The 52,555-nt window shown below is 33.0% G+C and carries 53 protein-coding genes; 34 read left to right on the top strand and 19 right to left on the bottom strand.

Features of this window, described 5'->3' with window-relative positions; genetic code table 11:
* The first annotated feature begins 189 nt into the window (after positions 1-189).
* The 31 genes from PF572_01240 to PF572_01090 all read left to right on the top strand — a co-directional run bounded on the left by PF572_01240 (position 190) and on the right by PF572_01090 (position 34,105).
* Positions 190-774 carry a signal peptidase I gene (locus PF572_01240; GenBank protein MDA3839690.1) on the top strand — a complete coding sequence of 195 codons (585 nt, stop codon included), beginning with the start codon at positions 190-192 and terminating at the stop codon, positions 772-774.
* Positions 775-853: 79 nt separating this feature from the next.
* Positions 854-2,833: a lamin tail domain-containing protein gene (locus PF572_01235; protein MDA3839689.1), complete on the top strand. Its 1,980-nt coding sequence runs from the start codon at positions 854-856 to the stop codon at positions 2,831-2,833.
* 12 nt (positions 2,834-2,845) lie between these two features.
* Entirely contained in the window at positions 2,846-3,889 is a 1,044-nt protein-coding gene (locus PF572_01230; protein ID MDA3839688.1) for a DUF11 domain-containing protein, read from the top strand.
* Positions 3,890-4,019: 130 nt separating this feature from the next.
* Positions 4,020-5,111: a hypothetical protein gene (locus tag PF572_01225; protein ID MDA3839687.1), complete on the top strand. Its 1,092-nt coding sequence runs from the start codon at positions 4,020-4,022 to the stop codon at positions 5,109-5,111.
* A gap of 84 nt (positions 5,112-5,195) precedes the next feature.
* Positions 5,196-10,406 carry a lamin tail domain-containing protein gene (locus tag PF572_01220; protein ID MDA3839686.1) on the top strand — a complete coding sequence of 1,737 codons (5,211 nt, stop codon included), beginning with the start codon at positions 5,196-5,198 and terminating at the stop codon, positions 10,404-10,406.
* Positions 10,407-10,409: 3 nt separating this feature from the next.
* A complete protein-coding gene (locus PF572_01215) occupies positions 10,410-11,054 on the top strand; it encodes a sortase (GenBank protein MDA3839685.1) in 645 nt (214 codons plus the stop codon).
* A gap of 687 nt (positions 11,055-11,741) precedes the next feature.
* Complete coding sequence (locus PF572_01210; GenBank protein ID MDA3839684.1) at positions 11,742-12,920, top strand: MFS transporter; 1,179 nt, start codon at positions 11,742-11,744, stop codon at positions 12,918-12,920.
* 61 nt (positions 12,921-12,981) lie between these two features.
* Complete coding sequence (locus tag PF572_01205) at positions 12,982-13,746, top strand: RNA methyltransferase (protein ID MDA3839683.1); 765 nt, start codon at positions 12,982-12,984, stop codon at positions 13,744-13,746.
* Between the two features lies 1 nt (position 13,747).
* Positions 13,748-14,437 carry a class I SAM-dependent methyltransferase gene (locus PF572_01200; protein MDA3839682.1) on the top strand — a complete coding sequence of 230 codons (690 nt, stop codon included), beginning with the start codon at positions 13,748-13,750 and terminating at the stop codon, positions 14,435-14,437.
* Positions 14,438-14,457: 20 nt separating this feature from the next.
* The gene (locus PF572_01195; GenBank protein ID MDA3839681.1) at positions 14,458-15,501 is read left to right on the top strand and encodes a hypothetical protein; all 1,044 of its coding nucleotides are present in this window, start codon (positions 14,458-14,460) and stop codon (positions 15,499-15,501) included.
* 68 nt (positions 15,502-15,569) lie between these two features.
* Positions 15,570-17,507 (top strand): alanine--tRNA ligase, encoded by a 1,938-nt coding sequence (locus PF572_01190; protein ID MDA3839680.1) that lies wholly within the window; start codon positions 15,570-15,572, stop codon positions 17,505-17,507.
* A 184-nt stretch (positions 17,508-17,691) separates the two neighbouring features.
* Positions 17,692-17,937: a translation initiation factor IF-1 gene (gene infA / locus PF572_01185; protein ID MDA3839679.1), complete on the top strand. Its 246-nt coding sequence runs from the start codon at positions 17,692-17,694 to the stop codon at positions 17,935-17,937.
* A gap of 75 nt (positions 17,938-18,012) precedes the next feature.
* Positions 18,013-18,126, top strand: a complete 114-nt coding sequence (gene rpmJ, locus PF572_01180; protein MDA3839678.1) for a 50S ribosomal protein L36 — start codon at positions 18,013-18,015, stop codon at positions 18,124-18,126.
* Between the two features lie 33 nt (positions 18,127-18,159).
* Positions 18,160-18,555, top strand: a complete 396-nt coding sequence (gene rpsM / locus PF572_01175; protein ID MDA3839677.1) for a 30S ribosomal protein S13 — start codon at positions 18,160-18,162, stop codon at positions 18,553-18,555.
* A 221-nt stretch (positions 18,556-18,776) separates the two neighbouring features.
* On the top strand, positions 18,777-19,199 hold the full coding sequence (gene rpsK / locus PF572_01170) for a 30S ribosomal protein S11 (GenBank protein MDA3839676.1): 423 nt from the start codon (positions 18,777-18,779) through the stop codon (positions 19,197-19,199).
* A gap of 79 nt (positions 19,200-19,278) precedes the next feature.
* Complete coding sequence (gene rpsD, locus PF572_01165) at positions 19,279-19,911, top strand: 30S ribosomal protein S4 (protein MDA3839675.1); 633 nt, start codon at positions 19,279-19,281, stop codon at positions 19,909-19,911.
* A gap of 36 nt (positions 19,912-19,947) precedes the next feature.
* Entirely contained in the window at positions 19,948-20,775 is an 828-nt protein-coding gene (rpoA, locus tag PF572_01160) for a DNA-directed RNA polymerase subunit alpha (protein ID MDA3839674.1), read from the top strand.
* 19 nt (positions 20,776-20,794) lie between these two features.
* The gene (gene rplQ, locus PF572_01155) at positions 20,795-21,145 is read left to right on the top strand and encodes a 50S ribosomal protein L17 (GenBank protein ID MDA3839673.1); all 351 of its coding nucleotides are present in this window, start codon (positions 20,795-20,797) and stop codon (positions 21,143-21,145) included.
* A 12-nt stretch (positions 21,146-21,157) separates the two neighbouring features.
* Positions 21,158-21,514 (top strand): 50S ribosomal protein L13, encoded by a 357-nt coding sequence (gene rplM, locus PF572_01150; GenBank protein ID MDA3839672.1) that lies wholly within the window; start codon positions 21,158-21,160, stop codon positions 21,512-21,514.
* Between the two features lie 150 nt (positions 21,515-21,664).
* Positions 21,665-22,060, top strand: coding sequence for a 30S ribosomal protein S9 (gene rpsI, locus PF572_01145; protein MDA3839671.1), 396 nt, complete (start codon positions 21,665-21,667; stop codon positions 22,058-22,060).
* 161 nt (positions 22,061-22,221) lie between these two features.
* The gene (locus PF572_01140; protein ID MDA3839670.1) at positions 22,222-23,640 is read left to right on the top strand and encodes a flippase; all 1,419 of its coding nucleotides are present in this window, start codon (positions 22,222-22,224) and stop codon (positions 23,638-23,640) included.
* A gap of 2 nt (positions 23,641-23,642) precedes the next feature.
* Positions 23,643-24,716, top strand: a complete 1,074-nt coding sequence (locus PF572_01135; GenBank protein MDA3839669.1) for a glycosyltransferase family 4 protein — start codon at positions 23,643-23,645, stop codon at positions 24,714-24,716.
* Positions 24,713-25,399 (top strand): glycosyltransferase family A protein, encoded by a 687-nt coding sequence (locus PF572_01130; GenBank protein MDA3839668.1) that lies wholly within the window; start codon positions 24,713-24,715, stop codon positions 25,397-25,399. Before PF572_01135 ends, PF572_01130 begins: the two co-directional genes overlap by 4 nt.
* Before the next feature lie 4 nt (positions 25,400-25,403).
* Complete coding sequence (locus PF572_01125) at positions 25,404-25,853, top strand: DUF192 domain-containing protein (protein ID MDA3839667.1); 450 nt, start codon at positions 25,404-25,406, stop codon at positions 25,851-25,853.
* Positions 25,837-27,387: an O-antigen ligase gene (locus PF572_01120; protein MDA3839666.1), complete on the top strand. Its 1,551-nt coding sequence runs from the start codon at positions 25,837-25,839 to the stop codon at positions 27,385-27,387. The genes PF572_01125 and PF572_01120 overlap by 17 nt, the downstream gene beginning before the upstream one ends.
* 149 nt (positions 27,388-27,536) lie before the next feature.
* Positions 27,537-27,992 (top strand): transcription elongation factor GreA, encoded by a 456-nt coding sequence (gene greA, locus PF572_01115; GenBank protein ID MDA3839665.1) that lies wholly within the window; start codon positions 27,537-27,539, stop codon positions 27,990-27,992.
* A gap of 119 nt (positions 27,993-28,111) precedes the next feature.
* Positions 28,112-30,223 carry a lysine--tRNA ligase gene (lysS, locus tag PF572_01110; GenBank protein ID MDA3839664.1) on the top strand — a complete coding sequence of 704 codons (2,112 nt, stop codon included), beginning with the start codon at positions 28,112-28,114 and terminating at the stop codon, positions 30,221-30,223.
* 4 nt (positions 30,224-30,227) lie between these two features.
* Positions 30,228-30,758, top strand: coding sequence for an NUDIX hydrolase (locus PF572_01105; protein MDA3839663.1), 531 nt, complete (start codon positions 30,228-30,230; stop codon positions 30,756-30,758).
* A 70-nt stretch (positions 30,759-30,828) separates the two neighbouring features.
* Entirely contained in the window at positions 30,829-32,148 is a 1,320-nt protein-coding gene (gene serS / locus PF572_01100; protein ID MDA3839662.1) for a serine--tRNA ligase, read from the top strand.
* 98 nt (positions 32,149-32,246) lie between these two features.
* Positions 32,247-33,197 carry a D-alanine--D-alanine ligase gene (locus tag PF572_01095; protein ID MDA3839661.1) on the top strand — a complete coding sequence of 317 codons (951 nt, stop codon included), beginning with the start codon at positions 32,247-32,249 and terminating at the stop codon, positions 33,195-33,197.
* A 23-nt stretch (positions 33,198-33,220) separates the two neighbouring features.
* A complete protein-coding gene (locus PF572_01090) occupies positions 33,221-34,105 on the top strand; it encodes an FtsQ-type POTRA domain-containing protein (GenBank protein MDA3839660.1) in 885 nt (294 codons plus the stop codon).
* A gap of 395 nt (positions 34,106-34,500) precedes the next feature.
* Here PF572_01090 and PF572_01085 read toward each other — a convergent pair whose 3' ends face one another.
* Both PF572_01085 and PF572_01080 read right to left on the bottom strand, forming a co-directional pair.
* Positions 34,501-34,944 carry a hypothetical protein gene (locus PF572_01085; protein ID MDA3839659.1) on the bottom strand — a complete coding sequence of 148 codons (444 nt, stop codon included), beginning with the start codon at positions 34,942-34,944 and terminating at the stop codon, positions 34,501-34,503.
* A gap of 269 nt (positions 34,945-35,213) precedes the next feature.
* A complete protein-coding gene (locus PF572_01080) occupies positions 35,214-35,720 on the bottom strand; it encodes a hypothetical protein (GenBank protein MDA3839658.1) in 507 nt (168 codons plus the stop codon).
* A 147-nt stretch (positions 35,721-35,867) separates the two neighbouring features.
* Here PF572_01080 and PF572_01075 point away from each other — a divergent pair, with 147 nt between their 5' ends.
* Positions 35,868-36,824: a tyrosine-type recombinase/integrase gene (locus tag PF572_01075; GenBank protein MDA3839657.1), complete on the top strand. Its 957-nt coding sequence runs from the start codon at positions 35,868-35,870 to the stop codon at positions 36,822-36,824.
* 38 nt (positions 36,825-36,862) lie between these two features.
* Here the strand turns inward: PF572_01075 and PF572_01070 are convergent, their stop codons facing one another.
* From PF572_01070 to PF572_01010, 13 genes are all read right to left on the bottom strand, one after another.
* Complete coding sequence (locus PF572_01070; GenBank protein ID MDA3839656.1) at positions 36,863-37,258, bottom strand: hypothetical protein; 396 nt, start codon at positions 37,256-37,258, stop codon at positions 36,863-36,865.
* A gap of 7 nt (positions 37,259-37,265) precedes the next feature.
* The gene (locus PF572_01065) at positions 37,266-38,516 is read right to left on the bottom strand and encodes a peptidoglycan DD-metalloendopeptidase family protein (GenBank protein ID MDA3839655.1); all 1,251 of its coding nucleotides are present in this window, start codon (positions 38,514-38,516) and stop codon (positions 37,266-37,268) included.
* 168 nt (positions 38,517-38,684) lie between these two features.
* Positions 38,685-40,157 carry a glutamate--tRNA ligase gene (gene gltX / locus PF572_01060; protein ID MDA3839654.1) on the bottom strand — a complete coding sequence of 491 codons (1,473 nt, stop codon included), beginning with the start codon at positions 40,155-40,157 and terminating at the stop codon, positions 38,685-38,687.
* Positions 40,150-40,341 (bottom strand): hypothetical protein, encoded by a 192-nt coding sequence (locus tag PF572_01055; GenBank protein ID MDA3839653.1) that lies wholly within the window; start codon positions 40,339-40,341, stop codon positions 40,150-40,152. Before PF572_01055 ends, gltX begins: the two co-directional genes overlap by 8 nt.
* Entirely contained in the window at positions 40,331-41,527 is a 1,197-nt protein-coding gene (locus PF572_01050) for a WecB/TagA/CpsF family glycosyltransferase (protein MDA3839652.1), read from the bottom strand. Before PF572_01050 ends, PF572_01055 begins: the two co-directional genes overlap by 11 nt.
* Before the next feature lies 1 nt (position 41,528).
* On the bottom strand, positions 41,529-42,791 hold the full coding sequence (locus tag PF572_01045; GenBank protein ID MDA3839651.1) for an ABC transporter permease: 1,263 nt from the start codon (positions 42,789-42,791) through the stop codon (positions 41,529-41,531).
* Positions 42,792-44,042, bottom strand: coding sequence for an ABC transporter permease (locus tag PF572_01040; protein MDA3839650.1), 1,251 nt, complete (start codon positions 44,040-44,042; stop codon positions 42,792-42,794). It lies immediately after the preceding gene.
* Positions 44,043-44,756 (bottom strand): ABC transporter ATP-binding protein, encoded by a 714-nt coding sequence (locus tag PF572_01035; protein MDA3839649.1) that lies wholly within the window; start codon positions 44,754-44,756, stop codon positions 44,043-44,045.
* A complete protein-coding gene (locus PF572_01030) occupies positions 44,757-46,676 on the bottom strand; it encodes an HlyD family efflux transporter periplasmic adaptor subunit (protein ID MDA3839648.1) in 1,920 nt (639 codons plus the stop codon).
* Entirely contained in the window at positions 46,673-47,074 is a 402-nt protein-coding gene (locus tag PF572_01025) for a response regulator (protein ID MDA3839647.1), read from the bottom strand. Before PF572_01025 ends, PF572_01030 begins: the two co-directional genes overlap by 4 nt.
* Before the next feature lie 354 nt (positions 47,075-47,428).
* Positions 47,429-47,812, bottom strand: coding sequence for a hypothetical protein (locus PF572_01020; protein MDA3839646.1), 384 nt, complete (start codon positions 47,810-47,812; stop codon positions 47,429-47,431).
* Positions 47,813-47,969: 157 nt separating this feature from the next.
* The gene (locus PF572_01015; GenBank protein MDA3839645.1) at positions 47,970-48,164 is read right to left on the bottom strand and encodes a hypothetical protein; all 195 of its coding nucleotides are present in this window, start codon (positions 48,162-48,164) and stop codon (positions 47,970-47,972) included.
* A gap of 87 nt (positions 48,165-48,251) precedes the next feature.
* Positions 48,252-49,310: a DEAD/DEAH box helicase gene (locus PF572_01010; protein MDA3839644.1), complete on the bottom strand. Its 1,059-nt coding sequence runs from the start codon at positions 49,308-49,310 to the stop codon at positions 48,252-48,254.
* A 277-nt stretch (positions 49,311-49,587) separates the two neighbouring features.
* Between PF572_01010 and PF572_01005 the strand changes: the two genes are divergently transcribed.
* The gene (locus PF572_01005) at positions 49,588-49,833 is read left to right on the top strand and encodes a GlsB/YeaQ/YmgE family stress response membrane protein (protein ID MDA3839643.1); all 246 of its coding nucleotides are present in this window, start codon (positions 49,588-49,590) and stop codon (positions 49,831-49,833) included.
* 160 nt (positions 49,834-49,993) lie between these two features.
* On the top strand, positions 49,994-50,353 hold the full coding sequence (locus PF572_01000) for a YggT family protein (protein MDA3839642.1): 360 nt from the start codon (positions 49,994-49,996) through the stop codon (positions 50,351-50,353).
* Position 50,354: 1 nt separating this feature from the next.
* Here the strand turns inward: PF572_01000 and PF572_00995 are convergent, their stop codons facing one another.
* The 4 genes from PF572_00995 to PF572_00980 all read right to left on the bottom strand — a co-directional run.
* On the bottom strand, positions 50,355-50,588 hold the full coding sequence (locus PF572_00995) for a hypothetical protein (GenBank protein MDA3839641.1): 234 nt from the start codon (positions 50,586-50,588) through the stop codon (positions 50,355-50,357).
* A 377-nt stretch (positions 50,589-50,965) separates the two neighbouring features.
* A complete protein-coding gene (locus PF572_00990; GenBank protein ID MDA3839640.1) occupies positions 50,966-51,847 on the bottom strand; it encodes a hypothetical protein in 882 nt (293 codons plus the stop codon).
* A 142-nt stretch (positions 51,848-51,989) separates the two neighbouring features.
* Positions 51,990-52,127, bottom strand: a complete 138-nt coding sequence (locus PF572_00985; GenBank protein ID MDA3839639.1) for a hypothetical protein — start codon at positions 52,125-52,127, stop codon at positions 51,990-51,992.
* A 185-nt stretch (positions 52,128-52,312) separates the two neighbouring features.
* Positions 52,313-52,555 (bottom strand): hypothetical protein (locus tag PF572_00980; GenBank protein MDA3839638.1); only part of this gene is annotated, 243 nt, incomplete at its 5' end.

The following is a 52,555-nucleotide window of genomic DNA, read 5'->3' as shown; positions in this document are numbered from 1 at the left end:
TAATAGAAAAACACACCCCGTCAGCAAAGCTGCCACCCCTACCCCAGGGTACCTTCTCTCTCCCGAGGTCGATTCACCTCGTCGAGAGGGGAGTAGAAAATTCTGGATCCCCAGTCAAGCTGAGGATGACAGGGGGGTGAGGAGATCGCCACGTCGCTAGCGCTCCTCGCGATGACAAATAGATAATTTATGAAAAAAGTTCTAAAGACAATTCAAGTAGTATTTTTTTCACTGATAGTAGTTATCGGTGTAGTGCTTCTTGTGTCAATTTTGCCTATTACCGGGAACCTCAAAGTGTTTGTGGTTCTTTCTGGTTCAATGGAACCGGCGATAAAGACTGGGAGTGTGATTGTCGCTAAACCAGTTGCTGATTATAAAATTGGAGATATTATTACTTTTGGGAAAAATACAAGAACCGAAACTCCAACAACTCACAGAATAGTTGAAATATTAAATGATGATGGAGATATAAGTTATACAACGAAGGGTGACGCTAATAATGCAGCAGATAATAATAAAATTGCCAAAGATAAGGTTATTGGAAAAGTATTTTTAGATGTTCCATATCTTGGGTATGCTATTAGTACGGCTAAAAAGCCCTATGGTTTTTTGTTTTTAATAGTTGTACCAGCTTTAATTATAGTTTATGGAGAAGGTGAGAAGATCTGGAAAGAAGCTCAGAAAATAAGAAAAGGTAAAAATCCATCCAGGTCTCTTCGAGACGAGACGGATGAATCGCTCTCACGCGATTCAGATGAAAATGTAAAAGAATAATCCATCCAGGTCTCTTCGAGACGAGACGGATGAATCGCTCTCACGCGATTCAGATGAAAAAGATAATTCAAAATAGAATATGAAAGTAGACGGGAATAAAAAATTGAATTGTAGTAAAAGAAAAAGTTTGAATACTTTGGAGTTTTCTATTTCCGAAAGAGTTAGTGGTTTGATGGAGGCTAGGGAGGTTCAGAAAAATATTCATATAAAAAACAACGAAGATTTAAAAATTATAATTCCTGCAAGAATAGAGTCAAACATAAATCAAGGAATAGAAATGAAAAATCTCATTCATGGTGTTGCTAAGGCATATTTTAGAATGATGACAAAAACAGTAGCTATGTTTTTGATGGTTGCGATAAATTGGGTTGCTTTATCAAATATTGGTAATACAATTTCTTATTTTAGTGATATTGAAGAATCAAAAGATAATTATATTGCAGCTGCTAACTTAAATTTTGATCTATATTCTCAAGACAATTTTTTCCCAGCAGTTACCCCAGACATGAGCACTGAACGTGAAATAGTTGTTCAGAATGGCGGTGAGTTGGATATGGACTACAAGGGTAGTATTGATTTTGAAGATGAGAGTGAAATATTGTGCAGTGAGCTTTATTTGGAAATGAAAATGAATGGACTGACTATTTATGATGGGATGCTTGCCGATTTTGAGTTGTACGGTTTGAATATGAATTCAGAGGATAGCGATACGTTTTCATTTGAGGTAAATATAAATAGTGATGATAATATATATTGGTCAAAAACATGTGAATTCGATTTTGTTTTTACGGGTGACCAAGAAGAGGTAAGTGGATTTAGTGATAGAGAGGTTATTTCAAATATTGTTCTTAGTGGTGTTTGGGAGATTCCTCCAGAAATTGGAGAAGGAGATGTTGTGATAAACGAAATTATGTGGATGGGAAGTGAAGATGATGCTGGTACAAAACACAGTGGTGATGAATGGATAGAGCTTCGAAATATGACAGATCATGAAATAAATATTGGAATATGGGAAATCGATGAGCTAAGAACAGGGGGCAGAACATATATGATACCAGCCAGCAGGAGAATTCCAGCTAATGGATACTTCTTGATTGCAAGCCACCCAGGGAAAAGCCATCATTCAGATATTGCAGTTCCGATGAATCAACCAAATTCTAGCCTAGACTATATTGATGATTATAGTGAAAATGGACAAATTGTTTTGAAGGATAGTGATGGAAATATTATTGATAGTACACCTGTTCCAGGATCTAGTGATTGGCCAGTAGGGGTAAATGAGGTTGGAGAAAAATGGTCAATGGAGAGAAATTTGACACCTGGTGATGGCGGTGATGTTGAAAGTTGGCATACATGTGACCCGAGTATAATGACTTCAACTGATTTAGAAACAATGCAATCTTATTGGAATGTAGACGCTCAACTTTATAACTGTGGAACGCCTGGACATATTAATTTATCAAAAAATGATCCAAGTGCGGATGATTATGAGCCCCTTCTATTAAGACAGACAGCAGTAGAACTTCCCGTAGCTGAAGAAACTCCAGTAGATGGTGATGGCGAAGATGAACAGAATAAACAAGAAGATGAAGAGGGAGAAGCAGTGGGCGAAGAAAAAGAGGAAGGAGAGGATGAGGAAAATCTATCGCAAGAACTCGCAGAGGAACAACCAGCAGATGAATTATCTACTGAGGATCCTTCTGATACTCCAGAAGAAGAAACCTCGAGTGAGGAAACTACGGGTGAAGAAGATGAAGAAGAACACACCCCGCCCCCTAGGCACCCCTCTCAAGAGGGGAATATAGAAGGTGGTGAAGAAACTGACGAAGGTGACGAAGGTGAAGGAGTTGAAGAAGGTGAAGGAGTTGAAGAAGGTGATGGAGCTGAAGAAGGTGATGGAGCGTCGATAGAAGAACCTGTAGACAAATTATCTACTGAGGAGCCTGCTGATACTTCTGAAAAACAAACTCCGGCAGACGAAACCCCAGAAGAAAAACCAGCACCTGCACCGGAAGAAGCTGTTGAACCAACACCACCAACACCAGTTGATGTAGAATAATATCTAAATAAAATGAAAATATTTAAAAATACAATTAAATTTTCAGTAATAAGCTCAATATTATTTTTGGGAGTATTTTTGTTTTCACAACAAGTCTTAGCTCAGAGTGGTGGTGTTGAAATTATTTTTGAAAGTAAGCCGTTGTTTAGTGATTTAAATATTTTACCTGGTGATGAAAGTACCAAATGGGTTAGTGTTAAAAACAATGAAGCAGAAGATTTAAATGTAAAAGTAGAAGTTGATTCTTATTGGGACGATGACTCATTGGCAAAACAAATGAGAATTGTTATTAATTCTGGTGTCGATATTTACTATGATGAAACCTTGGAGCAATTTTTTAGTGACGGAGAAGCTAGCCTTTCCAGTGTTTTAGCAGGTTCAAAAAAAGTATATGATTCTACAATAAGTTTCCTGGATGCGACTGGAAATGATTATCAAGGTAAATCATTAGAATTTAATATTTCCATTTCTGCAGTAAGTGAATCAGGTGAGACCCAAAAGGTTTCTTCTACTGGAAGTAGGGGAACACTATTTACTCAGAAAGAAGATCTTCCGCTCGTATTGGGAGAAGAGGGAGAACCAGAATTACTTATTGAAAAGAAATCATCAATTTACCTTGTTGAATCCGGTGATCAAGTCGAATATACTATTAATATTGAAAATATAGGTAATCTCGCAGCTTACGGCGTAATTTTGAATGATACTTTGCCAGAAGGTTTTTCTTTTTCAAGTACGGGAAGTAATGAAAAAGTATGGAATCTTGGCAATGTTTATACTGATGAATTCAAAACTATTACATATTTAGTTGATGTTTCTGATGGTGTTTCAGCTGGAATATATACAAATGTAGCCAGTGTTCTAGCATCGAACCATGAAAAGATAGAAACTAGCTCAAATGTTGAAGTTGAGCTTGAAAATGTAAAAGTTCTAGGAATAGAATATGAACTTCCTGCGACTGGCTTTAGATTTTCAGAATTTTTAATATTAATTTCAGCATTTTTTACTTTTTACTTTCTTGCGATATATTTTAAAAGAAATGTAGAGAAGAATAGTTAATTTTGCTATAATAATAACATATAAATTCTTAATGAATTTTTAATGTTATAATGATATATATAATATATAGATTATGAATAATACGAAGCTGTCACCAGTAAAAAACACTAATTTTTTTAAATACAAAACAATGAAGTATGTAAAATTGTTATCTGTGTTTATGCTGGTTTTTTTCTTGTCTGGATGCTCTGATTCTATAAAATTTGAAAGGGGAGATCAAAAAGATGATTTTTGTGGACCACATATAAACTTTCAATATTGTAAATGTGCTAATCATGGAGAATATTGTGAAAGTATTGGGATGAGCAGGGGGGAGGCAAAAGACTATGTTGACGGGGAATATGATGAATGGGTCGAAGAAGAAAGAGTTATTTTTGAAGAAGATTGTTACGGTGATGGGGGAATTTACAAAAAAGGAAAGTGCACATATTGTGATGATGATGAGATTGCTCTTAATAATGAATGCGTAAAATACGATGAAATAGATGAGTTGGTTGATGATGAGGATGAAGAACTAGCGGAGGGTGACTGTAAATACGATAGTGATTGTGATCCAATTTGTGAAGGTGAAACTGCTTGGAAAATGGGTTGTAATCCAAGAGAAAATGAATGTGTAAAAACTTTTGATACTGATTGTAGCACAGATATAGAAAATTTTGGTGGTTCAGAAGTCTCAAAAACATGCTCGGAGGGAGTCTGTGTTCGCGATGAAGCTGCGATTGCAGAATTAAGAGCAAAACTTGAAGCAGAAAAGAGGCTTTGGATAGACACTACGAATGCCATTAACGGCACCAGACTAGAGCTGAGTACCGCAATGCTTGAATCTAATAAACAGTGTCTTAGTGGACTTGCTGATATGACAAATTTGCTAATATTCGAAGGAGCAACGCGAATGGCCTCTGTTTTAGCTGGGGGAATTCCTGATGTAGCAAAGATGACAGCTAGCACTGCTGAACATGCCGCTGGTTTAATGCTTGAGAATATGAAAGCTTTGGCTGGGTCTGTCTCTGATTATACAGGGCATGTAGTAAATAAGGTTTATGCTTATGGTCAAGGAGCTCCTGCCGAGGAAGAGCAAAAACTAAAACCTCATGAATTTATAAAGCTAAATTGTGATTTATATCAATATTTCAAGGCGATGATAGCGGAAAGCGATGTTGAATTAGAATTGGCACTTGAACAAGCAAGGAAAGTTGATGCGCAGCTACAAAGTTTACCGTAACTTTATTAAAACCAGATTGACTTTTAGTAAATCTTTGCTAATATTAAGAATATCTTATTAAAAATTATAAATAAATTTAAAATTATGTCTGGGAAATTTAACTTTTCAAACAAAAAGGGGGACTCTTTTATGAAATGGCTGGTTTACTTCGTTATGTTTAATATGGTCTTCAGTCAATTCTTTATTTTTGGAGCTAATTTTGCTAGTGCAGATAGTTCTGGATCTATTTGGACAACCACTAGTGATTGTGGTGCTCCACAAAATGTAAATCATTATGAAGTTGATGATAATGTTTATATAAATGGTGCTGGTTTCTCAAGTAGTTCAAGCTATTCATGGAACATTACTGCTGTTCCTGCTGACAAAAACACCGCTGTTGCTGAGGGTGACTATGATACAGATGGTGATGGTAACTTTTGTTTTTTAGCACACACTATTAAAAGCGGAGAGTCAGGAGTTTATAAGGCTAATTATAACAACAAGCAGGATACTTATAGTGTCGGTGATGGAGTTTTTTCCCCAGAAGAAGGTGATGTTATTGTTTCTGAAATAATGCCAAATCCGAATGCGGTTGATGATGATTCTGGCGAATGGTTTGAAATTTATAATACTACAAATGAAGATTTTAATTTAAAAGGTTGTCTAGCAACAGACTATGATAACGATGATTTTTATGTTGAAAATGATCTAATAATATTGTCTGGTGAATATTTAGTTTTTGGGATAAATGGAACCAGTGGCGAAAATGGAGGTGTAACAGTTGATTATGAATACGATGATTTTAATCTTAATAATACTTCGGCAGATAAGATATTGATTGAATGTGGTGATGTTGAAATTGATAAGGTTGCATTTGATCAAAATTGGCCTTTTGGTGTTGGTGTATCAATGCTTTTGAATGACTATTCTGACAATGATGATAAAAATAATTGGTGTGAATCAACTAGTTCTTATGGTGATGGAGATCTAGGAACTCCAGGCGCTGTGAATGATACTTGTGAACCTGTTTATTGTAGTGATGATACTGGTTGTTCGTATGAAGAATTCTGTGATAGCGGTGTTTGTGAAATAATTCCTGCTGTTTGTGCTGACGACGATGATGATGGCTATTCAGTTGAAGGTGGTGATTGTGGGATGATTGATTGCGATGATGGTGATAGTTCTGTAAATCCAGGCCAAAAAGAGATTTGCGGCGATGAAATTGATCAGGATTGTGATGGTTCAGATTTGGTTTGTTCTGATACTGGTACTGGATGTAAGTTAGAATTAATAAAAACAGCACAACAAAGCACTGTTTACGCTGGAGGGGAAATTATTTATGATTTAACACTTGAAAATACTGGAGACACGAATTGTACAGGCGGAGGTGTTAAGTTGACCGATGAATTTGACTTAAATACTATTTATGTAGATTCGAGTGCAAGCGATTCAGGTGACTCTGTAACAGTAATTAATAATGTTTCTAGCACTCAGATTGAATGGAATTTTGGAATTTTAGTGCCAGGTGCAACAGGAACAGCTGAATTAATCATGGAAGTTTCAGAAAATGTTCAATGTGGAGATTTGATTGTAAATAAAGCTAAATACTGGTCAACCGAAACTGGTTATGGAGATTATGTTAGCGCGACTGTTGAAGTTCTATGTGATGCAGAAGTTTGTGGAGATGATGATGTTGTTGTTATTCCTGGATATATTAATTATGTGGATATTGGTTTAAGTATTTCTGAATCAGCCTATATTTTAGATGATTGGAGTGATATATGGACATGGGGTGGTACTTACGGTGGAGGAAGTAGTGATGGATCATTCAGATTGTTAATGGGTCCTGGAGATGGTTGTGGTTCTGGATATGAGTCTGCTTCAATAACTTTTGATGTTGGAGATAAATATGTTGACAATATTGTTTTTGAACATCTTGACGGTGCAGTTGATGATAGTTTTGATATTTATATAAATAATTCAGTAATTGGTCATTATACAGGTGGACAAAATTCAGGTGAATCCTGGGTGGAAAGCGAATATGGTTTTCCAGGAGTGACCGGAGAAGTAGTGGTTAAATTTGTAGCTACGGAGCCAAATAATAGTTGGTGTGATGATTGGGGACAGGTAGCTTTTTCTTGGCTAGGACTTGAAGGATATGATTGTAATGATGCACCAGAAGATGTTTGTGGCGACGGAACTGTAGATAACGAGGAGCAATGTGATGGTGGTGATTTGTGTGGCGATGATTGTCAGTTTGTATTTTGTGGTGACGATGTTGTAAACCAAGAGTGGGAGGAATGTGATGGCGCCGATGTTGATAGTGGTTTAACCTGTAATGAAATGTGTCAAATAGTAGAAGACAACACTTGTTCAGATTTGGTTTTAGCTCGTGTTAATGTTGAGGATGTTAATGATACAGGTAATGGTGAAATGAATGATAGAGTCTATTTAGGATCTGATTCTTATTATATTCCAGGTGGCGCTTGGTTTGCACTTTACTTAGACGAAAATTATATTAGCGATTCTAATATGTACGAAAATGTTCCAGGTCTTGCGGTTCAGAGAACTGATGGGAGCGTTAGGGCAGTAATGCATACCACTTTGACTCAATCTGATTCTGAAGATATTCGAGGAGATCTTGAATTCTATAACGCAAACACAGGAGACTGGGGGGAAGATTCTTTAAATCCTTTAGAGGGTGTTGATGAGTTAGGACTTGATGGTGACACGATAGTCGATTTCTACATGTGGGCAAATACTGGTGATGATGGATTTTATGCTGATTGGAGTATAATTGAAGATTGTGGATGTGAGATTGGGCCGGTTGCTTTATTGAATCCTTCATTCGAGAATCAAGTTGAAAAATTTCCTAAAGGCTGGGGTGTTTATGTAAGTGATAAAATTGATTGGAATATTAGTTGGATTTATCTAAGTGAACTAACTCCAAAATTAGAACTCCAATATGGTGTAAATTCTTGGGCAACCTCAGACCCTGTTAATGATTTTAATTATGCAGAGCTTGATTCAGACGGGCATGGCGATGAAGAAGCTTCGGTTGTTATAGATCAAGATGTTAATACATTTATCGGTGCTGAATATTTATTGACTTTTGATTTTTCGCCTAGGCCGAACGTTGATGTTAATATTTTAGAGGTGTATTTAAATGGAACATTAGCTGGAACGTATAGTGAAGATGGTAGTAATAATACTAATACTGTATGGGAATCAGAAGAAATCACCTTCATGGCTGATTCAGCTGTAACAAAAATAGCATTTGCTGATGGAGGTGATCGTGAAGATTCTAATAAACTTGGAACATTTATTGATAACGTTGAATTAGAAATCATTGATTGCATCGCAAACTTTTGTGGTGATGGAATATTGGATAATGGAGAACAATGCGATATTGACGATGACCTATGTAGTGATGATTGTCAATTAATTTTTTGTGGAGACGGTATTGCAAATCAAGACTGGGAAGAGTGTGATGGAGATGATGGATTAGACCAAGGCGCGGTATGTACTGATAAGTGTACGATTGAAGGATCTCAGGATTGTTCAGATTTAGTTTTAGCTCGAGTTAATATTAAAGAAGATGAAGGAGTCAAAAATTTTGAAGGGGAGTTTAGTGATATGAGCTCAGATATATATCTTGGATCAGATTGGTATCATATTCCTCAAGGAACTTGGTTTGCTTTATATAGTGGTAATTATGGTTTTTATGAAGATTCTGCCATGGATGAAAGTCCAGAATATGAAGATGTCCCTGGTTTGGCAGTTGAAAGATCAGAAGGAAATGTAAGAGCTTTGTTATATGGTTCTCATGTGAATGATGAAAATGGTGATAAAGAGCATGTTTATGGGAACATTGAGTTTTACAATGCTAGCATTTTAAACCTAGGCGACGATGATACAAGTAAATATCCAGGAGAAAATAAACTAGAAAATGGATTTGATAAAACTGGAACTTCGACTGATTTAGGAGATCCTAATTACGATGCAGGGAATGATGAGGTGTGGGTAGAGGATGGTAAATCATTTTTCTGGTTAACAACTACTACAGCTGATGATGGTTATTATACTGGATGGGAAATTATAGAAGATTGTGGTTGTGATAATGTTATTGATGGATACAAGAAACAACATTTTGAAGAATGGGAAGAAATGGGGGATGGTCAAGACGACTGGAGTACTGGAGGTTGGGTAATTGAGCTTTACGATGATAGTGATAATTTAATTGCAACAACAGTAACCGAAATGAATGGTTATTATAGCTTTGATGCTCGTTGTGATAATGAAACATATATCGTAAAAGAACAAATGAAAGATGGTTGGAAACAGATTGTCCCAAGTAGTGGTTATTTTGAAGTTGCTTTTCCTTTAGTACCAGAGACAATCTACACAATCGCAGTCCAACAAACATTGGATGATAGTATCCTAGTAGATGTATTCGTTGAGAATGACTTTGTAAATAGACCTATGGTTTGTGGTCATAAATATGATAGTGGAAACGGTAATATTCCTAAAGAAGGATGGGGGATTGAAATTGAGAGGATTGCAGAATTTACTGTTGCAAGTGTGGATTATGAATCATTCACAGTATCAACAACCACGGATATTGATGGTGGATATTGTTTTGAAGTAGAACCTGGTACATACAAAATAATAGAAGAAGATAGAAGTGGATGGGTATCTCAAGATGGAATAACTTCATATGAAGTTGATTTTGTTGGGAATGAACCTATTTTTAGAGATTTTTATAATTATGAAGAAGGAAGTAGTAATCATTCATCAAGCAGAAGGTCTTCTTCATGGATTCCAATAACAACCTATGTAGAAGAGACACCTATTGTTAAAGGTGAAGAAGGTGCTCCATTCTTGGGAATTAGCATTGATCCTGAATTAGCTACTGCTAGGCCAGGTGATAAAAATGTTAAATTTAGTATCACAGTTTCAAATATGGGTAATATTGATGCTATTAATTCAGAACTAAAAGTAGTTCTTCCAGATGGTCTTAGTTACAATGATCCTGCAGTCTCTGGAACATGGGCATTAGGAGATATTGCAGCTGGAGATGATGTGGTAATTGATATGTATGTTGATGTTTCTGAAACATCAGAAATTCAGACATATTCAATTGCAGCAACAGCGAAAGCAGACAACAATGCCGAAGTTTCAGCTCCTGCTAGTGTGGAAGTTGAAATACCAATGGTTCTTGCTGAAACTGGATTTAGTTTCCTTGAATTTATTTATCTGATGTTTGCATTATTTATGACCTCAGCATCAGCCCTATACTTAAGAAAAACTTCATAAATAATGATTTTTCGACTTAAAAATAGAAAGAATAGAAAAGCCCTAATATTTATATTAGGGCTTTTAAGCTTTGCAATTTTTTTCTATATATTAATTTTGCCCTTTTATCCTGAAGTAAAATATAGATTGAGTAATAAGGATATAGATCAAAAAGTTGAAACCGAAAAAATAGTTGAGGAGTTTAAAAAGAATAACGAAATAATTACTGAAGTCACAACGGGTTTTCCTAAAAGTGAATACAAGACATCACCTGATAGATTGATTATCTCAAAAATTGGCGTTAACGCGCCCATTGTAGAAACTGATAATGAAGCGTATGGATTATCCCTCGGAGCCTGGTTAATGCCCACAGGAGCTCGTCCTGGGGAGATTGGGAATACTATTATAACTGGGCACAGATTTAAATATCTTCCGCCAAATAATCTTACTTTTTATCTTTTCCATAAGTTAGAGATTGGTGATTTGGTTTATATTGTTTGGAAGGGGGAGGAGATGTATTATGAAATTGATGATATAAAAGTTGTTGAAGATACGGATCTTTCTGTGATTGATCCAAGTGATGATGAGATATTAACTATGTTTACATGCACTCCAATATATTCGACCAAACAAAGATTGGTTGTGACAGCAAAACCGATAGAAAAATAAGATTAATATAAATAGCTATATTTATTATATTAAATTGTTCTTTAGTAAAGGAGGAAATTTTGAAAAAAATAAGAAAAAATAGATTTCGTCACGTTACGAGAAGGGCTTTGCAAAGGTACAATATTTTATTGACTCAAAAAGATTAAGAAAAAATTGTTACAATTATTAAGTCAGGAGAGGCAAGACTCATTTTAAAAGAAAGTAATGCAAAAAGTCATTATTTGGTTGAGTATTCAGACATAGTATTTCGTGTAGTTTATAACAAGCTTCATAAGTGTTTATTAACTGTTCTTCCAAATTTCGAACGAAATTAAAAAGCCATCTAAAAAATGGCTTTTTTAAATAAATATGAGGATGCTACGTTATTTGGTTGAAAGTATGTAACAAAAAGAGTGTTTTTACGTATTATTAAACATAGATTAACCCAGTGAGATAATTTTTTAAATTACTGCTTTGCAGTATGCCGTGGGGTAAAAAATATGAATTGTGTAAATAAACAAAACTTAACTAAACATTTTTGGACCGGGGATATTTATATCCCGGCTATTTCTGCTGTCCAAATTTCTTTTGTGTTGGTTTTGTTTAATTTTATGTAATATTAGTTAATATTTAATATCATTATATAGTCTGGAGCCGACACAAGTCGGCTCTTTTTGTGTGTTAAAAAACTAGAAAGGGAGAAAAATTATGAAAAAATTTAAAAAATTGGACAATGTTGCTCTTTTTACGCTCTTTGATATTTTTATCGATCCTTTGTTTTGGGGACCAATTATTATCTCCTATATTATTAATGTAGGTGGAATGACTCTGAGCGAGCTATATTTTATGGAGTCAATCGTTTTGGGATATTTAGTTATTATAGAAATATACTCTAGTGCTTGGGCTGATTTACTAGGAAGAAAGAATGTTATTATTTTGGGCTCCGCTATAGCTGTAGCGGGTATAACATATTTTTCGTTTGCAGATTGCCCTTTGGATATTTGGATAGCGAACATTCTAGCGATGACAAGTTTTGCTCTAATTTCAGGAACTAATGTAGCTCTCCTAGCTGATTCTATGAAGGAAGAGGGAAACTATGATCAATACTTAAAAGTTGTATCCAAGGCTAGATCAAGAAGGCATTTCGTTGTTATGTTTACTTCAATTCTCTCGGGATACATGTATGCTATAAATCCAAGATTACCAATGTTTATTTCTATCCCTGGTGTTATATTTTCTCTCTTCGTTGCATTTTTCTTCAAAGAAACTAAACGAAAAAGTAGTGCCAGCGAAAAAGAAAAAGCAAACCATATTAAATTTAGTATTTTATTTCTCGCAAATCATAAAAAACTAAAATGGATAGTCGGCTTTTTCGTTCTAATGTATGTTGTTACAAAAATATGGTTTTTTACTGTAAATCCATACTTTGAGCTAGTAGAATTGTCACCAAAATATTATGGATGGGTATTTTTCTTCATGAATTTTATTGCCTGGATTATTACAAAAAACTCTCATAAAATAAAAGAAAAAATTGGAGAATTTAGAGTATTGGGAACAATAGTTTTGTTCATGAGTTTACCTCTTATATTTATGGGAATTCTGACCTCAAATATTGCTATCTCTTTTTTAGCTTTTAGTAGTTTTTTAAGAGGAATAACAGGCACAATAGCCTCTGAGATGAAAAATAAATATCTTAAACCAGAAAATAGAGCAACTGTATTGTCATTAATTTCAAGCTTAAGTGCTGTTGCTGGTATGATTTCGTTATTTATTTTTGGTTTAATACTTGACCACGTTTCACTGGAGGATTCAATGATTGGACTAGGAATTATTGCGTTAATAGTGGGAATTTTTTCTCTGAGTAAATATAAAAAAATATTTACTTAACTTATTGCAGCCTCATTACATGGGGCTGTTTTTTTATATTTATTTGTAGTAATATATGTATATGAAACAGATTCGAAGTATAGAAAACCAAAAAATAAAGCAATTAAAGAAATTAACTCAAAAAAAGTATCGAAAACAATATTCTTCATTTTTGGTAGAAAATTTTGTGATAATTAGAGACGCTTTTTTTGATGGGATTGAAATGGAGGCTATTTATGTTACCGAATATTTTCTAAAACACAATAAGTTTAAAGAATCCAAGCATGAAATACCTGAGTCTAAAATTTTTATTATTGATGAAAAAATCAATAATTTTGTTTCTGACTTGAGTACGCCTTCCGGTGTTATTGCCCAGTATAAAATAAAAGACAGTAAGCTTAATAAGAATCTTCCGTCAATATATTTAAACGGAGTGGGAGATCCCGGTAATCTAGGAACCATCCTTCGAACATGTCTTGCTTTCGGTTTCGAAAATATAGTTTGTGATGAAGGGTGTGCAGAAATCTATAATCAAAAAACAATTTCAGCTGCTAAGGATGCCATATTCAAGCTTAATATAATCAAGGACAATAAATTATCTTTTCTTAAAGAAGATTCAAAAAAAATACCAATCTATACAGCTGATGCTATTGATGGTGAAGACGTTGCAGATTTTACATTCCCGGAAAAATACATTTTAGTTTTTGGTAGTGAAAGTCATGGAATTAATTTAGAAATAAAAGAGCTATCCAAAACAAGCCTAAAGATAAATATCTCCGACAAGATTGAATCACTGAACGTTTCAAATGCACTAGCAATTTTCCTTTATGAAATAAAAAGAAAATAATATGGGACAAATTAGTGTTTGGGAAAATGAATACAAGGGAGAATCAAAACTAGTTACAAAACACGATAAACCCCAGGCAACTTTTCTTCGTTTTCTAAAATATTATAAAAAACAGATTGATAAAAATTTTTCTAGTTTTAAAATCTTTGATGCAGGATGTGGGACAGGGAGGAATTCAAACCACTTAGCCTCTATGGGTTTTAGGGTTAGTGCAACGGATATTTCAAATACTGCCATAAAAATAGCGAAAGAAAGAGCAAAAAATGAAAATCTAGAAATTGAATATTTTGTTTCCGACTTGGGAAAAAAAATAAAATTTGAAGCTAACACCTTCGATTTAGTGATTGATGTCACAAGCTCAAACTCACTTGATGAGAAGGGGAGAGATGTGTTCTTGAGTGAAGTAAAAAGATGTCTAAAACCCGGCGGATATTTTTTTGTAAGAGGATTGTGTTTGGATGGTGATAAAAATGCAAAATATTTACTTAAAAACAACCCTGGGCCAGAAAAAAATACCTATAAAATGCCTGTGTTGGGTCTTGTAGAAAGAGTTTTCACTAGAGACGACTTTGAAAATACGTATTCAAAATATTTTAAAATAGAAAAATTAATAAAAGAAAGTGGGTATACTAGATTTTCCGGACAAAATTATAAAAGAAACTTTTGGATAGCTTATTTAAGGAAACTATAAAAAATTTACTACAAAATATTATGAAAAAGCTAATAATAATTCCAATAATTGCATCTCTACTTTTACTTACAGCCTGTTCTGAGAAATTACCAGCACAGCCTCATGTTGTTCAGGATACTAAAGCAAGTATCACGGGCGACTATCTTGGTAGTTATTTTAAGGAAAATTATGTTTGGGGTGGAGCAATGAATTTAGCTTGGAATGATTTAAATGAAAATATTCTTAATGAAAAATTGCAATTAAGGACTGAGGATGTAATAGCTTTGACCATGATTGAAAAACTTAATAATCCTATTTTTACTAAAGAAGACTTGGATGATAAGAGTTATTATATTAAAAGTGGCTACGGTCAAGAAACGGTTGACATAATAAACAAAGAGTCAAAAAAGAAATTCCCAAGTAAAAGCTTTGGTGACTTAGACATGAATCTAGCTAAAAAAGATATTATTTCATATGCCTATTTCTTGAAAGAAGTTGAGTACAAAACTATTTTTACTGAAAAAGAAGTATTTTTTAATGGAGAAAAGTTGAGAGGTTTTTATGCAAAAACAGGAGCTGAAAAAGATAATGTAAGAGTTCTTAAGTATGAATCTGATGATAAATTTATTGTTAGGATAGACCTTGAAGACCAGGAGGACCAATTAATCCTAGCTAAAGGATATGATATGACAAATCCGGAGATAGTGTTGAGTGAAATTAACAGTAATAATAAAGAATACTTAAAAACCATTAGTTCAGCAGATAGTTTTGAGGCTCCTAAATTACACCTTGACCATAATAGAGATTATGTTGAACTGATTAATAAATATCTAGACAATAAAAACTTTAAAGATTATTTTATTGCACAGATGTTTGAAAATATTAAATTTGATATGGATGAGAAGGGCGCAAGAGTAGAGAATGAGGCAGCTATAGTGATGCCTGGAAATGCAGTAATGAAGCCTCAGGACCCAAGAAATTTTATTTTAGACGAGCCTTATTGGATTATAATGAAAAGAAGTGATTCACAAAAACCATATTTTATTTTAGGTGTTAATAATACCGAGTTAATGGAAAAGTATTAAAATATTCTTGAAATAATAATAATAATAATGTAGTATTTTATTAAGTATTGATAAATAAATATTTACATATGAAAGCAAGCGAATTGAGACAAAAATATCTAGATTTTTTTAAAGACAGAGGACATGTTATTGTTCCTAGCGCTTCTTTATTGCCTGAAAATGACCCTACAACACTTTTTACTGGCTCAGGAATGCAACCAATGATAAATTATTTGTTAGGAGAAACTCATCCTGAAGGGGTAAGAATAGTTGATTCTCAAAAATGTTTTAGAGCTATGGATATTGATGATGTTGGTGATAATAGACATACTACAATGTTTGAAATGCTTGGCAACTGGAGTCTTGGTGATTATTTTAAGGAAAAGCAGATTCCTTGGATGTTTGAATTTTTGACTAAAGACTTGGGCTTGGATCCAAAAAGATTGTATATTTCTGTTTACAGAGGTAATGAAAAATATGGTCTGGATAAAGACAATGAGGCTGTTAGTCTTTGGAAAAATGAATTTTCTAATGTTGGCATAGAAGCAGACGCTGTTGATTTGGCCGAGCTTAATGGAATGCAAGATGGCAGAATATTTTATTATCCAGAAAAAGAAAATTGGTGGTCACGAGTTGGTGTCCCTGAGAATATGCCAGTAGGTGAGCCTGGCGGACCTGATTCTGAGATGTTTTGGGATTTTGGTGATAAATTAAAACTTCACGAAAAATCAAAATGGAAAGACGAACCATGCCATCCAGCTTGCGATTGTGGTAGATTCCTTGAAATTGGAAATAATGTTTTTATGCAATTTATGAAAACTGCTGATGGTTTTGAACCATTAAAAAATCAAAATATTGATTTTGGTGGAGGACTTGAAAGACTAGCTGTCGCCGTAAATGATACTCCTGATATTTTTATGTCGGATATATTTGAAACACTAAGAGCAAAAATCGAAGAAGTTACAGGTAAAAAATATGGAGAAAATGAAACAGAAACTATCGCTTTTAGAGTGATAATGGACCATTTAAGAGGGGCTACGTTCCTGATAGGTGATGGTGCTATTCCTGATAATAAAGATCAGGGGTATTTTACTAGAAGATTGATTAGGAGGGCAGTGCGTTTTGCTTATGACCTGGACGTAAAAGAAAATTTCACATCAGGTGTTGCAAGTGTAGTTATCGATGAATATGGAAGTTATTACACCGACATGGAAGAAAAACGTGAAATGATTATTGCGGAGATAAGCAAAGAAGAAGATAGGTTTAGAAAAACATTAATCAATGGCATAAAAGAGTTTAATGAAATTGTTTCTGCAAAAAAAAGTAGTGGACAGCTTTTAACTTCTTTTGAACATGAAAAACAAAAAAAGCTGCTTGATTCAAGTAATCAAAAAATTAGAGGTGATGTAGCCTTTAAGCTTTTTGCGACATTTGGATTTCCAGTTGAAATGACAGTTGAAATGGCAGAAGAAAATGGACTAACAGTTGATATGACGGGTTTCAGGGAAGAATTGAAAAAACACCAAGAACTCTCAAGAACAGCAAGCGCTGGAAAATTTAAAGGTGGCTTGGCTGATACATCTGAAGAGACAACAAAACTACATACAACCGCACATTTGCTTTTAGAAGCAATGAGAAGAGTTTTGGGTGATCATGTTAGTCAAAAAGGAAGCAACATAACAGCAGAAAGACTCCGATATGATTTTTCACATTCCGAAAAACTAACGACAGAACAAAAACAGAAAATTGAGGATATTATTAACGAGCAAATTGGGAAAGGCTTGTCTGTTTCTTTTGAAGAAGTCCCACTGGACGTGGCTAAAGAAAGTGGCGCGACAGGAGTTTTTGATTCAAAATATTCGGATAAAGTAAAAGTTTATACAATTGGCAATAAAAGTGATATTTTTTCAAAAGAAATTTGTGGAGGCCCTCATGTTGATAATATAGCAAAATTAGGTAAATTTAAAATAAAAAAGGAAGAAAGCTCCTCCGCAGGCGTCAGAAGGATAAAAGCTATTTTAGAATAAAGACTACTAATATTAGTAATATTATTGGTAAATTACAAAAAATAAAGTAAAACTTATCAGGTTTATTGTAATACTTGACAAGGTATGTAAATAACTATATAATTACTAGGAAATAAAAATTTCAGCTTTATTTAGAATTTACCATCATTTGGTAAGCTTTTTAAATTTTGCCAAGTTTTAGTTAATGGGAAATAATACAAAAGAAAACAACACAGACAGTTCAAAAGACTTTATTGAAATGAGAGGAGAAATTCTTGAACTCAGGCCAGCCGGCACATTTAAGGTTGTCCTTGAAAATGATCATGAAATTTTAGCTCATCTTTCTGGAAAAATGAGAATGTTTAAAATTCGATTACTACCAGGAGATAAAGTAAAAGTTCAAATTAGTCCTTACGATTTAAGTAAGGGGAGAATTACTTTTAGACTGTAGTTAAGTTAGAAGTAACATTTTAGTTTTGAAATTCAAGGCTGGATTTTTGTCAAAAATTATTTAATTTCGAATATTATGAAAGTTAGAGCATCAGTAAAAAAAATTTGTAAAGATTGCAAAATTATTAAAAGAAAAGGTCGTGTTTGTTGTATTTGTGAAAATCCAAAACACAAACAGAGACAAGGTTAATTATTATAAAGTAAGTAAACAATATTTAAAAATATGGCAATAAGAATTTCAGGGGTAACAATTCCAAATCACAAAAAAGTAGAAGTCGCTTTGACTTATGTTTATGGTATTGGTCCAGATAAATCAAAAAAAATATTGGAAAAATTGAAAATTAGCCCAGATTTAAGAGTAAAAGACATCAATGAAGAGGATGCCAACAAACTAAGGACTGAAATTGAAAAATCACACAAAGTTGAAGGTGATTTAAGAAGAGATGTTGCTTCAAATGTAAAAAGATTAAAAGAAATTAATTCATACAGAGGATTGAGACATACTAAAAAACTTTCTGTACGAGGACAGAGGACTAAAACTAACTCAAGAACTGTAAGGGGTGGTGGAAAAAGAGTTGCTGTTGGTGGACAAAAGAAAGCAACCGCGCAAACAACTTAATTATAAAAAATATTTATATTAAACAAATTATGAGTGATGATAAAACAACAGCAAAAAATCAAGACGAGGTAGTAGAAAAAGATCCAAAAAAAACTACTGACGATGAAGCTGTTACAAAAAAAGATGAGAAGGATGATGTTGATGAAATTGATTTAACTAAAAGTTCTAAAGAAGAAGTTAATGGAATTAAAGGCTTAGAAGAGCTACCTGAGGAAATCAGAATTAAGCTTGAAAAGAAAAAAGCTGAAAATGCCAAGAAATCAAAAGCCAAGAAAAAGAAAAAGAAAATTTTAAAACAAATTACTTCAGGGAAAGCTTTTGTTAAAGCTACTTATAATAATACAATCGTTACTTTAACTGATTTGAATGGTAATGTTATTTCTTGGGCATCGGCTGGTGTTGCCGGCTTTAAGGGTCCAAAAAAATCAACACCATATGCAGCACAGATTATAACAAGAATTGCAGTAGGAAAAGCTCGTGAGATAGGACTTGAAGAAGTTTCTGTTTTCGTAAAAGGTGTTGGCTCAGGAAGAGAATCTGCAGTTAGGGCTCTTAACTCAAACGGTTTAAATGTTACATCAATCAAGGATATCACTCCGGTTCCTCACAATGGTTGTAGAGCAAGAAAACCTAGAAGAGTATAATTAAATTTTAATTTGACCCTGTGGAATTTTGTAAAACAAAAATTTCAAAGAAATTATTCCACTGGGTGAATAAAATAATATGGCTAAAAATTTAGACGCAAAATGTAGACAATGTCGAAGAGCAGGAGAAAAGCTTTTTCTTAAAGGTGAGCGTTGTAATACAGCAAAGTGTGCAGTTGTTAAAAGGAATTACCCTCCAGGAATGCATGGGGCAAAACAGACCAGAAGAAGATTGACCGAGTATGCTACTCAATTGATTGAAAAACAAAAGGCTAAATGGACTTATCAAATACTTGAAAAACAGTTTAAAATTACTTTTGATAGAGCACAAAAAAGACAAGGTAACGCTGGTGATAATCTATTTAAACTTCTAGAATTGAGACTTGATAACGTTATCTATAGACTTGGAATTGGTTCATCAAGAGGACAAGCTAGACAAATTGTTAGTCATACTCATGTTACTGTCAATGATAAGAAAGTAAATATCCCTTCTTACACTGTTAAAACAGGGGATGTTATTAAAATAAAAAAATCAAGTTCAAATAATAGATTTTTTAAAGGTGTAGAAGAAAAATTAAAAAATGCTGAGATTCCAGGCTGGTTAAATCTTGATATCAAGACAATGGAAGCAAAAGTACTACACGAGCCTTCTCGTGAAGATGTTAATACAAAGCTTAACGCTCAGATGATTGTTGAGTTTTATTCAAAGTAATTTATTATTATATAATAAAAAATTTATTTAAAAATTATGCAAAATATTGCCTTGCCAAATAAAATCTCACTCAAAGAAGGGGACCAAGAAAATAAAGGTCAAGTTATTATTGAACCTTGTTTTCCGGGTTATGGTATTACAATTGGTAATTCTCTAAGAAGAGTATTATTATCTTCTCTTGAGGGAGCAGCAGTAGTTGGAGTTAAAATTGAAGGTGTTGATCACGAATTTATGTCACTTGCTCATGTAAAAGAAGATATCCTTGAAATTCTGATGAATCTTAAAGAGTTAAGAATAAAGATGTTTACAGATGAAGTTGTAAAACTTTCATTAAGTGTTGCCGGTAAAAAAATTGTAAAGGCATCAGATATTAAAGCTGATTCAAGTGTTGAAGTAGTAAACAAAGATTTAAATATCGCTACACTTACTGATATGGCTGGAAACATAAACATGGAAATTTTTGTAAAGAAAGGTATCGGTTATGAAACCATTGAAGCTAGAGAAGAGAAAACAACAGAAATTGGTTATCTTGAAATAGACTCAATTTTTTCACCAGTTTTGAATATTGGTATTGATATTGATAACGTACGTGTCGGTAAAATGACCAATTGGGATAGATTAGTGATTGATATCCTAACAGACGGAACCATTACTCCTGCTGAGGCATTTAGGCAAGCTAATGAAATTTTAATTGATCAATTTTCATCTTTATCTGAAGATAAAAAAGACAAGACAGAAGAGAAAGAAGAAGAAGAAGTTGATGATAAAGTGAAGGAAGAAGTCGCTACAGATGATGATAGTGCTAAGGAAGCAAATGACGATGAACCTACTAAAAAAAGAGGAAGACCTAAGAAATCTGAATAAGATTTTATAATATAAATATATGAGACATAGAAAAAAAGGGAAAATCTTGGATAGGAAAAAAGCCCCAAGGGAAATGATGTTAAGAAATCTTGCATCTAGTATTTTGATATACGAAAAAGTAAAAACCACTGAAGCAAAAGCAAAGGCTGTAAGACCTTTAGTTGAAAAACTTATAACCGCTTCTAAAACAGGTGATTTAATAGGAAGAAGAAAACTTATTGATGTTTTGCCTCAAAAATTGGCTGTTAAAAAGGCTATGGATATTTTAGGAAAAAGATATAAAGAAAGACAAGGTGGTTACACAAGAATTGTAAAGCTTGGAATTAGACAAGGTGATGGTGCTCAAGTTGCTCAAATTGAATTAATATAAGAGAATAAATATATGGTTAAAATAGAAAGAAAACAACACACAATTGATGTTTCAGGAAAAGCAGTTGGAAGAGTTGCTACTGAGATTGCTCTTATCTTAAGAGGTAAAATTAAACCTGAATTTGAACCACATACTGATTGTGGCGATATGGTTGAAGTTTTAGGGATCAAAGAACTAACCTTCACTGGTAAAAAATTAGAACAAAAAAAATATTTTAGATATTCTGGATATCCAGGTGGACTTAAAGAAACAAAGTTAAAAGATTTAAATAAATCTAGGCCAGCTGAAGTTTTAAAAAGAGCAGTTCGTGAGATGCTACCTCCAGTAAAATTCAGAGATAATATGTTAAGAAGATTGATTATTCGTTAATTTTAATAATTTTATAATATGGGTAAAGAAACCACTACTAAGAAAACTGAAGAAGTAGAAGTCGTTGACAAAGTAAATCTCGAAGAGGGAGAGAGTGACTTGAGCCAAGAAAAAACTTCTAAAAAGACTAAAATTAAAGATCCTAAAGATATTAAATTTAAAGGAAGATATACCTATGCGGTTGGAAGAAGAAAAACATCCGTCGCTCAGGTTAGACTGTACAAAGGAGCCGGTGATTCACTTGTTAACGGAATGAGTTTTGTTGACTATTTTACTGAAAATTATGCAAATATCACAACACAATCGCTTGAAATGGCTGGTTTGATGGCTGACTACGATCTTTCGATAGTTGTTAATGGCGGTGGTAAAAAAGCCCAAGCAGAGGCTACTAGACACGGTATTTCAAGGGCATTACTATTGATTAATGTAGAACTAAAACCGAGCTTAAGAGCAAAAGGATGGCTGACTAGGGATGCTAGATCAAAAGAAAGAAAGAAACCAGGGCTAAAGAGAGCTAGAAAAGCTCCACAATGGTCAAAACGTTAATCCTTCGACAAAACTCACGACAGAAATCGTCTATTTCTGTTTATATAAAAAAACTTCCTATTTCTGGGGAGTTTTTTGTTTTAATTTTAGTTAAAATGTACTATAATTAAGTTAGTTATCTATTTAATAATTACAAAAATCTGGCAGGAAAAGTTCAAAACATAGCAAAAAATACCTCATATTTTACCTTTGCTCTTATACTGCAAAAGGTAGTTTCTTTTACTTATTTTGCAATTCTAGCGCGTTTCTTGGGGCCGGAAAGTTTGGGTCAGTATTTCTTTGCTATTTCATTCGCTAGTATTTTTGGAATAATTATTGATATTGGAATTGCTAATGTCCTCACTAGAGAAATAGCTAAAGATCAAGAATCCTCGTCAAAACTTATATCAAATATTTTAGCGATTAAAATTCCTTTAATGTTTTTGTCTTGGATATTGATATATTTATTTATTTTTTTCCTAGGCTACACCGGTACTCTTAAGTATTTAATTCTACTCTCAACATTAGCAGTTACTCTCGACTCCTTCACATATACTTTCTACGCTATTAGCAGGGGACATCATAATTTAATTTTTGAGAGTATTTCTTCTGTTGTTTTTCAGTTGATTGTTCTCTGTTTCGGTTTTTATTTTTTATTTTTCGATTATAGTATTTTGTATGTTATGAGTGCGCTTGTTTTCGCAAGTATTTTCAATTTTATTTACTCTAGTACATTGCTTAAAAGAAAATGGCATATTTCGTTTTTCAAAAAAATTGAACTCAAAGTTATAAAACATATATTTATTATTAGTTTGCCTTTTGGAGTTTTTGTTGGTTTTCAAAGATTGTATTTGTATCTAGATTCTGTTCTTTTGAAAATGATGGCCGGTGACTATTTTGTTGGCCTATATCAAGTTGCTTTTAAGATTATTTTTTCTCTGCAGTTCCTCCCGATGGCTTTTACAGCTTCTCTCTATCCTGCTATGAGTGCTTATTGGAAAAGTGATAGGACACAGCTTTTGGTAACGTTTGAAAGGGCCTTTTCATATCTTTTAATAATTTCCTTGCCAATTAGTTTTGGCATAGCCTTTCTATCTCAGCAAATAATTTTAATATTTTCATCTAGTTATAATGACGCAATTCTACCTTTAATAATAATTATGTTTTCACTCCCTTTTATATTCCTAAATTTTCCAATTGGCTCGCTTCTGAACGCTTGTGACAAGCAAAGATTAAATACCTTTAATATGGGCGTTGCATTAGTAGCTAGTGTTATTTTGAATATAATACTTATTCCAAAATATCAAGCTCTTGGTGCCAGCATAACTGTTCTTCTTACAAATATGCTCATGTTTTTATTGGGAATGATTCAAATACCTGGAATTATTAAAATTAAGTTTTTAAATTTGTTAAAAATTGCTCTTAAAACTTTATTAGCGTCTTTTATGATGAGTATATTTGTTTATTATGCCAAAGATTATTTAAATATATTTTTTGTTGTTACTATTTCTGCCTTCATTTATTTTATTAGTTTATATTTATTACGTGGTTTTAGAAAAGAGGATATATTTAGTATTTATAGTTCATTTATAAAAAAATAATAATGAAAACATTACTTGTTACATTGGAATATAAACCATTTAAGGGTGGAGTAGCTGAATACTATTCTAGTCTTTTTGAGAATTGGCCGGATGAAGAAATCCTAGTTTTATCCCCTAAGGCAAACGAAAAATTAAACGAAAGCGATAGAATAATTAGACGAAATTTAATATCAACATATTTTTCTTGGCTAAGCTCTTTTTATCATGTTTGGAGAGTGGTCAGGGAAAATAATATAAAACATGTTATAGTGGGGCAAATTTTACCCCTGGGAACTGTTGTCTGGGCTTTGTCGTATCTTTTGGGATTCGAATACAGCGTTATCCTACATGGCATGGATTATACTTTTTCGCAAAAAAAGAACCGTAAAAAAATACTGGCAAAAATTATTTTATCTAAATCAATATATATAATAGTAGGAAATTCATATCTCCACGGATTAATGAAAAATTATTTTCCAAAATTTGCAGAAAAAATTTCAGTAGTAAATCCAGGCGTCTCAATGGTTAGTCACGAAATTAGTCATGCAATTAGTCGCGATTTTGTTTTATTCTTTGTTGGAAGACTTGTTAAAAGAAAAGGGGTTGATAAGACAATAGAAGCTTTTAAGTATGTAGATAAGAAAAAATATCCAGATATTAAGTTTCGGGTAGCAGGAGCTGGTCCTGATGAAGAGTATTTGAAAGATATTTCAGATGATTCAAGAATAGAATTTATAGGGAGGATATCTGACACAGAGAAATGGAACAATTTCTCTAATTCTAATGTTTTTATTATGCCTTCACGTGAAATGGACGGTGATTTCGAGGGTTTTGGAATAGTTTATCTTGAGGCAAATTTAGCCGGTTTACCGGTTATAGCAAACAATAGCGGAGGGGTTTCTGATGCCGTCGTTGATGGACTAAATGGAATATTATTAGAAAATGACAAGCCAAAAAATATAGCAGATGCTATAATAAAGTTATATGAAAATAGGGAGAGTGGCACTCAGCTCGGAAAAAACGGGAAAGAAAGAGTTTTGAAAGACTTTTTGTGGGACAAACAAACTTTAAAAATATATAATATTATAAATAAATGATTTCAATAATAATACCAGTCTACAACCAGGCTGATAAAATATCTTATTGTCTTGATAGTATAATCAAGCAAACATACAAACATTATGAAATAATAGTTGTTAATGATGGTTCAAAAGATAAGATATCGGATGTCTTGAATAGCTATCAGCGAAAGTTCTCTACCAGGTTCAAAATTATAAATCAAGAAAATCAAGGTTCAAATTTTGCGAGAAATAATGGTTTTAAATTTGCGAGAGGGGAGTTCTTGCTTTTTTGTGATGCTGATATCGTTTTGAGAGAAGATTTTCTTGAAAAAATGTTACATGCCTTGAAACAGAGTGGCAGAAGTTACGCATATTCTTCTCACAAGTTTGGTTTCAAAAACTTTAGCTTATGGAAATTTGATGAAGCAAGGTTAAAACAAATGCCCTATATTCATACATCTTCCTTAATTAAAAAAGATGATTTTCCAGGATTTGATGAGAATATAAAAAGACTACAAGATTGGGATTTATGGTTAACCATGCTTGAGAATGGGAAAAAGGGAATTTGGATTGACGAGGTTTTATTTGAAGTTGAGTCAGGAGGAACAATGAGCTCTTGGACGCCAAGTTTTACATACAAGTTATTTCCATTCTTACCAAAAGTAATAAAATACAAAAAATCTGTAGCTATTATAAAAAATAAACATAATTTAAAATAAAAATATGAAAATTAAATTTATTTTTTTGTTTTTCTCTCTATTCTTTATATTATCAGCTTGTTCAGGCGGAGGGGATTACATTAAAATCAATGATGCTAGGATAAATCTTATTGGTATTGCGGATAATAATGACAAGGCATATTTAGGATTAAGTTTTAAGGAATCAATATGCGCGAATTGTGGTATGCTTTTTCCTTTTGATGGTAAAAAAATACACAATTTTGTAATGAGGGACATGATGTTTCCCCTTGATATTATCTGGATAGATGATAACAAAATAATAAAAATAGATAAAAATCTTCAGCCAGAAGGGCACGAAGTAAAAAATGTTTATAGTTCAGACCAACCCGTTAATAATGTTTTAGAAGTTAATGCTGGTTTTAGTGATAAAAAAAATATAGAAATTGGAGACATTCTAGTTTATAAATTTGAAAACAATGAATCTAATAAATAAAAAATTTAGGCTAGCCTTTGCTTTTATATTTCTCTTTGAGGTATTTTCTCTTTTCGCTTATCTATTTAGTGAATTTAATGTTGTAGTTTTCTTAGCTATAGTATTATTTGTATTTGTAATCTCTCTTAAAAATATTGAATATGGGCTCTGGTTTTCATTTGTTGAACTTATCATTGGTTCAAAGGGTTATCTATTTTATGTCAGTATATTTTCCTTTTCACTCTCAATAAGAATTGGGATTTGGCTAGCTGTAATGCTCGCTTTTTTTATTAAAATAAGTCTGCTATTTTATAAAAAATATCTCCCAGATATTAAAAAAGGTAAAGTTGAAATTAAAGCTTTTCTAAAAGAGTCAGTATTTGACAATCAATTTTTAAAGTATTATTTTTACCTTTTTGCTTTCGTTTTCTTTTCTCTTTTTATCGCAGTTATTAAAGGGAATAATATAAAAAACATCTTTCTGGATTTTAACGCTTGGATATTTTTGAGTTATATTTTTCCTGTTTATTATGTTTATTTCAAGAATAGTACAAAAATTAATAGTCTATATTCAATAATTTTGGCTGCAATCACATGGGTGACTGTAAAAACTTTTTTTCTTTTATATATTTTTTCACACAATATTTTATCTGTTATTCCTACTATTTATCTTTGGGTAAGAAAAACAGGAGTAGGGGAAATAACCAGGATGGATGGTGGATTCTCTAGAATATTCTTTCAATCACATATTTATTTTCTTCCACTGTTCTTTGTTTTTTTGGGAATTTTGTTATTTATTATTTTCAGCCAGAAAGAAAAAGCTAGTCTTGAAAAAATAACTTATTATTGGTTTTTTGTTTCAGCATTTTTGATGGCAATAAATTTAATTACATTCTCAAGAAGTAATTGGGTCGGGCTTCTATTCGGATTGTTTATTGTATTTTTATACATCTTAATAGTCTATAAATTTAAAAAAACCCTAATATTTTTATTATCATTTTTCTTAATTTCCGTTTTATCATTATTTTTAATTACTGCTACAGTCAAATTTCCATTTCCTAGTCCAAATAGTAATTTTAATACTGCCAATCTACTTAGTGAGAGAGCTAAACAAATCTCAGGAGAGGCTGGTGTATCATCTAGATGGGCTTTACTAAAACCTCTTTTAAACGAAATAAAAGAGAGTCCTATAGTTGGAGCTGGCTTTGGAAAGACTGTCACATATGTATCTTCTGATCCAAGGGTGTTGGAAAACAGCCCAGACGGTGTTTACGAAACATTTGCATTTGAATGGGGATGGTTAGACCTATGGCTTAAACTTGGCATACTTGGAGTTTTATTTTATTTGTATTTTCTTTATAAAATATTGTCGAGTATTTTTCTCAATAAAAATATATCAAATAATTTTGACTCAATTTTCAACTTGTCACTCGCACTTGGATTATTCCTTATAATTATTGTTAATTTTTTTAGCCCATACTTAAATCATCCTCTTGGTTTTGGATATTTAATTTTTGTTACAATCGTTTTTGAAAATTTTCTAATTAAAAATTAATAAACTTCAATTTCTATTTTTTATATTTCTTTTAATGTTAGGTAATCAAAAGGGTATTGAAAAATAATATTAATTGTTGTATATTTTTAACTATATTTAAAACTATTAATATAACACTTGAAAAAGTATCAAGTGTTTTTAAAATCAAAATGTCTGATCAAATTATATCAAAAGAGGGTTACGAAAAACTCAATGAAGAGTATCAAGAGCTTGTTAAAGTTAAGAGAAGGGAAATTGCTGACAGAATCCAGAAAGCAAAAGATATGGGTGATTTAAGTGAAAATGCTGAATATTCAGAAGCGAAAGACGCCCAAGCACTAAATGAAGGAAGAATAATTGAGTTAGATAGCCTGTTAAAAAATGTGGTTGTTGTAGAGAGCAAGAAAACAGACGAAGTATCTCTCGGTTCAGTTCTAACGGTAAAAGCCGATGGAAAAGAGAGAACCTTTGAGATAGTTAGTTTTAATGAAGTTGATCCTCCAACAGGTAAGATATCTAACGAATCTCCCATAGGCCAAGCTTTTCTAGGAAAGTCCAAAGGCGATACCGTAGACGTCCAGACACCCCGAGGTGTAATTCAGTATAAGATACTAAAAATTTCATAATATCGATACAAAAGACTCTCTTGCGAGGGTCTTTTTTTGACTAATAATGCAAAATATTATACAATATTAGTATAAAATTAAGCAATTAACGAACAATAGTTCGTATTTTTAAGTATTGTATGTCCGATGAAAAGATTAGCGAAATAGAAGAAAGAAAAAATAAATTAGATCAAATAAGAAAACTGGGCATAAATCCCTATGTTTCAAATAATAATAAAACTCACTCAATAAATGAGGTACTTTTGGATTTTGATAAAAATATTAAAAACTCTAAGGTTTTTGTTGTTGGTGGAAGACTAAAAACAAACAGGACTCACGGTAATTTAACTTTTTCAAATATCGAAGATTCTAGTGGAAATATTCAGATTGCCTTGTCAAAAAAAGCACTTGGCGATGATTCGTATAAACATTTTGTAAAACTGATTGACATGGGTGACTTTATTGAAGTTAAGGGGACATGTTTTTTAACACACAAAAATGAAAAATCACTAATGGTAAATGAGTGGAGACTCTTAAGTAAAACTATTCGACCACTTCCAGAGAAATATCATGGTTTAAAGGACGAAGACAAGAAGCAAAGATTTAGGGAACTTGAAATGGTTTCAGATAGAAATGCTTTTGATAGATTTAGAAAAAGATTTGAAGCAACTCGTATTATTAGGGAATTTATGTGGAAACATAAATTTATTGAAGTAGAAACTCCTATTTTGCAAAATGTTTACGGTGGAACATATGCTAAGCCTTTTACTACTTACTACCACGGATTAGATCAAGATTTTTACTTGCGTATCGCCCCAGAAATGTTTCTAAAAAGAACTATTACTGGTGGATTTGAAAGAATATTTGAAATAGGGAAATGCTTTCGAAACGAAGGAATGAGCCCAGCCCATTTGCAGGAATTTACAATGTTTGAATTCTATTGGCCATATGTAGATTATAATTTTTTAATGGATTTTACTGAAAATTTAGTCAGTGAGGTTGTTGAGAAAGTTTACAAGAACTACGTGGTTAAATATGGAGATAATGAAATTAATTTTAAGCCTCCATACCCAAGAAAAACATTTGATGATCTACTAAAAGAAAATTTAGGCGCAGGAATTGATGGTTTTGACACGGAAGAAAAAATAGAAAAATATGTTTCTGAAAATAAACTAGAAAATATTGTTCATTTAAGTGAGAAGGTGGGTTGGCCAGCTAAGATTGATGAGCTATATAAAAAAACAATTAGAAATAAATTGATTAATCCTATTTTTGTTACTGACTATCCAAAGGAATTAATGGCCTTAGCTAAAACAAAAGAAGATGATCCCAAAAAGGTTGCTACTTTTCAGTTAGTCATAAATACTTGGGAAATGATTAAGGCGTATAACGAGCTCAATGATCCAATAGACCAAAGAGAACGTTTTGAAGCTCAGGAGAGGCTTGTGATAGAAGGAGACGAAGAGGCAATGCCTTTCGATCACGACTTCGTTGAATCTATGGAATATGGTATGCCACCAATGGCAGGATGGGGGATGGGTCTTGATAGATTCTTTGCTTTGCTTGAAGGAGAGGAAAATATTCGTGACATGGTTTTATTTCCAACGATGAAAAGACTTAATGAGTTAAAAGTTAAAAGTAAAAAGTTAAAAGATGATGGAGTTAGTATTGATTTAGGAATCGACTACAATAAAGCTCAAGAAATTTTTAACAAATATTTAAATGAAGAAAATACTAAACTTCATTCCTTAGAATCTGAAGCCATAATGAGAGGCCTAGCTAAACATTTTGGTGAGGACGAGGAACAGTGGGGGATAATAGGCCTCTTGCACGATATTGATTGGGATGAAACCAGGGAAGATATTGCAAACCATACAGTCAGAGCAGTCGATATTCTAAAGAATGAAGGTGCTTCAGATTATCTTATTAACACAATAGTTTCACATGGATTTGGAGATAATGGATGCGGCTTGATTAAAGAAAACAAAAGAAACTCTAGAGTCGAACATGCCCTAGCTTCCGCCGAAACCTTAACTGGCTTAATCATTGCTTCTGCTAAAATGCAACCAGACAAAAAATTAGCAAGTGTAAAATTAAGTTCACTGAAAAAGAAATTTAAACAAAAAGCATTTGCAGCTAATTGTAACAGAGAAATAATTTCAGAATGTGAAAAGATTGGATTGTCTACTGATGAATTTTTAGAAATAGGCTTAAATTCACTTCAAGAAATTTCTGATAAATTAAGACTTTAAAATAATGTGGAAAATTTTATCAACAAAAAAAATATTCGAACACCCACGAATTACATTACTTGAAGATGACGTTGAATTACCCAATGGACATAAAACAAAATATTTAAAATTTGAAGCTGCTCAAAATGCAGCAACAATTATTGCTAAAAACGATGAAGGTAAAATAATGTTATCAAAGCAATATTCTCACCCTGTTCAAGAGGTTCTTTGGCAGTTTCCGGGAGGTGGTGTTCCTCTTTCAGAAAAACCTGAAGATGGAGCGAATCGAGAATTAATCGAGGAGACAGGACACAGAGCCTCGAACTTAAAACTTCTTGGAGATTATTTAATGAATAATAGACGTTCAACGCAGAAGATGTTTGTTTATTTAGGAACTGATTTAGTAGAAGATAATAGCCTTGAGAAAGATCTCGAGGAAGGTGATATTGAGAATTTTTGGATTAGCGAAAGCGAGATTGACCAGATGATTGTAGACAATAAGATAGATAATAATCACATACTTTCAGCATGGGCTTTATATAAATTACAGAAATAAATTGTATGCAAATTGTAAATTAAGCAATTATAATACACCACCCGAGAATAAAATATAAATTCAAATAGATATGTTAGACATAAAATACATCCGAGAAAATGCAGACGAAGTTCAAAAAGCTGCAAATAATAAAAACATTAAACTTGACGTAGCCAAGCTTCTTGATATTGATAAAAAAAGAAGGGAAATTGTTCAAGGAGTGGAAGACTTAAGAGCCAAGAAAAATGATTTAGCCAAACAGGCAAAAGGGGGGAGACCTAGCCCTGAGCAAATAGAAGAAGGGAAAAAGACAAAAGAAAAAACTGCCAAGCTTGAAGATAAATTGAAAGAAGTTGAAAAAGAATATTTCGACTTGATGGTAAAGGTTCCAACTATTCCTTCTGAGGATACTCCTATCGGAAAAAGTGAAGCAGAAAATGTCGAAATTGAAAAATGGGGGACACCAAGGGTTTTTGATTTTAAACTAAAAGATCATATAGAGCTAGGTCGTGATTTAGATTTGCTTGACTTAGAAAGGGGAGCTAAGGTGGCTGGTTATAGAGGTTATTATGTTCGTAATGAGGCTGTTATGCTTCAAATGGGTCTAATGATGTATGCCTTAGATAAATTAGTAACCAAAGGATTTTCACCAATGATTCCACCGACTCTAACTAAAGCATTTCCATTATTCGGAAGCGGGTATTTTTCTGGACGTGAATATAGTCCAGAAAATGATGAAATTTATAAAGTAGAAAATAATGAGGTCAATGAAGATGGAACAAAAGCAAAAGAAGATAAATTTTTAGTTGGAACCGCTGAACCTTCTTTGTTAGCTTTTCATTCTGGCGAAGTTATTGATGATAAAGACTTGCCATTGAAGCTTTGTGGCTATTCACAGTGCTATAGGTCAGAAATTGGGTCTTATGGTAAGGACACAAAAGGGATATATAGAGTTCATGAATTCATGAAAGTTGAACAGGTTTGTATCACAAGAGCTAACACAAAAGAAGCCGATAAACTGCATCTTGAGATGCTTGAGATTGCTAAAGAAATGCACCAGGATTTAGGCTTACCATATAGAATTCTTTCAATTTGTACTGGCGACATGAGTGCTGGTAAATACAAAATGTTTGATATTGAGGCCTGGATTCCAAGCAGAGATGCTTACGGTGAAACAGGGTCTGCTTCAAATTTTCTTGATTGGCAGTCAAGAAGATTAAATGTAAAATATAGAGACAAGGAAGGAGAAAACAAATTTGTTTATATGCTTAATAATACAGCTATGCCGAGCCCTAGGATGATGATTGCAGTAATGGAAAACTATCAAAATGAAGATGGTTCAATTAATATACCAGAAGTTCTTCATAAATATATACCTGGTGGAGTTAAAATAATTAAAGCGAAACATTAATAATTAAATAAATTAAGAGGAGAACCCCGCTTATACGCTTCTTCCCGCCAAAGGAGGACGGGCGAGACTAGCGGGAGACTTGCTCACACGCAAGCCATATGGAAAAAATTAAAATTGCTCTTCTTTCGGGAGGGGACTCTCATGAGAGAGAAGTTTCAAAACAAACAGGTGATATAATTTTTGAGGCAATGGATAAAGAGAAATATGAAATATTTAAATATGACCCGAAGGAAGATTTAACAAAATTATTTATTGATGCCAGTACAAATAAATTTGATATAGTTCTCCCAGCTCTTCATGGTACATTTGGAGAGGACGGCAGTTTGCAGGGTATGTTCGATTTATTGAAAGTACCATATGTTTTTTCTGGCTTACTAAGTAGTGCGGTTTGCATGAACAAGCATACGTCTAAACTAATTGTTAAGAGTATTGGAATTAGTGTTGCCAACGACTTAGTTATTAAGAGAGGTGAGCAAATTGACACTAGAAACATAATCACTTCACTGTCGCTACCTATAGTTGTAAAACCAATGGAGCAGGGTTCCTCTATAGGTGTTTCTTTAGTCCACACCAAAGAAGAGCTAGAAAGTGCCGTGAAAAATTCTCTTGAGCATGGTTCAAGCGCCTTGCTAGAAGCATATGTTTCCGGACGAGAGTTTACAGTTGCTATAATGGGGAATAAGATGCCTGACGCCCTGCCTGTTATTGAAATTATTCCTAAAGTTTCTTCTTGGTTTGATTATAATTCAAAGTATGAAGATGGTGGTGCTGATGAAATTTGTCCAGCTGTTATCCCAGATGAGCTAAGACTCTCTCTCCAGAAAACAGCTATAGATATTTATGAAAAACTTGGATGCAGAGATTTGGGAAGGGGAGACTTTATAGTTGATTCTAATACCGGACTAATTTATTTTATAGAAATGAATACCATTCCAGGAATGACAAAAAATAGTCTCCTTCCGAAGGCTGCAAAAGAAGCAGGGATAAGTTTCGGTGCCTTACTAGATAGAATTATTGAAGGTGCAATTGAAGATAGAAAATTGAATTAACAATTTAAAACATAATATTCATTATGTTTAATAAAAAGAACAAAATTGGGAAAAAGAAGGGGAGTAAATTGTATATTAGTCAGAAAGCATATAACAATCCCTATTTTAAAGATGTAAACAAAACATCTAGATCATCTTTTGTTTCAAGCATGTCTTGGAAGGCCAAAATTTCAGTTATCTTAATTGTTATTTTTATATTTTCAATCGTTTGGTTAATCTTCTACTCTAAATATTTTTTGATATATGATATAGAAATAAATATTGAGAAAATAAATGACATTGGACGTATCGGTGAAGACGACATCGAAAAAATGGCCAGAGAAGAATTGCGGTCAAAATTTGTTTTCTTGCCCGGTAACAATATTTTCCTTTTCGATGAAAACAAATTATATAACAAGCTAAGTACAGATTTTGCCTTTGAAGAGATTAGAGTAGAAAAAAAATTACCAAACAAATTGCACATCTATTTAAGAGAGGTTTCCTATGCCCTTATATGGAAAGAACAAGAAGAATATTTTTATATTACCCCAAAAGGGGACGTTATAAATAGTGTTTCTCCGGAAGAAATTAAGGAAATTTTTCCCTTAGTGGAAAACAAGGGAAGAGATCTTATTGTTAATGGTTCTGTCCAAGATAAAAATGAACATCTTAGATTTTCAATTGAGCTTTACAAAACTTTTAAGGATACAAATATATTTAATATTGAAAAATTTATTATTGGAACCCAAAACGATAACACCATCACAATGAAAATATTTGACGGACCAGAAATTTATTTTAATGTTACTGAGGATTTGAATTCTCAGTCTGATAAACTTCTTCTATTGAGAAATGAAAAGTTGCGTGACGATCTATACTCAAAGACATACATTGACCTTAGGTTCGGAGACATGATATACTATAGATAAATAACTAATATTAGCATAATTATCATAGAAATAGCTAATATTAGCATAAAATAACATAAAATCAGATGGAAGGATTATTCAAATTTATTTTCTTTTTAGCAATAGTGGTGTTTTGTTTAGTTATAATAGCTTTTTTCCTTTTATTTTTGAAAGTTCTTCTTATGTTCTTTCCAGAAATAACTTTGATGGGAATACTTATTACAGATGCATAAACGCTGCATGTAGCTAAAGTACAAAAAAACTATTTATATATTCATAATACGTTGCTTAATCTACATTATGCGAAGTATTGTCAATAGTTAATTATAGCGCTCTATTATAGGTTTATAGCTATATTGTATTTAAAAAAAGGGATATCGCATGGATATCCCTTCTGCTTAAGACCTTCTTAAGTCTCAACCCCCTTCTTCATTATAAATTGAACTTATAGTCACTAAGGCAACTTTATCCCAATTTATGTTTTCTTTATTTTTCAGTCTTTTTTTGTTGACTGAAAATGTTCCACGTAATGATCCTGCCTTGTCTCTAATACTAAACTTGTGGCATTTAATATTATGTACACGCTCAGTGTGTCCAGTCGTCACAAGAATGTTAACCTCGTTTAGGTTTGAGTTATCTTCAATGGCTTTCTTCACTGTTTTACACAATCTTAGAATTTGTTTATAAACACCAGGTTCGGAAAGATTTTCATATGGAATGTTTATTTCACCCATATAACCATTGTCATCGTAAACGTACAATTCATTACAATTACTGTGCACGACCTGTAGTTGTTTGGCACATCCAGCTAGCAATAGAATAAGTAGAATAACCAGAAATAATAAATATTTTTTCATCATGGCAATCTCCCTTCTTTGGATACGGGTTATTTTTTTAAAAGATCTGTAATCTAATTATATATCAATCTTAACAATTAAACTAATTTTATAGCTTCTTATTCAATATATATGACATTCATATGAATCTATTTAATTATAGATGATATAGATATCACATTTTCAAGTTAAGCGCCTTAGAAGCCAATTTTGAGCTAAGTGGCTAATATTAGTAGTAAAAAGGGCAAAATCATTCGAAATTGCCCTTATTTGAAAACAATATATTCTATTTTCTAAATAGTCACCCAACCGTTTTCTTTTTTTACTTTAAGATGTCTTTCATCTCCTTTCTCCTTTATCTGGAGAACTTTTATTTCTTGGTTCAGCGTGTGTTCTAACGTTTTTCTTAAAGCGGCGAGGTTGTACTTAAATTCACCATTTTTACTGAAAAATTCTTTAGAAATTTTTACAATACCTTGATAAAAAGCTTTTCCATAAATATGGAAAACAATTTCTTCACTAGATTCAAATTGATCTTCCTTAATTAACCCGGTAATTTTTCTTTTTGTAACCTCATTGAAGTGTTTCTCGAGGTCATCAGTAAGTTTTTTGTAGTTTATCTCTTTTGGTGGTCTGACCGACTGAAAAGTTGCAAAATATTTTTTGCCAACTGTAAACCTCACGATTTTTTGAGGTGTTTTATGGACAACTATTCCTAGTGTAACTGCGCTTGCTTGATGTGTCTGAGTTAAGCAAAAGAACAGAGCGATAGCCATTAACAAGAAATTTGATTTCTTCATTCTTTCTCCCTTTAAGTTGGTGGTTTATTTTTTCAATGTAATAAAATATATATAATTATTCAATTTAAAAAAGAACACTTAAACATAGCATGTTTTGATTGTTTTGTCAATAGTATACTTCGCATAATATTATGATATAATTAGGGTATGTCAAAAGCAATATCCAAACATTTAACAGACTATCTTGATTTTCTTGAGATAGAAAAAGGACTCTCCTCTAAAACCCAGGAGAATTATTCACGTTTTTTGAATAAGTTTTTTATGTGGTTGGAAGAAAATAAATTACAAAATATTGGACCAGAGAAACTTACCGATAGCCATATTTTAAAATATCGAGTTTTCCTTTCTAGGAATACTCATCCTGTTACAAAAAAAACATTAAAAAAATCTACTCAAAACTATTATCTTATTGCACTCAGAAGTCTGCTAGAGTATTTTATTGAACGCAATATCCCCTCTTTACCTCCAGACAAAATAAAACTTGCAAAAGACAAGTCAGATAAAGAAGTAAATTTTTTATCACTGGGACAAATTGAAAAATTATTATTAGCACCAAACATTGAAGCTAGAATTGGTTTGCGAGACAGAGTTATTCTAGAAGTGCTTTTTTCAACTGGCCTTCGTGTGGCCGAGTTAGTTGCTCTAAATTCCGAGCAGTTTATAATAGCCGATAAAAGTAAGGATATGGAAATATCTGTTATTGGTAAAGGTTCAAAAGTGAGATCTATTTATTTCTCGGAACGAGCTACGATGTGGCTTCGCGCTTACCTAAATAAAAGAACAGATATGGATCCAGCCTTATTTATTAATTATAAACCAGGAATAGAAAAAACCTCCAATCAGAGGAGGCTTACAACAAAAAGTGTAGAGGAAATAGTTAAAAAATATACAAAGATAGCAGGTCTTCCAATAATAACAACACCACATACTCTAAGGCACTCATATGCCACAGACCTCCTAGCGCAAGGTGTGGATCTTCGTTTAGTTCAAGAATTCCTCGGTCATCAAAATATAGCCACTACTCAAATATATACTCACGTCACAAACAAACAATTACGTGATGTTCATAAAAAATTTCACTCTGGGAAGAATTTGAAGAATTAGGTTGTTGTTAATAGCAAGATAGCAATAATTTAAAAAAACTATGCAGTGGGGTTATGATAGTGATATGCTGCATGTTGAATATAAAAAAGCATATACAAAGACAAGAAGATTAATACAATAGAAGTAATACTTATTATTATAAATTTAAGTGCTTTGTGCTTATTTTTTTTAGCAAAAAAACAGTAAACTAACAATGAAACAGAATAAATTAAAAAAACCAAAGAAGCAATAAGCAGTATTCCAAAAAAGCTTCTCACAATTGCGTTTATGACGTTCTCTCTATCTTTCTTTTCTTCATAGGCTTGTACAACTGAAGGATCTTGAACCCATAGGCTATCAGCGGTTAGATTAGTAGTGCTTGATGACGCAATGGAAGCGTCTGGTGGGAATAGTAAAGTAAATAGAAAAATAGTAATAATTAAAAATTTTTTCATATTTTAGTTACTTCAAATAATTCAAAGGATTAACAGGTATTCCGTCTTTTCTAACTTCAAAATGTAGATGTGGGCCTGTTGTAAGTCTTCCAGCTCCTGGTGTGCCTGGCATACCTCCTGAGAGACCTATAGTTTGTCCCTGGACGACGTAATCGTCTTCGTTTATCAATATCTTGGAAACATGGCCATAGACTGTAGAGAGGCCGTCACCGTGGACTATCATAATATAGCTATATCCCATTCCAGCGTTTTTTGCACGAGCTACATAGCCAGAGGCCGCTGCTTTTAGAGTGCTCCCCTGTCCAGCTCTTATATCAATAGCAGGATGCTCAAAAATATGTCTATAAGGATAATCTGGATCATGAAAATAAGAAGTTATAACATTTTTTTTCACTGGCCAAACTAATCCATTTTCGTTGAATTCAAGTTCTTTTCCGGATAGAGTAGCTAATTTTGCTCTAATCAGTTTTTCCATGCTAGCAATCTCAGAGGCTGCTTCTTGCTGTTCTGCTTTTGATGCAGCGAGCAATCTTTGATATTCACTTTCCGAAGAATTAACTTGAACTAAGAGTATTTCTTTTCCACCTAGCTCAGCTTCTAGTGCTTTCTTTTTGTCGATAAGACTTTCTTTCAGTGACACAGTTTCATCATTTTTTTCACCTAGGACCACCTTCTCTTCTTCAAGGTTGTCTTTTAGAAAAATCAAATTATCGAGGCTTTCTTTTACGGCCTGATTTACATTTTCTAAATATTTAACCTGAGTAAGGAAGTCTGATAAGGAATTATTTAAAAGAAGTATTTGCAGAGTGTCGGTATTCCCCTCTTTATATAAAAGTTGAATTACTTTTTCTATCTTTTCTTTTTCGGAAGCAATTTCTTCAGTCTTATTTTCGATAGAGATATTGGTTTTAGAAATTTCAAGTGAAACTTTTTCAATATCCAATTCAACGGACTCTATATCAATTTCAGCTTTAGCAAGCCTGTTGTCAAGAATTGCTAATTGACTATTTAGGGTAGACTTGTCTTTTTGCTTTTGGGCTATAGCTTGAGTGTAGCTCTTTTCTTTATCATCGAGCTTTTTCATTCTATTTTTTCTATCCTCAATTTCAGAATTGATAGTCTTTAATTCATTGTTGATAGCGGCTGCCCTAGGATTGGAATAATCATCTTCCTCTTCAGCTAGGTATGCAAAAGAAGATGTTTTTACAATAACACCTGTGACCAATATTAAACTTAGCAAAAATAATATTTTCTTCATATGGTTTGCGTGTGCGCCCGAGCGAAGCGACAAAGTGCTCTTGGGGTGAGCAAGTCTCCCGCTAGTCTCAAAGAGACGTATGAGCGGGGTTCTTCCCCATTTTTCTAATTATACCATTTTTTGGACAATAGAAAAAGACACTTTAGTATCTACAAATTTTCTTTAATATTAGGATAAAATAGTAATAGCTTTTTGGATTTTGAGGAGAGTTTCTGATTTTCCAAGAACTTCTGCAATCTCAAAAGGTCCAGGGCTTTTCTCTTGACCAGAAAGAGCGACTCTCATCGGCCAGAGATAATCCCCCACTTTTAGCTCGCTAGATTTTATATATGTATAGACTGCGTCGTTAATACTTACTTCAGTCCAGTTCTCTTCTGGAATCTTGTCTACGAGTTCATAAACTTTTTCAAGATTTTCTTTAACTTGTGTTTGTTCTAAACTTTTCCAAATCAACAAACTTGGCTCATAATCTAGGTCATCAAAAAAGAAAAATTTTGTAGCCTCTCCAAGATCAGATAATTTTTTCACTCTTTCCTTTTCGGTCTTAATTACCTTCAGTAAAAAGTCATCCTTTTTTTTAGAATCTTTTTTAGTTATCTCTAAATTTTCTACGATATAAGGTTTTGACAATTCAAGAAGTTTTTCTGAATTAAGTTCTTTCATATAGTGGGAATTAAAAAAATCTAGCTTATCAATATCAAAAACACCGGGACTTATTCCCATCCCATCTATACTAAAATTTTCTATTATCTCTTCGAGGTTTAATATTTCATTATCTCCTTTTGGATGCCATCCTAGAAGTGCACTAAAATTTATTAGCGCTTCTGGCAAATAACCTTTTTCTTTGTAAGCTTCTACGGTTACGTCCCCTTGTCTTTTGCTCAATTTTCCACCTTCTTTATTCATAATCAAAGGTAAGTGTATGAATTTTGGAGCTTCCCATCCTAAATCTTTGTAAAGCAGAACATTCTTAGGAGATGAAGGTATCCATTCATCACCACGCATAACATGGGAAATTTCCATTAAATGATCATCAATAACATTTGCAAATTGATAAGTTGGGGTTCCTGTGGTTTTAAGCAAGACATGATCATCTAATTCACTTGTTTGAAATTTTATCTCGCCTTTAAGTTCATCGTGAACAATGATTTCTCCGCTTTCTGGAATTTTTTGTCTTACTACAAATGGAATATTATTAGCTAAATTAGCTTCAATTTCGCTATCATTTAAATCTCTACATTTACCATCATATCTAGGAGCTCTTTTATTTTCTTGTTGTTCTTCCCGCATTTCTTGCAAACGTTCGGCTGTGCAAAAACATTTGTATGCTTTTTTTTCTTCTAAAAGTTGCTCAACATATTTTAAGTAAATAGGATTTCGTTCACTTTGGGTATATGGTCCAAAACCTCCATCTTTGTTTGGGCCTTCGTCATAGTCAAGACCAAGCCAATCAAAAATACTAATAAGATTTTCAACAGAACCTTCTACTTTTCTTTTTTCATCAGTATCCTCAATCCTTAAAATAAATTTCCCTTTATATTTTTTCGCAAAAACATAGTTAAACAATACAGTTCGTAGGCTTCCTATATGCAAAAACCCTGTTGGTGAGGGGGCAAATCTGACCCTGATATTTTTATCCATATATAAATACTTTAATTAATAAAATAATGTTAACTATTACTGAAATAGCCAAGAAAATACTAACAATTTTAAGGCTTTTATGCAACTCTCCTATTTTGTATTGAGAATTTTCAATGTCTTTTTTTAAAAGTATATTTGTTAAGTCATTAATAACATATATATATTTTTTAAGTTTAAATTTCATAAATTTTTTTTAATTTATTTAAATATATTTTTAAGGCTTCTTTTCTCACGGGATGAACAGTTTTTAGAGCATTATTTACGTCTACCCATTTCCAGTCAGAATGTTCCCAAAAATTAATTTTTATATCTTCGTCATTCCCGAGAAATTCAGCAATGAATAAACCTTGCTTCTGTCCCTTGTAACCCTCTATAGTATTAGCATCAGCGTTGAATTTACTAACATAGCCTGCTTTAAAGGTATATTTAAAAAGATTCTTAAAAGATTTAATAGCTCTAAAATTTTTGTTTCCCATCTCTTCTCTTAACTCTCTAGCACCAGCTTTTTCTAGGGATTCACCATCTGTTCCGCCTTGAGGAATTTGCCAATGTTTCTCTCCCTTCCTATTAACAATGAATATTTTAATTGAGTTATTTTTTCTCTTAAATAGAAGACAAGCAACATTTGGTCTATACATATGAGGATGGACAAAGCGCCAAACAAGAAAATTGTACATAAAAACAAAAGTGGCATTAAAAATTCGTTTTATTCTATTCGGTTGAATCAACAATCTCCATAACCATTCAAAACCAAGTAACCTAAATATTTTTGGAGCCCGAACTTTTTTCCCAGTAATAAAATCGAAACTCCCACCAACAGCGAGTGCCAATTTTAAATTGTCTATTTTATTTTTTGAGTGATAGATATTTTTCTCTTGCCATGGAGAACCTAGGGTGGAAAATAAAATATCAGGAGAAAAATTATTTAATTTTTGGTAGTTAATTAAATCTCCTTTTTTGTCTATATCATGAATATAAAATTTAAGTTTTGGAAATTTGTCTTTTAGAATCTTTTCAATATCGCTGGAAAGAGATAATCCTCCCCGCCAGTTCAGAATTGCTATTTTAAAATTATTATCTTCCGAATATTTTAACAAATAATTTGTTAGATCCGACCCAGTAAATCTTTTTAGATATCTACCCATAAAAAGACCGGCAATTTTCAATCCCATTCCATCCGCCAAAGAAATATCCGCATGATTTAGGATATAAAATAGTTCTTCGTCATTGTGAGCATTTAGGATAATTTCGGGGTTCGGTGTAACAATATATTTTGGTTTATCTTCATCTAAAAAAGAATGAATTTTTTTTAAAATTATATTGCTGTCCTCTTTTGTGATATTAACTCCGAGTATATTTATTTTATTCATATTATTCTTTTCTTAATGCAGTAACTGGTTCCATTAAAGCGGCTTTTCTTGCTGGGAAATATCCAAAAATTACACCAGCAAAAAGTGAAAAAAAGAAAGAAGTTATTATGGATTTCAAGGGAATACTGAATTTCCAGTCAAGTCCAGCGTATTGAGCTCCCATTGCAATAGCAAAGGACAAGATTGCTCCTATTATAAACCCAAACAAAAAACCAAGTAAAGTGATGAGTATGGACTCAATCAAAAATTGTCTAATAATGTGATAATAATTTGCTCCCACTGCTTTTCTTAGCCCAATCTCAGTTGTCCTTTCTGAAATAATAACATACATCACATTCGTTATACCAACACCAGCAACAATCAAGGAAATGATTACTATTGCGAGTAAAAGTAGTGTTATAGCCCCTGTAATTGTACCAAGCATTTCCATCATTTCATCCATAGTGGTAACTCGGAAGTCGTCTTTTGTCTCATCTATAATGTCGTGATTCGTTCTTAGCACATACCTCATTTCTTCTGCGGTGTCATAAGAAAGGTCAATGTCGCGCACCTTTGACGTCATATACATAACATGATCAATCCCCATCATTTTTTTCTGAAGAGTACGTACCGGGATGTAAATAAAATTATCAAAATCCAAAGTCATTACTGCCCCCCTCTCTTCCATAACCCCTACAACCGTGAAGTTCCTGGATTTTATTTTAATTGTTTTACCTACCGCATCTGATTCCCCGAATAATTTTTCTTTTAGCTCTGATCCAAGAACAACAACTTGTGAAAGAGACTTATCTTCCATCTTGGTGTAGAATCTACCATATTCAACTTTACTAGCGTCAATATCGATATAGCTAGAGCTTACCCCAAAGATTGTGGCTGATTCTTTCTCCGACTTATAAGTTGTTATCCCTTGAGACATTAATGCACCGTATGAATCAACAATATTATCAAGTTTATTGATATCCTCCATGTCATCCAGGGTAAGACTTGTTACCTGAACTCCCTGAACAATAGCTTGACCACTAGCAGATTCATCAGCGGCGCTACCTGGAGTTTTTCCTGTCGGAACTTTAATTTCTGTTTGGATAAAGTCTGTACCAAAAGATTCAATTTGCCCCGTAATAAGACTCTCTAGTCCTTCTCCAGCAGAAAATACCATGAAGATGCTAGCAACTCCAATAACAAGACCAGTCACAGTTAGTGCTGTTCTGCTTCTATTGCTATTTATTGCACTAGTGGCAATTTTGAAATCATTTATTAATGACATTTATTCATATCTTAAAGCTTCTATTGGTTCTAGTTCAGATGCTCTTTTAGCAGGAACTATTCCAAAAACCAGACCTATAAACATAGATACTGTTATTGATAAAATTATTGAAAATAATGAAACCTCAAATGCCCAATCATAATCAAGTGCTCGAGCAATGATGGCGACCAAATAAGAAACTACCGCTCCCAAAACAAGACCAATTAGACCTCCAAGCAAGGTCAAGACAATTGATTCCAATAGAAACTGAATTAGAATATGTCTATTATTTGCACCGACTGCTTTACGCAATCCTATTTCTCTTGTCCTTTCATTTACACTAATAAGCATTATATTCATAATACCAATACCACCAACAACAAGAGAAATTCCAGCCATCGCTGCTAAAAAGAATTTTAATGAATCGGTAATGGTTGTTATTATGTCTAGAGCTTGAGCTGCTCCTCTTACTGTAAAATCGTCTTCTACTCCAGAAGTATCTTTTATTCCATGCTGTTCTCTGAGAGTTGCCTTCACTTCCTCAATTGCAATTTCAGTGTTTTCTTCACTGGTGATTTTCATTCTCATCATGCTAACGTGATCGATACCTTCAACTGATTTTTGCATTGTTATTATTGGTATAAAAACTTGGTCATCAAAGTTTTGAAAAGCAACAGTACCTCTTTCTTTCATAACACCAATAACTTCAAAAGTTTTTTTCTTTATTTTTATTTTTTTTCCTATGGGGTCAGAAGATCCAAAAATTTCTTCTGCAACAGTACTTCCAAGAACTACAATTTTGCTTGTTGATTTTTCTTCTGCTTCAGTGAAGAATCTTCCAAATTCGACCCCTCCCCCTTCTACGTCTAAATAGCTGGCGGTGGTGCCGCTAATATTTGTATCGTATGAATTAGAACCCCAAGAAACTGTTGAGAATCCTTTTACATAAGCTGTCGCATCAATTATATTTGGTGCATTATTTTTATTTTTAATAGCCTGCAAATCATCATAGGTTAGTGTGGTAACAACGATGCCCATAGCACTCGCTGGAGCACCGTCGCCTGAATTCCCTGGTAATACACCAATTAAGTCAGAACCAAGACTTTCAATTTGAGATAAAATTAAACTCTGAGCACCAGAACCAACGGCCATAATTATTACAACAGCAGACACACCAATAACAATACCCAGGATTGTTAAAAAACTCCTGACTTTATTGGCCAAGAGAGATTGGATAGGGCTTTTTATTGCTTGTTTAATTTGAAGAATCATTTATTTGAGCGTGTTGCCATCGTGAGCAAGTCTACGATTTTTAACTAAAGTATCAGACTCCAAGAGCCCGTCTCTTATATATATAATTCTCTTTGCGTGTTCAGCTGTAAAAGTTTCATGTGTTACGAGTATAATTGTATTGCCTTCTTCGTTTAGTTTTTGTAATATTTCCATAATCTGAATGCCTGATTTTGAATCGAGGTTTCCGGTTGGTTCGTCAGCGAATATAACCGAAGGTTCATTTACTAGGGCACGAGCGATGGCTACTCTTTGTTTTTCACCGCCAGATATTTGGTTCGGCATATAATCAACTCGGTGAGAAAGACCAACTTGATCTAATACTTTTCTAGCTTTTTCTTCGGCATCTCCCTTTTTAGAAGAGTACACCAAAGGGAGCATAACATTTTCCAAAACTGTAGACTTTGCAAGCAAGTTAAAAGACTGAAAAACAAACCCTATTTTCTCGTTACGCATAAAAGCAAGCTGTTCATCATCTAGAGCGGTAACATCTCCTCCTTCTAAAATATAATCGCCAGAAGTAGCTTTATCCAAAAGACCAATTATATGCATCAATGTTGATTTCCCTGAGCCAGACGGTCCCATTATAGATACAAAATCACCCTTATCTATTTCAAAAGAAATACCATGAAGAACCTTTGTAATAATCTCGTCATTTGCAAACTCTTTTTTTATATTTTCTAGTTTAATCAGCATTTATTTTTCTTTTGTAAAAGTTACTACCACATCCCCCTCAGATAGACCAGAAATGATTTGAACCATTCCCCCGTCACCAATTATACCGACTTCTACTTTATTTTCATCAATAATTTCGTTGTTAAATGTTTTAACAAACTTTCCATCTCCATTTCTGTCGATAATAGCTCTTCCTGGAATGGTTATAATATCTTTCATTTCATTAGTTGTAATATCTGTATTGGCTGTCATCCCTGGTTTCACTAAATGGATATTTTCGTTATTATTATCAATAACAATCTCAACTTTATAATAAATTACGTCTTGAATTACAGTTTCAGCAGGTTCAATAAATTTGACTGAACCATGAAATTTTACGTCGCTTCCAAGGGCATCAAGTGTAATTAAAACCTGGTCAGCAATTTCTACTTTTGGAATATCAGACTCAGAAATATCAACTTCAATTTTATATTCAGAACCATTTCCTGAAATTAGCGTTGCCATTGGTCTTCCAAGTATATATTGTTCACCAGCTTCGAAATTAATTTTAGAAACGATACCGTCTACCGGTGATTTTAACTTACTTTTTTCAATTTGATTTACTATGGAATTAATTTCTGCTTGGGCTTGTTTTAACTGTGCTTGATAAAGACTTAAATCCTCTGTTCGTGCAGGTGACTTAATCCTGTTTAGTTCGGCCTGTGATACAAGTAGAGATTGATTAGCTGAATCGACACGTGCCTCAATCGTTGCCAACTGTTGTTCTCCTCCATTTATTACGTTGGCTAAATTATTTTTAGCGCTGGTTAGGGCATTATCTAAATTGGCTCTTGCTTGAGCAAGATTATTGTTTGCAGCATCAACATTTGTATTGTAAGTTAAAATAGCACTATCTAGTGACTGACTTAAAGACTGAACACTACTAATGCTTGTGTTAATTATACTAATTTGTGTGTTAACAATAGCCTTTAGAGCATCTAACTGGGTCTTAGAAAATGAAGATGAAGTTACAGAATTTTCCAATGCGGAAAACATATTACTCAAAGAAAGATATGTTTTATTGAGAGTATTTTGGACCTCAACCAAAAGAGATGAAACGATGTTCTTGTCAGGAGTATTTTTAGCTATAGCAGTATTTGCATTAACAGAGATGAGCATCTTTCCTGCTTCTTCATGTGCTCGTTTTGCTTCTGCTAAATATGTTTTATTCATAACAGACAGGTAATCCTCAATGTCCGTATTATCAAGAATTGATTTGATTTGATCAAGAGCATTATTTATTAAAGACGCTTGGGCTTCCGAGCTAGTGAGAGATATGCTAACTGAATCGTTAATAGCTTTTTGGTAGGTAATTTTTGTGTTACTTAAATTTGATTCAGCAGTTTCAAGGGCTTGTTCATAAGTTGTAATTGTATAGGGAGAATCATCCTCTAAATCACTAAGCGTCTTTTGGGCTTGTGCTGTATTTTCAACTAAGGTTATTTTATATTTTTGAAGGTCAACCAAGGTTGAGTCATAACTAGCTTTTGCTCTATTGTAATTAGCCGTGTAAATAGCAATTTCTTGACTTGTTGCCCCAGTTTGAAGTTTAGATAAATTAGCTCTAGCAATATCAAGGCTGGCGCTTGCTTGGCTCAATCTAATATCAGAATCAGTATGATCAAGCTCGGACAATAACTGGTCTTTTTTCACAACATCCCCTATGTTCACTAAAACATTTTTTATATTACCGCCAAGTTCAAAACTAATATCAAATGAATCTATTGTTTTTATGAGGCCTGTCTCAGAAACAGTTTGAATAAGATCTGATTTTTGAATTGTTTGTGTCGTATATTCAAATTTCGATTTGTTTTTGTTTGCTAAAACAGAAATGATAATAATGCCAATTATTGCGACAAAAATAAGGATAAAAACCGCTTTTTTTACAGACATCTTTTTCATAACGTTTTTAATTTTGCTTTATTTTGAATAATTTTTAAAATCTTTTTTACGAACTGTTCAACATTCATTTCTGACTTTATAAAATGATAGTCAACGCCCATTTTTTCCACAATTGTCTTGGTATCCTCGTCGCTAAGATTAGTAAATATAAAAACAGGTATAGATGAAATAATATTATTTGATTTTATTTGTTCCAATAACTCAAATCCATCGACATGAGGTAATATCAAGTCAAGAATTATATAATCTGGCATTTCAGTTTGAATACTGTCAATCAATGTCTCAATCCCATGAATCCCATTATCTATAAATGTATCATAGCGGTTTACTCGTAGCTGAGCTTGCACGGCATAAAGAATATTGACATCGTCTTCAATAATAAAAAATCTCTTTTTCATAGCTAAATTATACCAACTTTAAGGAAAAAGAACAAATCCTTATATTTTTATAGTATTATATATTGATTAAATATATGTTAATAAAAAGAATTACGTATTAGAATACCTAATTTTATCCATTTCTATAAAATGTGAGTTTATTTTAAACACTTCTCCTGACAAGCTTAATGACTTGACTTGATTTAAATATTCTAGATAAAACAAGTACTATAATTATTACTATAAAAAACTGGTCAAAATGTGGCGGTATTCTCATTAGCTAGGGATGTTAAACGATGTCCGAACCTTTTTATAGTCAAAGAAAAAGCCACCTCAGCATAAAGCATTGGTGGCGTGTTGTTTTCTAATAGTTCACTACGGGTCAATTCTATCAAGAATATTTATTAACCTTTCTTCTTCATTCTCGTACGGGAGATTCTCAACTAGGAATATCTCCTCATTCCCAAAATCATTTTTATAAACAATTAGTCTATACATATTTATGCTTTTGGGAACATACTTTTTAATTGTATACTGCTTACCTGAAGTACACCCATTAAGGCATTCAATTTTCTTGTTACAAATCGTAACAACTTCATTTTGCCCGATTGATTTCCAATTTTTTGGATTGTTCATTTCTTCGAGCGACCTCTCCACCTCATTTATTGTGCCAAATTCATCGATATACAAACGTGGCTCCATATAAGAAGTAGAACACCCACAAAGGATAGACACAAGCACAATAATGAAAGATTTCATGGTTTTTCTCCTTTTGATAGACTGTTAACTTATGTAAAAAATCAAACAACAAAAAACTATAACATATGTTATAGTTTTTGTCAATATCTGCTAGGGATGTTGAACGATGTTCGAACCTTTTTACAAATAATTATTATCAGTAATATTTTTAAATACCTTATTTTGATGATTTAAATCTTTGTGAATAACTAGTATTTCTGTTTGAATTGAGTTTATTATACGGTTTTCTTTTAACCTGAGTTGTGGATTTTTCTGCTGGTTTATTTTTTGCCTCGAATGGCTTTCTAGCTGTTCTTTCCTTTCTCACTGGATTAAAATTTCTTCTTTGCGAGTTTTTCTTAGGTGAAGGCAAATTTTTCAACTCATTTAATTCCTCCTTTGTTTTGTTTATTTTTAAAGTTTTGTGAATTAATTTCTCAATATCTCGAAGATCTTTTATTTAATTAGGCATGACAAATGAAATAGCTTTACCGCTTTTGCCGGCTCGTGCAGTTCGTCCAATACGATGAACATAATCTTCAGATTTTTCAGGAAGGTCGAAATTGACAACTAACTCAATTTCCTTAACATCTATCCCTCTGGCAGCAATATCTGTTGCCACTAATACTCTATATTGCCCCATTTTAAATCCTTCTAATGCTTTTTTACGTTGAGGTAGGCTTCTATTAGAATGTATTTCAGCAGCAGTAAAACCAGCTTGATTAATTTTCCTTGTAAGCGATTTAGCTGTATGTTTTGTTCTCATAAATACTAAAACTGACCCCCTTGTTTCAGATAGTATTTTTTTAATTTGCTCAATTTTATCTTCTTTGTTTATGACAATTATTTCTTGCTCAACATTTTCAGCAGAAGTTCCAGCCGGAGCAACTTCTATTCTTGTTGGCAGAGACATATATTCAGATGCTATTTGTACTATTTGTGTTGGCATGGTGGCTGAGAACAGCATCGTTTGTCTCTGCTTTGGAATTTGTTTCAAAATAGCTTTTATCTGAGGCAAAAACCCCATATCAAGCATCATATCAGCCTCATCTAAAACCAATATCTTAACTGTGCTCAGATTTACAGAACGTCTTTCTGTGTGGTCGACCAACCTTCCAGGAGTGGCAATTAAAATATGTGGTTTATTTTTTAATGATTTAAGTTGTTTGTTAATTGGCTCCCCTCCTATTAGCACCGATGTTCTTAGCCCAATTTTCTTTCCAATTGTTTTTAGATTTTCATCAACTTGCAATGCAAGTTCACGTGTTGGTAAAACAACCAAGCCCATTCCTTTGTGAATAGCCAAAAGTTGAATCATGGGAATGCCAAAAGCAAGGGTTTTCCCTGTTCCCGTTTGCGCTATCCCAACCATGTCTTTTCTTTCAAGACTAAGCGGAATCGATTTCAATTGAATAGGAGTTGGAGTTGTATAGCCCAACTCAGTTAGAATTGTTAGAATTTTTGGTGCAATTCCAAGACCATTGAAGCTCGAAGCTCCTTGTTGTGTATTTTTATTCATAATTTTAGTGACCCGAGTTCTTGAGATAGCCACCAATGAAAGCATCTAATGACAGAATAAGTTCGAGTCCGTGCTCAATAATTAGAGCAATTTTTTCCGCTTAATCACGGATATTGTATTTTAAGTGTAGCATTAATGTTATATTTTGTCTTGCTCGGAGACAGGTATTCGAACTAATTCATTCCTTAAATTATATTGTTAGCTTTTATTGAAAATTAATCTAACTTTAATACTATTATAATATAATTAAAAATATATAATAATTTAACAAAACATTATGGGAATTTTAATTTGGATTATTCTTGGTGCAATTGTCGGTTGGGTTGCATCAATAATTATGGGCACAAATGAAGGTTTACTACTCAATATCGTTATCGGTGTTGTCGGCGCGGTTGTCGGCGGTTGGGTTATGGGATTTTTCGGATACAGTGGAGTATCTGGATTTAATCTTTATAGCTTTCTCGTGGCTCTACTCGGAGCAGTTATCTTGATAGCAATAGTCATTGCACTTAGAAAAGCTTAGTTGAGACTAGGAGTAGTTTAAATTTAGTCTTTTAAATAAAGGTGGGTCAATCACCCTGGTGGTTTGATATATAATAAATATATAACTTATTACCAATAAAGACACGATGACTTTTACAAAACTAATTTCAATAAATTTTATTAACTAAATATATAAACATATGGACTCTCATGTATCTCGTACAACCAAGTCTCTATACCATGGGACACAAATAGTTTGGTATATTCTCGGACTACTCGAGCTTGTATTAGCCTTTCGCTTTATCTTAAAGTTCTTGGCAGCAAATAGTTCGGCTGGCTTCAGTAGTTTTATTTACGAAGTCAGTTATCCTTTTGTCGCTCCATTCATGAATGTTTTTAACATCACTAGAGTTGATAGTGTTGTCATTGAGTGGACCACAATACTAGCAATGTTAGTTTATTGGTTAATTGCTTGGGGAATCGTTAGATTATTCTTTATAAGTAAATCAGTGTCCACCACCGAAGCAGCAGACAAGTTGGATGAAGAAGAATATAAATAAATTAAAGAAGAGACTTCCCTACATGTTTAAACAATGGATACGTTAGAACGGCAATCAAAATAACTGTAATAGCACTTATTGCGTCAGCAAACATAACAATGATTTGCGATTGTGTTATAGCACTAGTCAAAACACCGTATGCTACAAGGATAAATAACCCCACAAGGATGGCTCTGTTTTTGATTGAGAATATATTGTCATAATTTATAGTTTGTTGTTGTAATAGAAAGTTCATAAGAATCATAGCAAGACCTGACTCTTCAAAAACAATATTTCTCTGTTGGAGAATCACTTTAACCTGTCGGTCGAAAATTTTGCCACAGAGTTTCAGAGCTAGAGGGGTCAGAGCTAGAGGGGTCAAGAGCTAGAGGGGTCAGGTCTTGTTTTTTGCATTCCTTCTGACCACAGTCCCTCATCATCGAACTGCGATATTATTATATATTTATCTTTCTTATTTTCCATCCTAAAACTCTATCTATACTTAAAGTCTATATTCCAAAGAGATAAAAGGTACCTGACCCCTTTATCTTCGCCTTTATCTTCGTATTCTTAGATAGTCCCGAGAGCTGGACGATGTTAGAACCTGTTATATTAAGTTACCAATAATATAATTTATTTATTTATATACTCATAGCACCTCTGCTTTAGACCAGGAATACTGCTTGAAAGTTTGTCACAAAACTCAATTTCCTCATACATTCGTGCCATGTTAGAAAAACAGCTATCTTTTTTTATGTCAGTTAATTCATTGCATTGAGATAAATTTAATTGCCTCTCCTTTTCCCTGTCAGAAGCCAACAGGATTGTGCTTATCTGAAAGGTGCTCATAAGACAAGAATTAAAGTTACGAAAATCCTGTCCCATTATCCTTTCGGGATAATCTCCAGAGAGACATCTGCTAATATCTTCTTCTGCTAAAATAAATGTTGCAAGACACTTTTCTTTTGAACCTTTATTATTCAATATTTCACAATCTTCTCTAGTTTCAAATTTTACTCCTTGATCCTTATAACAATTAAATTCAGGAAATCTCAAACCGAAAACCTCATCAATTTTATCGCATTTATTATAAAACGTAAAACATTTACTTGGATAGTAATAATATTCATGGGTTGCCCAAGGAAAAATTGATTTCCCCTTATCACACGACTCCTCTGTAACTCCCCCTAATTTTTTTATTTTTATTTCATCACTAATAATTGGATTTGGAAAAAACAGTAAAATAGCAGTAACGAATACAACAGAATGCATCGCTATAAAAGACGAATATTTTCTTAAAGAATAGTTTTTTAAAATACTTCTTATTAAAAATCCACCGGAGACCAAAGATAATATTTTCAATAGAAATATATAAAAAGGCAGAACATCTTTCTGGTAATACTGAATAAATTTACTAAAACCGTCAGAAATAGCACTATCTATCTTGAGTATAAAACCAATTCCAAACACAAAAAATACCACTAATAATACTAAAATTATTTTTATTATTTTCATATCCCAATTTAATTATTAAACTACTCTAATTATACCAAATTACCTCAAAAGGTTCGAGCGTTCGATTCGGGGTATAAAAAAATAGCCCTAGTATTAGGGCTAAATTTCGTAGCTCCGGGAGCTGGAGGAAGTTAGAATCTGTTTATCTTCCTAGAGTCCCGTTAAAATCATCGCTTTTGTTAAATTGGAATTCGGGTTTTCCTGCTTCTTCTTTGTGAGGAGTAAACACAAAAAACAAAATATTAACTAAAAACAATGCTAGAAAAAATATATAAAACATATTGAGAATTTAAAGGGGTCAGGTACCTTTTTTTGGTCTTCCTCTTGGTTTAAGTGTGGAATTTAGTCCCAACTTTGAAGATATTTTTATTATCCATGTATTAACACCGAAAGGACGACCTCTTTGTGAACTATTGGGGTCAGATATATTAAGTCAAGTTTTTTTGAGATATTGTAGAAATTGTTTTAACTATAATATTCTCTTTGCTCTTTCATCATGCTAAACACTATTTTAATATTCTGTCTCATTAAACATTTTAAAGCTTGTTTTTTGCTTTTTCCTTCTTTTGTCTTTTTCTCAAAATATGCTTTTCCTTTTTCATTCCCCCTCCTGCCGATTTGAGCCAGGGCAATTGTTTTGATAGCTCTTCTGAGATCACTGTGCCCTCGGACACTTGATATATTCCTCTTCGTTTTCCCAGATTCATA

Source organism: Patescibacteria group bacterium, assembly GCA_027858235.1.
Taxonomy (GTDB): domain Bacteria; phylum Patescibacteriota; class Patescibacteriia; order Patescibacteriales; family BM507; genus BM507.
Note: the sequence above shows the minus strand (reverse complement) of the source record. Positions and strands in the feature narration are given on the sequence as shown.

Excerpts from the sequence above, each read along its gene's own strand:
- PF572_01040 (MDA3839650.1), bottom strand. The coding sequence starts at position 44,042 with ATGATTCTTCAAATTAAACAAGCAATAAAAAGCCCTATCCAATCTCTC.
- PF572_00985 (MDA3839639.1), bottom strand. The coding sequence starts at position 52,127 with ATGTTTTATATATTTTTTCTAGCATTGTTTTTAGTTAATATTTTGTTT.
- rpoA (MDA3839674.1), top strand. The coding sequence starts at position 19,948 with ATGCAAAATATTGCCTTGCCAAATAAAATCTCACTCAAAGAAGGGGAC.
- PF572_01205 (MDA3839683.1), top strand. The coding sequence starts at position 12,982 with ATGAAACAGATTCGAAGTATAGAAAACCAAAAAATAAAGCAATTAAAG.
- rpmJ (MDA3839678.1), top strand. The coding sequence starts at position 18,013 with ATGAAAGTTAGAGCATCAGTAAAAAAAATTTGTAAAGATTGCAAAATT.
- PF572_01065 (MDA3839655.1), bottom strand. The coding sequence starts at position 38,516 with ATGAAGAAAATATTATTTTTGCTAAGTTTAATATTGGTCACAGGTGTT.
- PF572_01195 (MDA3839681.1), top strand. The coding sequence starts at position 14,458 with ATGAAAAAGCTAATAATAATTCCAATAATTGCATCTCTACTTTTACTT.
- rplM (MDA3839672.1), top strand. The coding sequence starts at position 21,158 with ATGGTTAAAATAGAAAGAAAACAACACACAATTGATGTTTCAGGAAAA.
- PF572_01045 (MDA3839651.1), bottom strand. The coding sequence starts at position 42,791 with ATGTCATTAATAAATGATTTCAAAATTGCCACTAGTGCAATAAATAGC.
- PF572_01135 (MDA3839669.1), top strand. The coding sequence starts at position 23,643 with ATGAAAACATTACTTGTTACATTGGAATATAAACCATTTAAGGGTGGA.
- greA (MDA3839665.1), top strand. The coding sequence starts at position 27,537 with ATGTCTGATCAAATTATATCAAAAGAGGGTTACGAAAAACTCAATGAA.
- PF572_01080 (MDA3839658.1), bottom strand. The coding sequence starts at position 35,720 with ATGAAGAAATCAAATTTCTTGTTAATGGCTATCGCTCTGTTCTTTTGC.
- PF572_01035 (MDA3839649.1), bottom strand. The coding sequence starts at position 44,756 with ATGCTGATTAAACTAGAAAATATAAAAAAAGAGTTTGCAAATGACGAG.
- PF572_01030 (MDA3839648.1), bottom strand. The coding sequence starts at position 46,676 with ATGAAAAAGATGTCTGTAAAAAAAGCGGTTTTTATCCTTATTTTTGTC.
- gltX (MDA3839654.1), bottom strand. The coding sequence starts at position 40,157 with ATGGATAAAAATATCAGGGTCAGATTTGCCCCCTCACCAACAGGGTTT.
- PF572_01120 (MDA3839666.1), top strand. The coding sequence starts at position 25,837 with ATGAATCTAATAAATAAAAAATTTAGGCTAGCCTTTGCTTTTATATTT.
- PF572_01090 (MDA3839660.1), top strand. The coding sequence starts at position 33,221 with ATGTTTAATAAAAAGAACAAAATTGGGAAAAAGAAGGGGAGTAAATTG.
- lysS (MDA3839664.1), top strand. The coding sequence starts at position 28,112 with ATGTCCGATGAAAAGATTAGCGAAATAGAAGAAAGAAAAAATAAATTA.
- PF572_01085 (MDA3839659.1), bottom strand. The coding sequence starts at position 34,944 with ATGATGAAAAAATATTTATTATTTCTGGTTATTCTACTTATTCTATTG.
- rpsD (MDA3839675.1), top strand. The coding sequence starts at position 19,279 with ATGGCTAAAAATTTAGACGCAAAATGTAGACAATGTCGAAGAGCAGGA.
- PF572_01000 (MDA3839642.1), top strand. The coding sequence starts at position 49,994 with ATGGACTCTCATGTATCTCGTACAACCAAGTCTCTATACCATGGGACA.
- serS (MDA3839662.1), top strand. The coding sequence starts at position 30,829 with ATGTTAGACATAAAATACATCCGAGAAAATGCAGACGAAGTTCAAAAA.
- PF572_01210 (MDA3839684.1), top strand. The coding sequence starts at position 11,742 with ATGAAAAAATTTAAAAAATTGGACAATGTTGCTCTTTTTACGCTCTTT.
- PF572_01050 (MDA3839652.1), bottom strand. The coding sequence starts at position 41,527 with ATGAATAAAATAAATATACTCGGAGTTAATATCACAAAAGAGGACAGC.
- PF572_01220 (MDA3839686.1), top strand. The coding sequence starts at position 5,196 with ATGTCTGGGAAATTTAACTTTTCAAACAAAAAGGGGGACTCTTTTATG.
- PF572_01235 (MDA3839689.1), top strand. The coding sequence starts at position 854 with ATGAAAGTAGACGGGAATAAAAAATTGAATTGTAGTAAAAGAAAAAGT.
- PF572_01230 (MDA3839688.1), top strand. The coding sequence starts at position 2,846 with ATGAAAATATTTAAAAATACAATTAAATTTTCAGTAATAAGCTCAATA.
- PF572_01130 (MDA3839668.1), top strand. The coding sequence starts at position 24,713 with ATGATTTCAATAATAATACCAGTCTACAACCAGGCTGATAAAATATCT.
- PF572_01200 (MDA3839682.1), top strand. The coding sequence starts at position 13,748 with ATGGGACAAATTAGTGTTTGGGAAAATGAATACAAGGGAGAATCAAAA.
- PF572_01075 (MDA3839657.1), top strand. The coding sequence starts at position 35,868 with ATGTCAAAAGCAATATCCAAACATTTAACAGACTATCTTGATTTTCTT.
- PF572_01020 (MDA3839646.1), bottom strand. The coding sequence starts at position 47,812 with ATGAAATCTTTCATTATTGTGCTTGTGTCTATCCTTTGTGGGTGTTCT.
- rplQ (MDA3839673.1), top strand. The coding sequence starts at position 20,795 with ATGAGACATAGAAAAAAAGGGAAAATCTTGGATAGGAAAAAAGCCCCA.
- PF572_01190 (MDA3839680.1), top strand. The coding sequence starts at position 15,570 with ATGAAAGCAAGCGAATTGAGACAAAAATATCTAGATTTTTTTAAAGAC.
- PF572_01225 (MDA3839687.1), top strand. The coding sequence starts at position 4,020 with ATGAAGTATGTAAAATTGTTATCTGTGTTTATGCTGGTTTTTTTCTTG.
- PF572_01215 (MDA3839685.1), top strand. The coding sequence starts at position 10,410 with ATGATTTTTCGACTTAAAAATAGAAAGAATAGAAAAGCCCTAATATTT.
- PF572_01010 (MDA3839644.1), bottom strand. The coding sequence starts at position 49,310 with ATGAATAAAAATACACAACAAGGAGCTTCGAGCTTCAATGGTCTTGGA.
- PF572_01005 (MDA3839643.1), top strand. The coding sequence starts at position 49,588 with ATGGGAATTTTAATTTGGATTATTCTTGGTGCAATTGTCGGTTGGGTT.
- PF572_01240 (MDA3839690.1), top strand. The coding sequence starts at position 190 with ATGAAAAAAGTTCTAAAGACAATTCAAGTAGTATTTTTTTCACTGATA.
- PF572_01095 (MDA3839661.1), top strand. The coding sequence starts at position 32,247 with ATGGAAAAAATTAAAATTGCTCTTCTTTCGGGAGGGGACTCTCATGAG.
- PF572_00990 (MDA3839640.1), bottom strand. The coding sequence starts at position 51,847 with ATGAAAATAATAAAAATAATTTTAGTATTATTAGTGGTATTTTTTGTG.
- rpsM (MDA3839677.1), top strand. The coding sequence starts at position 18,160 with ATGGCAATAAGAATTTCAGGGGTAACAATTCCAAATCACAAAAAAGTA.
- PF572_01055 (MDA3839653.1), bottom strand. The coding sequence starts at position 40,341 with ATGAAATTTAAACTTAAAAAATATATATATGTTATTAATGACTTAACA.
- PF572_01070 (MDA3839656.1), bottom strand. The coding sequence starts at position 37,258 with ATGAAAAAATTTTTAATTATTACTATTTTTCTATTTACTTTACTATTC.
- infA (MDA3839679.1), top strand. The coding sequence starts at position 17,692 with ATGGGAAATAATACAAAAGAAAACAACACAGACAGTTCAAAAGACTTT.
- PF572_01125 (MDA3839667.1), top strand. The coding sequence starts at position 25,404 with ATGAAAATTAAATTTATTTTTTTGTTTTTCTCTCTATTCTTTATATTA.
- PF572_01025 (MDA3839647.1), bottom strand. The coding sequence starts at position 47,074 with ATGAAAAAGAGATTTTTTATTATTGAAGACGATGTCAATATTCTTTAT.
- PF572_00995 (MDA3839641.1), bottom strand. The coding sequence starts at position 50,588 with ATGAACTTTCTATTACAACAACAAACTATAAATTATGACAATATATTC.
- PF572_01105 (MDA3839663.1), top strand. The coding sequence starts at position 30,228 with ATGTGGAAAATTTTATCAACAAAAAAAATATTCGAACACCCACGAATT.